Genomic DNA, 48,519 nt, shown 5'->3' on the forward strand with positions numbered 1-48,519 from the left:
CCGGAAAAACCACGAGGAGAAATACTATCGAGCACACCAGCAAAAATTGAAACATTGCCACCTCAATTATCTCCCTTCCTGTCGGGAGTTGGGAGAGAGATTTTTGACTTGTGTCAAGGGACTTTTTATCACCTACTTAGTAAGTTCAAAAGCACTCTAGCCACTTCTTTATTTCTCACCACAAGCCGCCCTAATGCCTCTTCCACACTTTGAAACACTGACCTGTGCCCATCCCGGAGTAACTCAACGAATGCCATTACCACCTTAATATCCGTCACCCCAAGCTGACCTAGTGCCGTTGCTGCCGCATTTTGCACCGACGGCTCATTATCTTTCAACAACCTCAAAAGTGCCTCTACTTCCTCGACACTGCCCACTCCGAGCTGGCCTAAGGCTAGCGCCGTTTTCCTACGCACTAACCAGGATTTATTGCGGAGAGTATCTATCAGTTTTAAACTGAATTTATTTTTTATTCGCTCACTGGCACTGAAAAAGCTTTGTAACACCACCTCTTTATAAGGGGTTTTTTCCTGTTTTTCTTCCTTTACAAACTCTATCATCCGATCAGCATGGTGATTGATTCGAAGTTCACCAAGCTTCGACCCGGCATATCTCAACCCTCGTGCCCGAACCCGCAGGTTTTTAAAGTCCAACGATTCCGGCAACTGTTCCAGAGCTTCATAAAATGAATCTGGATCGCTGGTCATCCCCAGGGCCATCGGAAAGACTTCCATCTCCGCCAGGGTTGGGTTAAAAAAGGCCCGGCACAACGCTTTTTTATCTCTGGCCAGGGCTTTTGCTCCCAGGTATTCGTGAATCGTCAAGTGGATAAAGGTATATCGCTCCAATCCGACTTCACGCAGCAGCGCCGTGTGGATAACATCTTCAGCCAAACTCATTGAATCAGTGGATTTGACATTCTTCGTCTGACAAAATCGAGCGGCGGTTTCTTTGATTTCATCTTCGGAGAAAACCAGCCAGTCATCTTTGTCCTGCCGGGTCCGGTCCAGGAGTCGTTCGGAAGCCAGAAACGCGAGAAATTCACGTTTGGTATCGTGGTCTTCGCTATCAGGGAATTGAAACCGTTGAATACTTTTTTCTTCGTCCGGCTTTCCAGCAAGCTGTTTGACAAGCTGGTCATAGAGTTTCAACGGTTCACCCGAAGCAATGCCGTGTTCCTGATATAGCCAGGCAATCACACCCAGCAAAAAAGGCACTCGCGCCAGGTCACGTAATTCAGTTTGTTGCTTCAACTCCTTTTCTAGCCCGGTCACGACATTTGGTTTGTCCTGGTAATAGTGTTTCAGGAAATTCGACATTTGCTGGTCTGTAAGCGGGCCGATTTCCATCTGTTCCAACCCGGCAAAGGCTGACGTCAGGGCATAAGGTCGGGTTGAGACAATCAGGCTGAGGTTGCGCGGTAACGAGGCCAGGAAATCCCGGATGGCTTCCTGAAGCAGATTTTTCTGATCCGAAATCTCATCGAGTCCATCGAGCAGAATGGTGACATTTCCTATCCTGAGTTGTTCTGAAAAATATTGCTTAAATCCTTCTGAGGGCTGGGTTTGGAAGCATCGTCCAGTAATGCTTTCAATCAGAATCTCAACGAGTGGTCGTTTGTCAATCAGGGCTCTGGCAACCGTTTTTAATTCAAGGAAGACTGGCAGGTGCTGCCCATGGTTGTGGGTCATCCAGGCCAGCCAGCGCATCAGGGTTGTTTTTCCACAACCGGGCGCACCGACAATCAACGCCCGAGTTCCAGGTTTAATCAACTGGTCTGGCTGGATGATTCGACGGATTTTCTGTGGCTCAAGCTCTGGTTGGTCGTCCTGAGATTTTGGCCTGTGTTTATCTTCATCACGTGGAAAAAGTGTGCGCTTTTTGCGGAGTTCGGCGTCCATTAAACTCCACAAGGCGTCTTTGTCGGTTGGGCGGCGATATTCCTCAAAGATCGTCAATTCGACAAAGATTTTTTCCAGGTCAAATTCCCGGCTGTTGCCAATGAGTTTGACTTTCCCCACTGTTGCCGCCAGCCAGGAACCGTAAACGGCAAGCGCCTGGTTCACCCCTTCTGAATCGCCATTCGAAGGGGTCAGGTAGGGCGGTTGAGGACCTCTTCAACCCCTCTGGCAAGGCGGTCCAACCCGCATCCAGTATATGACTTTGCCCAGTTCATCAGGTTATTGGTTCGTTGACCTTGTGGAGCATTGACTGAAGACATCTCACTCTGAGGAACGCCAATTTTGTGCACAACAGCGTTAAACTGATGCGAGGTCAATTCGTCGGCCAGCAAGGAAAAGAGTTCGCCTGGATCAGTGGAAACTTTTTTGTATGGAACAGGTTGCACCGGAATGGGAGTTGGCGGCTGGTGAGTTGAACCTGGAACTGAAAGAAACCGCTTTGGCAAATCCCATTCAAATTGTCCGACGGCTGGGGTTTCAAACCGGGCATCAGATGTCCATTTTGAAATCGTTGGTTCGTAGCGCCGCAAATACGCCAGTCCTTTTCCAGTATTAAAGTCAAGCCGGACAACATTATAGCCGTTGTACCACTGGCTTCCGCCGTAAGCCGAGCCGGCAGCAATTCCAGAGCACCGTTGTGGACCATTAACCCGCAATTCGAAATCGTGTTCGTGCAGGTGCCCGCTCAAGTGGAAATCGCATCGGCTGTTGATTTGCTGCTTGCACAGGCGTTCATCCCATTCCGGAAACCACGAAAACGGATGATGTGTCAGGGCAAAGATCAGGTCTTGGGCTGGCGTGCCATCTTTTTCGATTGAACCAAGCGCCGCCTGCACCTGTTCGTACCCAAGCAACAACTTCCCTTTGGTCTCACTTGCCCGTGACAGCCAGGCACTGTTCAGACCGACAATCCAGAATCGTTCGAATGGAAAACCGGAAACCGAAAACCCGCGTGTGTACCAGCCGGGCAGGCCATCTGGCGTGCAATACCCATAGCACGTTTTGACGAATTCAACATACGCCTCGTATTTGCCCAAAATAGCGTCACGGTCATGCTCATATTCATCGCTGGTCAGAAACTTGAGAATCTGATCTTCATTGTCTGCGCCAGCCGCATCGGCAACCAGTTCCTCCTGGAATTTCTTCAGAGCTACACTTTTTGGAACAGTCCGGTCAACATCGTGGTTGCCAGGAATCACGAAAATCTGTTCGGGTCGAATACCGGCAGCTCGCTGTAATTCTTCAAGGAAGCTTTTAGCGTCCATATACTCGACGTCCGTGCCGCTCCAGGCAATGTCACCTGTTACAAACACAAAGTCGAAAGCCAGATTTTCTTTCTCACGAAGCGCCTTCACGTCAGTCAGCAACCGGTTGAGCACAGCCCGTTGTTCGTGATGCCGCTTTTCACCAAAATGGATATCTGAAAGGTGTAACCAGGTCAAAACTCCTGATTGGTGTGGAGTAAACAGATTGACCATATATTTTTTCCTTATGCCGGAAGAGTAAAAAGATGATCTGTGGCAGATTACCAAAAAGTGAAATGATTCTTGAAGCGGAAAATGTGGTTATACCAGTCAGTAGTCAGTAGTCAGTAGTCAGTAGTTCACTAAGCTCTGTTGATTGAATTACTTGACTGTTTCCTCATACAAGGGGTCCATTGCACAATAGTATTATCCGAAAGGCTATAGATGCCGATTTTGAACTTACAACCCTGACCAAATTTCTCAAGTTTCTCCGTTGTGATTGGCAAAAGATCCATATTCTGTGCTGATTGAACCATTCGGAGGCTACCGTCCATGAAATCGTCCTGGTCAACTCTATTTCAAGGCTTGATGACACTGACCCTTATTTGTAGTTGTTCCCAACTCTCGTTTGCCTTTTTTCAAATTCCATTTCCAACCCCCAAACGGCCACAATCCTCTCCCAACACTTCAAATACACGACCGGCACCGCCCTCTCAAATGCCCTCGCGACCGGATCGTACAACGACAACTCCAGGTCCTGGAAATTCAATCCCTCCGCAACCCGCTCCAATGGGTCCCACGTTGTTGAAAATGTCACTCGACGTCCGGGCTGACATGATGTCCCGGTACTGGAAATTGCCCAACGAATCGTTTTATTCAAGCTGGGTGCCGCAACTCAAATTCCAGGTGTTGTTTGTTGGTTCGCCCAATCCCCAATACACAGTTGAGTTTACTGGCAAAGACGGAAAGCCCTGGTTTACTGAAGATTGCAAAACCAACCGTTCGGGCCAAACCGTGCTGGATGTGTGGACTCCAGGCGCCAAACAGCCTTCGGATGAGCGTTCAACTATTGATACCGGCAGCTACGGATTTACCATCAAGCACAAGGATTCGGGCGAAACGATCTATCAGGGAAAGTACAAAGTAACCAAATTTCATTACGGTCCAGGCATTCCAATGTATAAAAACCAGCATGCCTACGTGGTTGACAATGACTGGAATTTGCCAATTGGCTATCTCTGGCTGGATGCCACCGGGAATGACCGGTACGCGCCGAAGTTAAAATTTGCCACCTGGTTCCGTGGTGAAGCCCGAGCCGATAATGTCGAAGGCAAGTTGTTTTATAATGGTCAGGAAATTGCCACGACAAAAAACAAAGGCGAATCCCTCTCAAAGGTTGCGCGCTTCAGCACACTCGAAGATAAACCCAATACGCGCTATGAACGGTGGGAATTATGCTGGTATCTGGTGCTTGGATACCAGGATGCCAAAAGTGGATTCAAATATCCGGGTGCTCACATCCTCGATAAGAACCCAGGCAGCTATGAAGTCAAAGTTTTACGGGATGGGGTCATTGTTCGGGAAATGCAGTTCACCGTTGGGGCTGATGGAAAAATCGTTGATACCGGGTTGGCCAAACAAAACAACCTGGGCGATGACCGGATGATTTTCCCGCTCAAAGTTCTGGGAACGCTCGACGGCAACTGGAATCAGGCTTCCTGGCAAGCCGATGCCTTTTATGGCAACCCGGTGGCAGGTCTTTCGAAATAGGGTTTGGGGTTTGGGGCTCGGGCGGGTTGAGAAGGACGAAAAGGATATAAATTCGAAGACCCCGAAGTGCGGAACCCCAAATTTTCGCCACAACAAAAAACGATCAAAATCGAAAGTCCCAAGCCCCAAGCCCCAAGCCCTAAGTACTCTGTCGTAAGTTTCCTGAGATATTGAATTTGGTAAGTGTTTGATTCTTTTCGTGTTTTTCGTGTTTTTCGTGGTTAAAATGTCTTGGAATTTTCGGTAAAGTACTTATAATTTGCCCCAGGCCCCCGACTGGATAAAACTGGCCCAATAAAACGGATGCCGCCGTTTCGGATCCTTGAGCATGCGCAGTTGCACGTGCCGGAGCGCTTCAGACCGGCCTTCTCCGGCTTTGAGTCGAGTGTAAAAATCAATCATCAATTCCCGAGTTGCTTTGTCTGATACCGACCAGAGACTCATCATCTGACTTTCCGAACCAGCCAGGACCAGGGCCCGGCGCAGGCCATACACGCCTTCACCGTTTTTGACATCACCCACGCCAGTATCACAGGCTGAAAGCACAACCAGTTGAGTGCCCCACAAGTCGAGTTGTGACGCTTCAAGCGCGGTCATGATACCGTCGTTATCTTCTTTCCCACCTTGATTGGCACCCGCAAAGAAGAGCCAGGAGCGTAACAACGGATTTTTTTCTTTGATTTTCTCCGCATTGCCAGATTGCGGTTCCTCTTCGCGTTCGAGCCTGCGTGTGGTCTCAGTCAGTTTTGCTTGAGGGTCGTTTTGCAGAAAATAACCGTGGGTTGCAATGTGAAGAATCTGAGGTTTGACCGCAGATTTGAGTACCGCTTCAGTGGCTTCAGTTTCCAGCTTTAACCGGGCTTCGGGAAAGATGGCTTTGAGTTGATTTCCTTCCTGATGCGTTCCTTTCAGACGGGAAAGTGGCTGGAAAGATTGCCCAAACAGATTTGGTCCGGGGCCCTCCATATAATTGGGGTCAGCCAGAACCAGCGGCGGATCCTGACTGGTTATTTTGGCCTGCAATCGGAGCAAATCGCGGCCACTGGTGAGGTAGGTCACCGTGTACTTTTCAACCAGGTAGTGATTGGTTTCATCCATCAGGGCGGAAAATGGAATCAAATTGAGCGCCCCGTCTGGTGAGATGAGCAAATGAGTAGCTTTTCCAATCAGTTCACGAACTGGTTTCATCACCAACTGATCCAGCTTGTGGGCGGTACGTTTCAACGAATTTGACGGAACTCCTTGTGTTCCAGATGACAACTTGAGGGTGCGGGGTGAGACTTCTGGATTTGCCAGCAACTGCCTGAAGTCCTGAACTACGTGCTCAATCCGGTCTGCTTCGCCCAAATCAACCCATTTGATACTGCCGCTCCCGGTCATCAGGTACACAATATAGTGAGGTGCGCCTGAATCCTGTGTTTTCACATTGTACGGGTGGTAAATCGCAAACTCGACCAGTGCCGCATTGGCGGGGATCAGTTTCTGGATGGCTTCGAGGGTAATGGGCTGGGTCTGGACTCGATATTCAACACTCCGGGCACTGATTTTGGCTTCGACGGCGTCTTCCTGAGTTTCCAGCGCTTTGACTCTGGCCTGATACACGTCAAGGGTATCTTTTTCCGGTCCCTTGAGGGTCAGGTTTGACAGTTGTTTTTTTACCAGGGTCAGTTCATTGAGCAATGTTTGATCTTCAGGCGTAGCCCGGCGCCTGAGGCTTTCAATCCCGGACGCCATCGCATCCAGTTCCCGGCCTTTGCGGCGCAAAACCACCGTGAACGCCGTTTGCAGGGCGTCTACATTTTGGGGCGCGCCCTGAGTCTGCAAAGAAATGGTTTGATCGGTGTAGTATCCCGTTTGCTCCAGATACAGCCCTTTTTGGTTTTCAGAACCAGTCACCAGATTGCGACACAGGTCACGTTCGATCACTTCGTTGGTCTGTATCTGATAGCGGATCGCCTGAGGCAGCTCACCTTTGGCCCAGTATAACTTGGCCAGATGGTTTAAGACATTTGCCACATCTGGATGGTCAGGCCCAAGCTTTTTCTCCCGGATGGCCAGTGCTCGCAGGTAGAGCGGCTCGGCTTTGGCATAGTCTCCCTGGAGCTGGTAAATCCGACCCAGGTTGTTGAGCCGGGTGGCCACGGATGGATGGTCAGGACCAACGGTCTTCTCTTTGACGGCCAGCGATTGTTTAAAAAGGGTTTCGGCCCGAGCGTAGTCAGCCCGGTTATAGTAGACCCAGGCGAGATTGTTGATTGTTCGGGCCGTCGTTGGATGTTCAGAGCCAAACGCCTTTTCCTGGATCGCCAGCGCCTTGAGCAACAGCCCTTCAGCCTGAGCCAGGTCGCCTTCGTCCAAATAGATCAGCGCCAGATTGTTCATGGTCGTGGCTGCCGACGGTGCGTTCAGACCAGATGTTTTTTCATCAATGGCCAGAGCCCGCAGGTACAGCGGCGTTGCCTTTGCATAATCGCCCTTGTCATAGTAGAGCAAGGCCAGATCATTCAGGCTTGTGCCAACCAATGGATGGTCAGGCCCCAGTGCTTTTTCTTTGATGGCCAGGGCGCGCAGATAGAGCACCTCTGACTGTGCATAGTCACCTTTGTCACAATACAGCGAGGCCAGTTCACTGAGCGCGGAGCCGACCAATGGATCATCTGGGTCCGTTGTTTTCTCGGCAATGGCCAGTACCCGCTGGAAAAGCGGTTCCGCTTTGTCATGGTTGCCTTGTGCCTGGTAGAGCCTGGCCAGGTTGTTGAGCCGGGTGGCGACTGATGGATGATTGGGCCCCAGTGCTTTTTCTTTGATGGCGAGAGACCGCAGATACAACGCCTCAGCTTTGGCATACTCGCCTGTGTCCTGATACAGCCTGGCCAGGTTGTTGAGCGTGGTGGCTACCGATGGGTGGTCTGGACCAAGCGCTTTTTCCTGAATGGCAATCGCCCGCACAAAGAACGGCTCGGCTTTGGCGTACTCACCCTTTTCCTGAAGGAGCAGGGCCAGGTCGTGGAGTGTATCAGCCAGAACCAGATCCTCTGGACCAAAAATCCGTTCGGCGACCTCCACTGCCTGAAATGCAAGTGGGAGGGCTTCATTCAAGTTTCCTTTGTTTTGCAGGTCCGTAATCTGGGTGGTGAGCCGGTTGAATTCAATTCTTGCCTTGTCCTGGTCAGTCGCTGGCCGGGTTGGCTCCAGCTTCAACTCATATTTTCCCGGCTGACCGGTTGGCTCCAGAGATTGTACTTCGAGGGTGTATTGACCGGTTTGCTCAACGACATAGAGGACCGGTTCTGGCCCCTCAGTCCCATTGGGGCTATCCACTTCCTCGACAACTTTTCCATCGGGCCCTATCAACCGGACAATCACATCAATCCCGTGTTGCTCCACGACCAGATTGAAAAAATCTCTGGCGGTCAGTGTCAGATGGTAGGTATGACGCTCACCTGTGTTTAAGGATTGAGGCGATATCGGCAATGGAGATGGGCTGGCCTGAGCGGTTTGTGATGTGCCTGCTGTCGGCGTGGATTTTGATTCTTGCGCGGTGACGATCTTAATCAAACTATCGGCCAGAACTGAATTTCCGGTCACTGGCGGCAGGTTGAATCTCACTTCGAAGCTGATCGAAAGTGCCATTCCGATTCCAAATAGAACGCCGACCCCGGCTCCAACCAACCGGTTGGAACGCATCAGTGTGCCTGGTTTCATAAAAGTGAGCCTTTAGTGTCGGGATTGAATATTTGAGGGAAAAAGGGGCCATCAGTTTTCCATCATACATGAAGATCAGGTCCGGTTATATAGATTTTCAGAATAAGAAACCACGGAAACCACGGAATACACGGAAAATAAATCCAAATCTTTCAATGATTTCTGAAATTCCATCGAAATATGAACAAAGGAAATATTTATCTGAAAGGCTATAGTCCCTGACGTTCCTTTATCCTTTACCAAAGCCGAACAACGGGATAGGTATCAAAAACAGCGTCAGCACTCACAATGGGGATGCCTTCAGCTATGCTTTGGGCAATGAGTAGCCGGTCAAACGGGTCCTTATGGTGAAATGGCAAGCTCGTTAAAACTGAGGTATGAACGGGAGCAATCGGCAAAATAATCAATCCATTTCCAATAATCGCCCGCTTCATAAAATCAGCATAGGGTTCAGTCAATAAATACTTTCCAATGCTTATTTTAATAGCCAGTTCCCAGTAAGAAGCTGGACTGATTAGCTTTTCGTTTGTGGGATCAGAAATCAGTGCTCTGGCTTTGTCACTCAATTGTAAATCACCAAGGACAAACCATAACCAGGCGTGGGTATCAAGGAGAATTTTCATGGCATATAGTCGTTGAAATCTTCCAGGTGTGAATCGTCCTCGGACACAATGATAAGTTTCCCTTTGCAACTTCCAAAGACTGGTTGTGGCTTCTCTTCGGAAATTAACTGTAAATGAGCAATTGCCCGCTCATTTTGGAGAATGACCAGATCGTCTCCCGGACCTAACTGGGCAATTAACTCTGGTAACCTGGCTTGAGCTTCTTCAATCGTGACAGTTTGAGACATGAGTTGAATCTTCTTTCACTTTTTTAAACCGTCTGGTTATTTTATCACTTTTTCCCGGTATCTCCCTGTCTGCCACGTACCTGCTGGCGGGCTTTGCGGAGGGCTTCGACCATGGCGGTTTTGTCTTTCTGGTCGGTTGGAAGTGATGATGGCCCGGTTGGGTCAGGTTTGGGATCAAATTTTGGAACACTGGTTGATGGTTGCGGTGGTGCCGGTGTCGAAGACGGTGGAACGTGGGCTGGAACAACGCCTGGCTGGCTGATTTGAGTTTTTGGTTTTGGCGTCCGGAGTCGCTCAAATTTCGGCCAGTGGAATTTTCCGATTTTCAGGCTCGCCCATTGGGCGGAAACCAGTCGGGTTCGACGTTCCAACACTTCAATCAGAAGCAACAGAATGGCCGTCATCAAAAGCCATGGCGTCAGATCAATCAGACGTGGGCGCTTCGGAAGGTCCTTCCAGACAGAAGTCAAATCCAGACGCTCGGTGCCGCCCGTGGCTTTGGCGAGTTGTTCGAGGACAGCAATGCCTTCAACTGACGCAATCGGGCGAAATTCAGGTGAATAGGGCAACGCAACTGGTGGCAGCGTCACTTTGCCAAGCCCGGCAATATCCACCGTTGACAGTGTTGTTTCCGTGCCCTGGAGCGGAACTTCAAGGGCCAGGGTATCGGCATCAATCCACTGAAGCGGTGCTTTTTCAACTTCGGCTTTTGAGCCCGCTTTCCCACGCAATGTGGTCACGTTTGGCGCATCACGAAAGCCTTCGGATTCCCGTTCCGGATCCAGGTGAAGCTGGATCGTTCCAACTCCATTTTTGATTTCCTGGGTAACCAGCATATTGTTGGCCAGTTGATCGGTCGAACCGGCTGCCCAGCGTGCGAGACTCGAAAACATATCGCCCACGTTTGGCCAGCCCGCCATCGCGCCGGTAAATTTGCCGTCGGCTTCACCGGTATAGGCAACCACCCGGCCAATTCCAGCCTGCCACGTGGCCACAATCGGGGCCTGGTATTGATCAACCGTGATGCTTCCCAGCGTGGCACCTGGTCGAAGATAACACAGGTTATAACCGCCGAGCTGTGCTCCGGGAAACTGCTTTCCAGTTACCGAGACCATCCCGCCCGTAAATTTGACGGTGGTTGGGTCTTCCAGAAAGGTGCTGCGGGCGACAACAAACGTGTCCTGGGCAAAGAGCCGGGGCAGGTCATCAGCATTTTCCGTGAAGTAAATCCGTCCGTTGCCGCGTTTGGCGATGTCTTCGAGCAATTTGGCATCCACATCCGACGGCTTTCCAAGACCAATCACACTGACCGTGATGTTGGCTTGTTGACATTGTTCGAGGAGTTCTTTGTATTTGCCGGGTTCTTCGGAATCAGCCGCATCGGCAAACAAAATGATGTGGCGGGTGCCGGCTTTGGCTTTGAGCAGCATATTGGCGGAGGCTGAAAGCGCCTCGTAGATAAAAATTCCGCCGCCTTGTGAGTCTACGCGCAGGATGTCATTCCTGACCCGCGATGTTTTATCCACCGGACCCAGTTCCGCAATGGTATGCGGCGAACTATCAACCGCAATCACACCAAATTCGTCAAATGGCGACAGCAGGTCATACACCTGAACCGCGCCTAAGTTTGCCAGATCCATTTTGATCCGGCCACCGCCGGCTGGTGCCGCCATACTGCCGGAACGATCCATGGTGACCACAATCGCCAGGGTCAGTTTGCGATGTTCGCGCCGCAACTCCATCGAAACCGGCAGAATCGGGTCAATCGGCGACTGGAAATAGCCTCCGGGGCCAAAGGCGTTTTTCCCACCAGTCATCATCAACCCGGCACCCGATTCCTTGACCCAGGCGGCCAGGTTTTCCATTCCATTCAGGCCAATATCTTGAGCTGGAACATTTTCGAGCAACACCGCTGAATATTTGGCGAGTTCTTCCAACTGCCAGGAACATTCCTTTGGTGTCAAAACTTTGATATTGAGCCCGCCGGACTTGAGCAACTGGGCATAGGCGGAGGTGGGATTTTGGGTGACGCACAGCAATGGTTTGGCGCCTTCGACTCCGACCAGAACGCGGGCGGCATTATTTTCCGGGATTGGATCCTGGGTCGCGCCTTGAACCCGAACGGTGTAATTTTGAGTTCCAGGTTCTCGGGCAATGTCACGGAAGGTCAGGCGATTGAGGCCGGAGGAAACGTCGCGTTTGCCCGAGCCGATGACCTGGGAACCATTCATCAATTCAAAGGTTAATTCCTGCTGCGCCGGCGCCTCAACCCACACGGTGAGCATAAAGGCTTCACCCGGAGCGACTTTGGCCGGAGCATCAAGTTGCGTGATAGCGACATCATTGGCTGAAGTTCGCGAGATTGCCCGGTAATCAATCGCGACATTGCGTGAAGCGGCAATACCGGCGGCGTTGGTCGGATTCTTTCCGGTCCATTTTCCATCAGACAAGACCACGATTTTGCCGGGTGAATCGGGCGGGATCAGCGACAATGCCTTCTCAAGACCATCATTGAGATTTGAGGCATCTTTTCCAAGTTCGGTGACAAACCCACCAAATCGTCCACCTTGCGGAAGTTGTTCAACCGCTGATTTCTGGCCAAATGAAACCACCGCGACCTGATCATTGGCCCGTCGCGCCGCCTGAATCAGGTTAATGGCTTCTTTTTGAACGGCTTCACTTTCAATTGGCATTGATAAACTTCGGTCAGCGACAACCACCACCGTTCCGGCCTGACTGGGCAACTTCAAAGCCAGGCCGCACAGGCTGAGGAGAATCAACAGGCTGATGAGCGCCCGCAGCCCCTGGAGCAAGCGGGTCGGAAATTTCCAGTTCCACCAGGCCACCGCCAGCGGAATGAGCAGTATCAGCCAGATCGGATAGAGCAAAATCATGCGCGGCTTCCTTGGGCGTTGCGGGCAATGAGTGCGCTGTGAAGGGTAAGACCTGCCGCGGCGAGCAGCAGAAATATCCAGGCAATCGAGCGGTATTCAGTCAATCCATTTGGGGCATTGAGCCAGTTTCCCCATTGTCCGGTGACACAGTTCATCAAATTTGATTCCGTTTGGGAAAGGGCATTGACGGCAAAATACCAGTTTTGAGGTGAAGCTGAACTGGTTTTTTGTTTGGGATGAATTTCAAACACGCCGACCTGATTGGCGGGAACGGAAACCGTTTTTTCACGAATCACCACGGACTGGGTTTGTTTTTGAGGTGTAACGACATCAAGCGAAACGGTTTCGGGATCAACCGTCATGGCGGCGTCCGTTCCCAGCCGGTACATGGATTGATGGATTCCTGGGGATTGTGACGCCCGCCAGTTCAGCAGGTTAAACACCAAAATTGGCCAGTTTGGCGAGGTCTGCAGCGTGGAAAGATCTGGCCGAAAGTGCATCACAATATCGTGGCGGTTGTTGGAGCGTTCGGTTTCGGTCACCAACGGCACATTTCCGGCGGTAATGACTGGCGTTCCAGCCAGTGGAGTACCCGCCGCTGGTCGCCCAGCCCCCCAGATAACTCCGTTTAATGCAAGACCTTCGGCGAGTGGATGACCTTGATTGACCACAAAGGGGCCTAAAAAACTTTCGGCGGATTGATCAGCCAGAATGCGAAGGGTCCAGAGTCCCGGCCCGGCAAGGGTGTCGGTTGGCTGGTCGGTGATAACCAGTTCTGGTCCGGCAGCGGTCAATTGGACCTGGTCGGTTGCCACCAGGGCGCTTTCAAACAATTGCTTTAAGGTTTCATTGGCAATGCGCAGGTCAGTTCGGATTTTTTTCCGGGGAGGTGGAAAGACAATCACTTCATTATCAATCAAAAGCTGATCGTCGCTGAGTCTGGCTCGAATGGATGGTGGAGGCCGGTTCCCTGTCGTTTCCACCCTCTGATTGACCTTAAAAATCAGCCGCCGAACTTCATTGGCCTCCAAATCAAGGGTTGATTGTGTGGCCTGCGCGGTACCGGTTTCCAGTGTGAGTTCAGTGCGGAGGGATTGGCCAGACAGGTTGGCGATTTCAAGCAGGCACCGTTCGCCGTTCCAGTTGGCATTGACAATGGCGCAGTTGGGACGTGCCGCGCCAAAGGCCATCCATTGCACGGTTCCTGAATTCGGATCAAAGTCATTTTCCGGGGCATGATCAGTTATGACCATCAGTCGCGCGCCCTGTTTGGTTTCAAGCGCGGAAGCCAGGGTGATGGCTTCACGCAAATTGACATTGATCGCTCCACAATTCCATTGCGTCAGCACATCAGCCAGGGCTTCTTTGCGGGTCACTTCGCCAATCAACTGGGGTGACTGGCCAGCCAGAATAAACCGCACTGGACGTCCATCGGATTTGGCGATTTCGCTTTCAATCGCTGAAAGAGCGTTGGTTTTGGGGGAACTCGTATCCCCGGCCAGCATTGAAAACGAATTGTCGAGGATCACAATCAGCGGGCGGGCCTGACTTCCGGTGAGCATTCGCGGCCCGGCAGCCCCCAAAATCAGCAGCAGAATGATGGCCAGTTCAACATAAAACCAGAGCGGGAGAGGCAGTCGCTCAAAGAGTCTTCCGCCTTCGCGGGTCTGGCGTTCCTCCATCCACAACATCAGGCTCGAAACCGTTCGGCGACGGAACCGGTTGCGTAGGAAATAAATTGCCACCAGCACCGGAATGCTCAAAATGCCCCAAAAAGCCAGTGGATGTGAGAAGAGTGGAAGCATGATTAGGGTTCAGGGTTTAGGGTTCGGGGTTTAGGGTTCAGGGTTCAGGGTTGTTGAATCTCATTAAATCGTATACAGGAAAGTCTCATTAAATGTATACACTTTTGGCACCAAACAGTGAGCGGGCCGTATCAGCCTCAAGTTTTCAAGCTGGAGATAGCCCTGTAGCTCACCCGATCAGGAGACACGAGCAAAAATCATGATTTCTCAACTGACTCAAGCGGGGCGGGGGCTGATTTGCTTCTCAGATTCGGTTCCAATTGTGGTTTCCCGTTGGCTTGGGATCAATTGCGCATGATTGTTCTAGTTAATCTTTTATCCGGGTCATTTCCCTGATATCTCACGATGTATACAATTTATGAGATTTTCCTGTATACGATTTAATGATACTCAACAGGGTTCAGGGTTCAGGGTTCAGGGTTCAGGGTTCAGGGTTCAGGGTTCAGGGTTCAGGGTTCAGGGTTCAGGGTTTTCGAAAGGGATGAGAGATGAAGGATGAGGGATGAAAAACTCACCTTGTCACCTTGTCACCTTGTCAGTCGGTCATCTTGTCAGGGTTCAGGGTTCAGGGAAATGCAATTATTTCAATAATTTAAATATCTCATGGTCCGAGGGAATGATTGCAAAAATGGTATTAGTCCCGCAGGGACGTCGTGCAATAGCCGTGGTGCGAAGTCCACGGTTACTTGAGCGGCGCCCACAATCTGGAGCAATCAAAAACGAATCCAGGCAGGACCGGCTCGCCTGAAAGTGTGGGAGGGTCAATCAATTCTTCAACTTCCGCATCTGGACGGTAAACAAACACCTGCTTGAGGCTGGTATCAATCAACCAGCCAAGGCGGGCGCCGTTTTCAATATATTCAACCATTTTACTTTTGAGCGTCGCCAACGAATCAGTTGGCGATTTCAACTCCACAACTAAATCAGGACACAGTGGTAAAAATTTCTCGCATTCTTCATCAGTCAAAGTGTTGAGGCGTCCCTGGAGAACCCAGGACGCATCTGGTGAGCGAACCGCGCCATTTGGCAGCACAAACCCGGTTGAGGAGTCAAATACCTTGCCGGTTCCATCCTGGAAAGCCCAAACGCCCAGCACTGTGATTATAGTGGCGTTGGTATTTCCAGCTCGGCCTCCAGTTGGCGGCATAAATTCAATATCTCCCTGGGCAGTGCGTTCAATTCGCCAATCGGAATTCAACTGACAAAATTCAAAGAAATATTCTTCCGTTTGCAGTAACTTCGGCGCGTGCAAGACGAGTGGCAGCACCAGGGTAACATTTGGTTCGGGAGGTGGAGAAAGGACACCAGTACTCATGGCAAAAGCAGTTCGGGTTCAGGGTTCAGGGTTCAGGGTTCAGGAAATACAATTTTCTCAATGGTTTAGCTTCTCCATAATGCAAGAATCGCATTGCAACCTGAGATTAGACACGTTCCAGAATCGTGGCAATACCCATTCCGCCGCCGACACAGAGCGTAATCAGCGCGGTTTGTTTGTCACGGCGTTCGAGTTCGTCGAGGACGGTACTCACCAGCGCGGCGCCAGTGGCGCCGAGCGGATGCCCCATCGCAATCGCGCCGCCGTTGACGTTGAGTTTGTCGTCAGCCACATCCAGGTCGCGTTGATATTTGAGCACCACGGAGGCAAAGGCTTCGTTGAGTTCGACCAGATCAATGTCATTGAGCGTCATACCGGCAATTTTTAAGGCTTTGCGCGTCGCCGGTTGCGGCCCGGTGAGCATGATTGTGGGTTCAGAACCAGAAACAGCGGCGGCACGAATGCGCGCCCGTGGTTTGAGACCAAGCGTTTCGCCTTTTTCACGACTACCGATGAGGACCACCGCCGCGCCATCCACAATGCCCGACGAATTTCCCGGCGTATGAACGTGTTTGATGCGTTCAACTTCCGGGTAGCGATGGCGAGCCACGGCATCAAACCCGAATTCACCCATCATTTCAAACGATGGGTTGAGTTTGGCCATTGTTTCCAATGAAGCATCGGCCCGAATCAGTTCGTCCTGACCCAAAATCAGCAAGCCATTCTGGTCAGTTACCGGAATCAGCGAGTTTTTAAAATATCCACCGGAGGCCGCCGCTGCGGCACGATGGTGCGAACGAACCGCATAAGTATCAATTTGTTCGCGGGTAAAGCCTTCGATGGTGGCAATCAGGTCGGCGCTGATTCCCTGTGGCACAAAGCTGATGGCATGGCTCACGGCTGGGTCAAGCGCCATCGGTCCGCCGTCGGAAGCCATTGGCACCCGCGACATGGATTCGATCCCGCCGGCCACCACCAGATCTTCCCAACCGGAGCGGACCTTCATCGCCGCCAGGTTGATGGCTTCCAACCCCGAAGCACAAAACCGGTTGAGTTGGAATCCGGCCACGGTCTGTTCCCAACCAGCAAAAAGGGCGGCGGTTTTGGCGATGTTGGCGCCCTGTTCGCCAACCGGGGTGACACATCCGAGCACAACATCGTCCACCTGTGAGGTATCAAGGTCATTGCGGGATTGAAGTGCCTTCAAAAGGCCGGTCACCAGATCAATGGGTTTGACTTCGTACAACGCGCCGTTCTTTTTGCCTCGGCCACGGGGCGTTCGGATTGCATCAAAAATAAAAGCTTCGTGGGTCATTGGTTTGAAATCTGAGTTTTGAAGGAATCAAGGATAGAAGGATGAAGGACCACCCTGTCATCTGTTTCAGAAGGTAGAGTTGGGGCTGATGGAAACACGGTTGATGTCGCCCACTTTACCCGTGCCGTCATCGAATTTCCAGTCTTGCTCACAGACTGAATTTTGATACAGGTCGCCATAAAAAAATCATCGCACTACAAAAAGAGTTAGTACCACCCACTGATGCGGGTGGTACTGACAAGTCCTTTATTTCCAATACCAGCCTGATTCAACACAAAATCCGGTAAAAGCACATATGACGAGGTTCTGGCTCAGGCCCGAAACCAGCCGTTTCCCCGGCGTTGTCGGTTAAACAGGCTCAGCACGACCACAAGCACAATAGAACCAATGATTGACCATAAAATCGGATACGACTGGCCATCGAGGCGAACGGTTAACGGCTCCTGCAGATGGAGTTGCCGGCCAATCCACATTCCCAAAAAAGCACCGATAAACCCGATCACAATTGAAACCACCCATCCACCCCGACTCGACCCGGCAATGACCTGTCCCAGCGACCCGCAGATACCGGCAATGAGCAACAACAACAAAAACGAAATCAACGACATACACCCTCCAGTTTGGAATTAAGTTTCACAATGATTGACGACCGAACCAATCATGAGGGTAGGTGCAACTCTTGTGCCGCAGCGGTTAAGCCAACCGGAATCATCGTTTGGACCGTGCTGGAGCTGGGAATTTCAATATCGGAGCTTGTTTTTTTCAGATTCCAGCGAAAGTTTTTGTATGGATTGAATACACTCCAAACATTGAAGGCATACAGTAGTTTATTCGCTGTGAGATGAGGTGAAAGAGATACAGGTATGTAAAGAGTTGATTACGCTCAAGATATCCTGGAAATCACTCTCTGGCACAAGCATTGCACTTAAAAGGGCACATAGTAAAACCAGGAGACCTCACTTTCGCAAAGACAGGTTCATTTTTTTTCACCGCCAACGGTGTATTGCCAATCAGGTCTACCCAACCACAAGGATTTATCGTTTATGAAAATAATTTCACGTCCCGCAACTTCGATACTTTTAGCCGCCGCGTTGCTTCCCTGCGTCGTCCCAGTGTTTGTACAGGCCGGCGAGAGCGCAACTGTCAGGCTGCGTAAAGTCACCGGGAACGAAACCGAACGCCTTGAAAATGTAGCCACGATTCTTAACGAACTGATGGCAGCCAGAGACAATGCCATTCCCAAGGAACTCATTGATAATGCCGCCGCGCTGATCCTGATTCCCAGCGTCAAGAAAGGGGCCTTTATCTTCGGTGGTGAATTTGGCCGTGGAGTAGTGATCGTCCGACAGAAAAATGGAAGCTGGGGTTCGCCTGGGTTTGTTACCTTGAAAGGTGGCAGTTTCGGGTTCCAGGCTGGCGGCGAAACAACCGACCTGGTTCTGGTGGTCAAAAACCGCTCTGGAATCCAGAAATTGTCCAAAAATCAGTTCAAATTGGGTGTTGATGCCTCTGTGGCTGCCGGCCCGGTTGGCCGTTCCGCCTCAGCCAACACTGATGCCCAAATGAAGGCCAAAATTCTGGCTTATTCCCGCTCACAAGGGTTGTTTGCCGGAATATCGCTTGAAGGCGGAACGATCAAACTCGATGACGATGCCAACATTGCCGTCTATGGACGCAAACTGAACGGCAAAGATGTACTGGAAAGCCGTTTTCAACGGACAGAGGCTTCAAACAACCTGTATGTGGCGCTGGGCAACACCAAAAAGTAAGCCTCTCCACACTGGAAGGTTCAAACTCTGGAACTGACTGACACCGAATACCAGGTTGTAAACTCACTATTAGCACGACCCTAAAAATCCTGAGAGGCGCCGTGGGGCGTCCTCTCTTTTCAAGTCTCCCCGTTGCCGTTTCCCGACAAGAGGTTCAAACGGGTTGATCGAAAGGTAGGAAACTATGTGGAGTAAAGATGAAGTCACCGGAAAAAGAAAACAAATTCAAGGCAGGGTAAAGAAAGCTGTGGGAAGCCTTACCAATGATGTCACGCTTGAAAAAGAAGGCCAGGCCGATCAAGACGAAGGCAAGGTCCAGGAAACCGTGGGCCGGGTCCGGCGTAAGGTCGGAGATGCCGTTACCGACATTAGCAAAGCAATCACCGGTAAATAATAATTCAGGAGTCAGGGATCAGGGGCATAAGCGCCAGGATAAGGATTTCAGGCCCGCAGGGTCGTCGTTTAATAGCCGTGGTGCGAAGCCCACGGTCACGGCCAGGACGCACCCCAGGCCCGACAAGAGCGTCATTCAATACCAACGGAAAGGACACAAGGTTTCTTATCCTGGCGCGTATGGGGGCAGGGGTTATACCATTTTGGAATGATCCTATCGTATTAATAAGAGGTTAAGTTGTTGATAGAATTGTATTTTCCTTAGCCCTTAGCCCGATACCCTCAGCCCTAAATGGTATACCAATCGCCTCACCCTGGCTCAACTCGCCGCAGCCACCTGAAAAATCAAATGATTCAAGGGTGCTGCGTTTTCTTTTTTATACTGACCAGTACTTCGTGGCCGGGTTGCTCTTCGAGTTCCAATGGATCATCCGTCGAGGAAGACGAGAGATTGTATTTTCTGAGCAGGTTATAGAGGCGTGGCCGATAGAGCCCAAGCAGGTTGGCTGCCGCCTGTTTATTTCCTTTGGTTCGCTCCAGGGTGGCAATCACCACGGCACACTCAATCTCTTTGAGGACATCAGGTCGCTCTTCATCAAGAGACTTCGGATCTGGGAGTTTGGCAACCAGGATGCGGCCAAGCTGTTCAATGCTCAGCTCACCCGTTGCGGGGGTGAACAGGGTCACAGATGGCACCGGGCTGACCGTCACATCTTTCTGAAACGGGAGGTCCTGAACGTCAATCGTTTCACCTTTGCACACCAGGACGGCGCGCTCCATTATATTTTGCAATTCACGAACGTTCCCTGACCAGAGGTGGGCAAAGAGTTGGGCATATGCCTGTGGGGAAATCGCTCTCGCCAGGCGATGGTACCGGAGGGCAAAATCAGCCAAAAAGCATTCGGCCAGATGCTGAATATCTTCGGGGCGTTCCCTGAGCGGCGGCACCCGAATTTCTATGGTGTTGATGCGATAGTACAAATCCTTGCGCAGAATCCCACTCTGGATCGCTTCGGCTGGCTCTCGATTGGTGGCGGCAATCAGGCGAAAATTGGCGGCTAAGGGTCTTTCACCGCCCACCTGGGTATAGACTCGCTCCTGGAGCACCCGCATCAATTTGGGTTGCAACTCTAACGGCATTTCGCCGATTTCATCCATGAGCAGACTGCCGCCGTTGGCCTGGCCGATGAGTCCAACTGTTTCCGACATCGCTCCGGTAAAAGCGCCTTTGGTATGGCCAAACAATTCCGATTCCATCAATTCCTTCGGCAGCGCGGCACAATTGACTTTGATAAAGGCTTTATTTGCCCGCAGACTCCGGAAATGAATCGCATTGGCGACCAGTTCTTTCCCGGTGCCTGATTCTCCATGGATCAACACGTTGGCATCTGATTCAGCCACACTTTCGATGATCTCATAGATATGCTGCATGGCTTTGCTGCTGCCGATGATGCTCTGGTACGAGTCTCGGGTGGCGAGCCTTCCACGCAGGTGTTTGATTTCTGACGCCAGCCGGGTGCGTTCCAGGGCTTTGTCAATCAGCAGGAGTAATTCATCAAAATCAACCGGTTTTTCAACAAAGAAAAAGGCGCCGGCTTTGGTGGCTTCGACCGCTTTGAAGACAGAGCCATAACCGGAAATCATTATAATTTCGGTGTCTGGCGAAACAGCTTTGATTTGGGTGACCAACTCAATGCCATCCAGATCGGGCAGGTTTAAATCAGTCAATACCAGATCAAAATGAGAAGCACCCAGGAGACTGAGTCCACCAGTTCCGGTGCTGGCTGTTACTACCTCATACTTTTGCTCGCGCAAATGGTATTGGGCCAAATCAAGCATTGACTGGTCATCATCAATCACCAAAATTTTGGGTTTGGCCGGTAAATAAGCCGGAGTCTTTGAATAGTACCGTGCCATAGTTGCTCATCCTGGAGTCTTTTTAGAAAAATATTTCCTCAATCCATAGCTCGTTGAAATCTCAGAAATCATTGAAGGATTTCGATTTATTTTCCGTGTGTTTCGGTGTATTCCGTGGTTTTTATTCTGAAAGTTTATGGCGAATGAGGTAATTGGGGCAACTTTTTCCCGAGTGTATCACAATTTTCCGGATCGCCCGGTCAGACTTGAAATCACAACCACCAGTTCATCGGCATCCACCGGTTTGGGAATATGCATTTGGAATCCAGCCGCAAGCGCCCGAATCCGATCAACCGACCGACCAAATGCGGTGAGCGCAATTGCCGGAATCTGTCCGCCAGCATTGGCCGACAGATTCCGAATTTTCCGAATCAACGAATACCCGTCCTCATCCGGCATACTGATATCTGAGATAATCAAGTCAAACACCTGATTTGCCAGGATGATTGACATGGCTTCTGCCGCTGAAGCCGCCAGGGTCACCTGGGCCCCAAACTGGCGCAACAAGATGGATAACATTTCGCGGGCATCGAGCTGGTCATCCACCACCAGGAGCCGCAGCCCGTTGAGCGGCAAAGGTTGAACTGCCGGCATCTCTCCAGAAGGTGTTCGATGGACACTGAACGATTCTTTTCCCAGGGCACGGACCGGCAACCGGATACAAAACGTAGCGCCTTTTCCTTCACCGGCACTTTTGGCTGTGACGCCACCACCGTGTAATTCAACCAGATGCCGCACGAGCGAGAGTCCAAGCCCTAACCCGCCATGGCGCCGGGTATTGGACGTGTCGGATTGACGATATCGCTCAAAAATGAACGGCAGAAATTCAGGGTTGATACCTTTTCCGGTATCAGACACTTCAATCTGGACATAGGGGCCATTGCGCTCCAGGGAAACTCGAACCTGCCCATTGGGCGGAGTAAATTTGATGGCGTTTGAGAGTAAATTCCAAATCACCTGCTGCATCCGGTCGGCATCACCCGTGATGAACCCGGCACCTGGTTCCAGGATCAGGTGTAATTCGATGTTTTTGGCTTCTGCCGCGAGTCGCATCACATCGCTGGCAGCCTCAATGATTGGATGGAGATCTATCGGTTGGGCGTCCAGCCGGAGCTTGCCGGAGATGATCCGCGACACATCGAGCAGATCGTCAATCAGTTTTTGTTGCACTCGACCACTGCGCTCAATGGTTTCGAGCGCCTGGGAAATGGTGGATTCATCAGGATTTTTACTGCGCAGGATGCGCGTCCATCCCAGAATGGCATTTAACGGTGACCGAAGTTCATGCGAAATAACCGCCAGAAATTCATCTTTGGCGTGAGTTGCGGCTTCGGCCTCGGCGCGGGCGGTTTGTTCTAAAAGAAGCAACTTTTCCCGTTCCGCTTCAGCTTGTTTTCGGGCATTGACATTGCGGGCGATTCCAATCAGATGCGTCACGTTCCCTTCGGAATCGTGGATGGCCTGTGCCTGAGAGGCAATCCAGTCACTACGGCCATCGGCGAGCAAGGTGCGAAATTCGATGTCATAGGGGGCTTTTTCATTCACGGCTCGCGCTGCGGCCACCTCGACCAGATTGTGATCCTCAGGATGGACAACCTGTAAAAACCCGCTATAGGTTCCATCAAACATGGTGTCAGGGAGCCCAAAAATTGAGGCCAGGTTTTCCGACCAGACCATTTTGTTGTCCTGAATATTCCAGTCCCAGGTCCCCATCGAACCAATATTGAGCGCCAGCCGCAACCGGTCTTCGCTCTGGCGTAATAATTCTTCCGCCCGCTTGCGGTCGGTGACATCAACCCCGGAAGAAATCAACCGGGTCAGATTTCCGTCTTCATCGAAGAGGGGCACCAGCGCAAAATCAATTGTAATGAACCGGTCTTCGCCAAAACGGACTTTGACATCATACCGGCGGGGCGTTTCACCTGCCGCCGCCGATTTGATCGCCGCCCGCAACTCGGCCTGGATATCGGGGGAATAGGACCACCAGTAGGTTTCCTCAAATGGTTTATTCAAGACATCTTCGGCTTGCAGTTGGGCCGCCTTGAGCGCCGCACGGCTGGCTTCAATCAGGGTGCCGTCCGGCTTTAAAACGCCGACAAAAACAACCAGCCGATCAAGAGGGAGACTGCCATCCAAGGATTTTGTAGTCATAGGTTTTTCTTTTCATTAGGGCTGCTCCGGGAGCCAGGGAGGATGAAAGAAAGGAGCTCCAGGCATCAAATATCGAAGCCAATCCGTTGGCGGGACGTTGATAAATTTAAGCACCGGAGAAATGAGCCGTACGGGGTTATTTTCAACATTGGTTCGGAGGTGCGATTGAGTTTTGACCAGAACCGGCAGTGTGACGACAAAGGTGGCACCGCGACCTTCTCCATCGCTGCTGGCGTGTACGGTGCCGCCGTGCAACTCCACCAGGTGCCGTACCAGTGACAGCCCGAGCCCGAGCCCACCGTATTTTCGCGTGGTGGAACAATCCGACTGGCGAAACCGCTTAAACATATGCGGCAGGAATTCGGGCAAAATTCCGATTCCGGTGTCACTGACCGTCAATTCAACCTGGGCCCGAACTTTCTCTAATTGAACCAGGACCTGACCACCCGCCGGTGTAAATTTGACGGCATTGGAGACCAGGTTCCAGGCAATTTGTTGCAGGCGTTCGGCATCGCCAGCCACAAAAATATCAGCCGGGTCAAATGAGCATTCAAGGTGAATCCCCCTGGCTTCGGCCACTGGTGTCAGCGATTTGATGGCCGCCTGGATGACCGGTTTGAGTTCAATCTCGTGAATTCCAGGCTGGTATTTCCCCGTGACAATCCCGGCAATATCGAGCAGGTCCTTGATCAATTGATGCTGTAACCGGGCACTCTTTTCAATGGTTTCCAGAGCACGTGTGGCATCCACGGGAGTGAGTCTTCCTGAGCGTAATGCCGTCAGCCACCCAAGAATTGAATTCAGCGGGGTGAGTAATTCATGCGAGAGGGTCGCCAAAAACTCATCTTTGAACCGATTTAATTCTATTTCCTGGTCATGGGCGGCCTGCTCACGGGTGAGAAGATGGTTGCGTTTCTGATTTTCGTTTTTGGGTTTCTTCCTGTTCATCATTTCCTCACCGGTATTCAGAATCGTTGCCTGATTTCCCGGCTTCCCAGGAACTAAAACCAGAGCTTTAGCAGGGAACCTTGTGCAAAGTTTGTGCCAGAATAACTCAAACCTGGCTCGAATTGAATCCAAAATTTAATCTCAAGTGATTGAGACAGATTCTTATTCATAATCAAAAGAATGATTTACCTGATTCAGAATGCAACCTGATGCAGGTGGTGAATGGCATTTTAGCCTGGATACCATCAGGCAGGCAGGTGCCAGGGGGCGTATCAACTTCGTACATCAAGGCCATTGGATTCATACAGCGTGTTGGGCTACCGCATTAGAACCATACACCCATTTCATTCAAGCAAACCCTATACAAGAGATAGAGTTACCTGACGATCCCCGATGATCTTCCTCTCTGGCACAAGAATTGCCCTTAAAGGGGCAGCACCCCAGACCTTCTTTCTTTGATTGAATCCTCAGAAACGTACAGCTCTCTTTTGTTTGTAGTTTCCTTTGTTTTTTGATCAAACAAAGAAAACTGGGAGCGATCAAGGCTCAAACCTATTTCAATACTCAAAAATTTGATCGGAGCACTCTATGGTGTGGACAATTTTGGTCGTCCTGTTTGTGTTATGGCTGCTTGGTTTTTCAATCGGACATTTTGGCGGGTTGATTCACCTGCTGTTGGTGGCATTTTTAATTGTTGTGATCTTTCAGTTCCTGACTGGCCGGCGTAACCTGTAAATAAAAGTATATAAGACGTTTACCAAACTCAATATTTTAAAAGATTATTGATACGGATAACTGACGACAAACGAAAAGGAACCGGCCCGTTCACGGCTGATAAATAACACTGGTTGTTGATTCAGCGCCTGGAATTCGGGCCAGGAGAAAGAAGATGGAAGATAATAAAGTGGCAGTTGATGAAAACCGCCGTGTCGGGCAGCTTGCCTCGGTCAAGTCACAGGTCGAAGGTGATGTCCACGCCGAAATTGCCGCCCAGGCTGAAGTTGCCACTCCGGCGGAAGATAAGCGAATTCAACAGGTTGCCGAACAGTTTCGCGGCAAGGCGATTGACGAGGTGGTCGGCACCGAGCGCGAAGTCACCGTCGGACGTAGCATGGCCCGGATTTCGCAGGTGTTTGACTATGTTTTTTGCATTATCTATGGGTTGCTGGTTATCCGGCTGATGCTGGCGCTGATGGCCGCCCGGTCAAGTGCCGGGTTTGTACAATTTATCTACGCCATTACTGATCCGCTCTACGCCCCGTTTCGGGGAATCGTCGGCAGCCCATCGGTCAACGGATATACCCTCGCCTTACCAATTATCATCGCGCTGGTCGTGTATTTGTTGCTCCACGCCGGAATCAACGGATTTCTGCGGGTCATCGCACAACGGAAAACCGAAATATAGACGACGGCTGACACTTTCCCGTCCGCACCGCCAGACGATAAATCACATTTTGGGTTCAGGATCTCGGACCTGGGTTTCTTTGAGAAAGAGCTATTTTTCAAGAAGTTCCCCTTTTTCCAATCCGAGGGACTGCCCTTCAAATGGTATGACCCCTTTCCCTTCACCTCTTCATCAACGACCGGCTCCGGACCGTTTATCAGGGTGAATGCCAGATGACACATGAGGTCCAAACATGAATTTAGTTGTAAACACCAATCCATTTCTCTGTGCGATGCGCAGATCCTTTTCAATTCTCATTCTCTGTTTTCTGATCCTGTTGATGGCTGGCGCGCCGCTCTCGTGCCAGGCGGCCAGCGGGCAAGACATTCGATCAAGTATTCGATACTCAGGACCTGACATCCGTTCCGGCACGGTGTTGAAACTCCGAATGGACAATACCCTCAGTTCAGCCACGGCTCAGACCGGCGAGACCTTTACCATGACGGTTATGGAACCCGTGATCGTGAATGGCCAGACCGCCATTGCGCAAGGCACCAGAACCCAGGGCCATGTCACCAATGTGGAACCCGCCCGGCGCAACGAAACGGGCACAATCTCGGTTGAGTTTGATCGGCTGGTGTTTGCCAATGGCCAGTCGCTTCCCATTGATGGGCTGCTGACAAGTACGGATCCGGATGTAAAAAATCAAATTGACGAAGAAGGCCGCACCACAGGCAGTTCCACCACGAAACGAAATATTATTTTCGTTGGTGGCGGTGCCGGTGTCGGTGCCATCATTGGTGCCCTGGCCGGAGGCGGTAAAGGGGCGGCGATTGGCGCCGGGGTTGGTGCCGGGGCTGGTATCCTGGGCGCCTTGTTCAGCAAAGGCTATGAAGCTCAGGTGAAAGCCGGAGATACCTTTAATTATGAATTAACCCGCAGCCTGCGGATGTCGGATGTTGATTCCGGCTACAATTCAGCCAATACCGGCAACCACAATTCAGGTGGTGGCTATGGACAAACCCAGCAAGAATACACTGATTTAGAATTTATCAAGCTGGCTCAGGTCCAATTGCGGGATCGCAATTATTATGGTTCAGCCATTGATGGACGCTTCACCGCCAGCACTCGCTCGGCGATCAAGAATTTTCAACGTGACAAACGCCTTGAACAAACGTCGCGACTTGATCTGCAAACCGCCCAGGCATTAGGTTTGGTGGACAATAACGGAAATATCACTGGAAATAATACTGGAAATGATAATGACCGAAACAGTCGTCTGGTGCGCGTGGTGGAAGCCAAAGCCTACCGCCAGTCAGACCGCAGTATTCGTGTTGCTATGCTGACCGAGGTCAATTCCGGTGGCTGGAATATCTTTGGGGATTATGAAATCAAAAACGGCCAGATGGAAGTCTGGGCGCGTGGTACACCACCCACTGGCTATGCCTCCCAGGGGAACAGTCGAAAGAACCTGGATGTGATTAGCCGTGAAGATGTATCGCGGATCCGAACGGTTGTGGTCCATAGCGACAATCGCGATTGGACCATCGCCGTCGGTTCTTCCAACCAACCTGGCAACGGGTCGGGAATGAGCCTGGCGTCGTCACTCAAACTGCAGGCTGATCGGATGCTGGCCACCGTCAGATCACAATTTCGAACCAATGGCCGAACCAGCCGGTCATCAATCTGGCAATTGAATGAAAATGAGGCCACTCTGTACTCATCACTGGCCGCCCTGGCTGCATCTACCCAATTCTATGCCGAACTGGTTGACGCCCGAAGTTCTGATGAGGCCCAACGCGGGGCCGCCGAAGTGATCATCCGCAATGCACGTCGCGTCAGCCGGATGATGCAACGTGGCGGACGTTCAACCGATAGGATCCAACGTGACTTTGATGCCTATGACTCTGGCATAAAACAATTGACCGACCAGTACCAGTTCACTACTGAAAATGAAGAAGCCTGGAAATAAGAACAGGTTGGAGTCAATAGCCAGCAGTCAATAATGCCAGTTAAGAGTTAAAAAAATAAGCGGATTTGAACCCGCGAAGCGGGTGGCAGGCTCGTAGCCCAGGGTGCAACCCTGGGCTACGAGCCGGCGCCCTTCGTGGGCTGAGAACCAAAACGGCTTTAACTCTTAACTGGCATCAATAATGCCAGTTAAGAGTTCGTTAAGCTCATTTGATTGAATTACTTGACCCAGAAAAAATGCGAGAAAGCCCCATCCTCAACCGCGAAGTGGTAGGGCGGGGCTTTCTCGCATTTTTTCTGGTAATACCATTTTGGAATGATCCTGTTGTATTAATAATGCCAGTTAAGGGTTGAAAAAATTGTTCGTTGAAAACAAAGGGCTTATCAAAATCTCAGATTTCAGACGTTCAATCTGCTGTCTGTAAGTTGTTGATTTTGAAGTCTCAATTTCAACTCTTAATTCGCATTAATAAGAGGTTAATACTACAGCGAGGTTTTAATAAAAAACCGAGTTTTGAGCCCAGGAACTGGGCGGCAGGCACGCTAGCCCAGGGTGCAACCCTGGGACCAACGGCCCGGCCTCCCTCCCGCCCCACCGGCAACCCAGGGTTTCGAAGACTCCACCCTGGGCTACGAGCCTGCCACCCGCTTCGCAGGTTAAAACCGAAACCTCGCTGTAGTATTAAGTTATTGATAGGATTGTATTTCCCTTAGCCCTTAGCCCGATACCCTCAGCCCTAAATGGTATAAGATCGTTACTTCTACCGTGTGCTCCTTCCGATCATCTATTAAAAGAAGCGCCTGGCCTTCCTGGGCCTGTCCGTCAACGGTCATGCCTGGTTTTTCAAGGGTTGGATCCGAAATTCGCCGGATGGTGATGTGATAAACCGTTTCCCGAAAGCGGTAGTGAATCGTATAGCCGTCCCAATTTGCCGGCAGGCAGGGGGTCAGAGAGAGTGTATCCACTTCCAGATTGAGACCCAAAAGTGATTCTAAAATGAGCCGGTACATCCATCCGGCTGAACCCGTGTACCACGTCCACCCGCCGCGTCCAACGTGTGGCGGACGGGCATACACGTCGGCGGCAATGACATAGGGCTCGACCTTATAAACTGTCATTGCTTCAGGCGACCTGCCGTGGTTGATCGGGTTGATGATGGAGAACAATTCCCAGGCTCGCTCGCCCTCACCCAGCTCAGCAAAGGCCATCGCTGCCCAAATCGCGGCGTGAGTATACTGGCCGCCGTTTTCACGGACGCCGGGAACATAGCCTTTAATATATCCAGGGTTAAGGTCAGATATGTCAAATGGAGGGTCAAGTAATTGAATCAGCCTCTGTTCCCGCCGCACCAGCCGCTGATTCAGTGCCTCCATTCCTTGACGGGAGTGTGCCCTGTCACCGGCGCCCGAGAGCACCGACCAGCTCTGGGCAATGGAATCAATCTGACATTCAGCATTGGTGGCAGAACCCAACGGTGTGCCGTCATCAAAGTAAGCCCGGCGATACCACCCGCCATCCCAGCCGTGCTGTTCCAGGTTTTCGCGTAATCGAGCCGCTGTCTGATCACAGTGACTGGCAAAGGATATGTCCTGATGGCCCCGCGCCACCACCGCAAACCGGACGAGCACCTGATAGAGAAAAAACCCCAGCCAGACACTTTCGCCGGTGCCATGCTCGCCCACGAGGTTCATCCCGTCATTCCAATCGCCGGAACCAATGAACGGCAGGCCATGGTCGCCGAATTTCAGCCCTCGTTCGATGGCAAGCCGGCAATGTTCATACAGCGTGGCAAGGCGTTCCGACTGATTGGGGAGATTGTAATACGACTCTTCTTCCGGATTTAATTCCCGACCTTCGACAAAGGCGACCGGTTCATCCAGAACGCCGGTGTCTCCCGTGCTGGTCACATAGCGATGTGTGGCCAGGGGCAGCCAGAGGTAATCATCCGAACATTTGGTTCGCACACCGCGCCCCATTGGCGGATGCCACCAATGCTGGACGTCGCCTTCCGGAAATTGCCGCGAGGCACAGACCAGCAGGTGGGCTCTGACCGCCTGCGGATCAATATGGATCAGTGCCATGACATCCTGTAACTGGTCGCGGAAGCCAAACGCCCCGCCGGATTGATAATACCCGCTCCGAGCCCACATCCGACAGGCCAGGGTTTGATATAGGAGCCAGCCGTTGGTCAAAACATTGAGTGATTGATCGGGTGTTTCCACATGAACGGCGCCCAGGGTGTGTTTCCAGTAGTCCCAAACTTGTTCCAGCGCGAGGCGGGCCGCTTTCGGTCCCCGGAACTGTCGGGCGAGTTGGGTTGCTTGAGCCGCGTCGGTTCCAACCCCGAGCAGAAACACGATTTCGCGTGTCTCTCCACCCGCCAGATCAAATGCCATCTGCAGCGCGGTACATGGGTCCAGGGCAGCGCCGAGTTTGCCCGACAATCGCGACCGCTTCAGAGCGGCTGGATTCTGGAGTGTCTGATTGCGTCCGATGAACTCAGTCCGGCTCCCGGTAAAGGTCCGGGTCGGGTCATCCACATCAAAAAATGCCACTCGACCTGGAAACTCGGTGTTGTAGGTATTTCGCGCCAGAATGGCACCACTGAGCGGATCCAGTTCAGTGCTCAGATGCATGGCGGTTTTTGGCGGCAGGTCTCCCAGTACCCACTCGACATACCCCGTGACCGAAAGGCGGCGCATCCGGCCAGAATCGTTGCGGAGTTTCAGGACGATGAATTTGACAGGTTCCTTGAGCGCCACATAGGTCCACAGTTCGGAACTGATGCCGTGCTCGGTATGCTCAAAAACACTGTAGCCAAATCCATGACGGCAGGCATAGGGTGTGCCTCCGCGAACAGGTAGCGGCGTCGGCGACCAGTAATAGCCAGTGTCTTCTTCGCGAATGAAGAAGGCTTCGCCGCTGGAGTCGCTCACCGGGTCGTTGTGCCACGGGGTGAGCCGGTACTCGTGGGCGTTTTCGCTCCACGTATAAGCGGCACCGCTTTCAGAAATGACACTGCCGAAACCTGGATTGGCCAGCACATTGACCCACGGCACCGGCGTTGATTGGCCGTGCGCCGTGGTGATGACGTATTCTCGACCGTCGCGGGTAAAGCCACCCAGTCCATTGAAGAAAATCAGATCGTCACGGGGTGACCCTCCAACCGGGATTTCGATTCGGCGGTTTCGAACCGGGATCAGAAGCGGAATCTCAGGTTCAATCGGCCCCCGGAGTTTGAGCTGATCCGCAAGTGTTCCCAGTCGGTCAGATAAAATCACGCGGGCGACCGAATGAACCAGGATTCGGTCTTCGGCTGAAACCTGGTCAATGGGCCGGACAAAGATTCCACCCGGTCGTTCCATTGACCCTGATTCGATGGTGGCCGGGATCAACTGCATAATTTGATCGTGTAACAATTGCTGATAGCCGGTTCGGTCTTCGTTCCAAATCACCAGATCCACCGCCAGCCCCTTGTGCCGCCAGTAGGAATGAGCCTGAATCAACCGCCGAACCAGGTCAATATTGGACGGGTCCCCGATTTTCAACAACACAATCGGCAGGTCGCCGGAAATCGAATATCCCCACAGCCCGGACTGTCCACGTCGGTTCTGGATCAAAAGACTGGCTTCGGCTCGCAACGTGGCATTGGCATAGAGGATTGATCTGGCCAAATCACAGTACAAATGAGCGTCGGCTTCGGTGGCATTCAGGTGGCGCAACGTCACGTGGCTATGGGTCCAGGCCAGGTCAAAAACCCGGCCTGCAATCCGCCAATCCTGATATTTTTCGACCAGTCCCAGGCACAAATCGCGGGTTTCGCCAATCCCCGTCACAATATTGACCGTGGCCGATGTTTCTGGTTCCAGGATGATTTGATACCGGATGGCCACAATCGGGTCGAGGACCGAGCCTTCGCTACCCGAAAGAGGGCCGGTTTCACTCATCGCCAGGGGATTGACCAGTGTATTGCCGCGACCAATAAAGCGCGCCCGGTCCGTTTCATAGGAAACTTTGTTGATTTCAGCATTATGAACGGTCATCAAATGAAACATGCAGACCGTCAATTCGTGCTCGGAACGGGGTCGCCGGGCACAGACAATCGCCTGTCGCTGGGAAAGAATCTCCGTCTGAACAAACAACTTGCTAAACGCAGGATGCAGGGCATCGGCAGCGGACGAGGTCAGCACGACTTCGGCAAAACTGGTAATTTCGAGGACAACCCGTGTCCGTCCGGTATTTGTAATGCGGACGCGCCGTAATTCGATATCGTCTTCAGGTGAAACCGCGACCTCGGTATGGGTGTCAATCCCCGCGTTGCGGTTGCGGAACTCGCCACGGCCTTCTGAAAAAATTGCTTCGTAGTGCTCGGTTTGTTTGAGTGTTGGTTGATAGGAAGTGGACCAGTATTCCCCGCTGGTCACATTGCGCAGGTAACAAAACGTGCCCCAGTTATCGCGGGTCGTGTCCTCTCGCCAGCGGGTAATGGACAGGTCTTTCCATCGGCTGTATCCGCCTCCAGAGTTGGTGAGCATGACGTGATAGCGGCCATTGGAAAGCAACTGGACTTCGGGCACCCTGGAATTTGGGTTTTTGTAAATGCGCAATGGCCGGTCTGAATTCTTCGGACCGGTATGAACCTCGGTGGTTTCTTCGGGCGGTGAATAAAACTCGGTGGTTTTTGGGACCCGTTCCTGCAGCAACAGCATGGTTGCCTTAAACAGCGGCTCGGCCTCAAAGCGTTTTTGCATCGGACGGTTCAGCAGCACATAGGCCATTGACAGAAAACTCATGCCCTGATGATGCGCCATAAATGACCGCACAATGGCAGTGGATTGTCCGGGAGGAACTCGGGTCAAGGTATAATCAACGGCTTCATACAGGCCGTACTCACCTTCGACCCCTTCAGCGGTCAACCGCTGCAGGTTCCGGCAGGCTTCCTGTGGCGCGACCATCAGTGCCAGCGCCGAGGCATACGGAGCAATCACCAGATCCTCAGCCAGACCGCGCTTGAATCCGAGCCCTGGCACGCCAAACGCCCGATACTGGTAATTCAGATGGAGGTCAACGATGTTGTAGCCTGATTCCGAGACGCCCCAGGCGACACCGTTCTTGCGGCCATATTCGATTTGCGTCTTGACCGAGGCCCGGTACGTCTGGTCGAGCAGCGTGTCGTCAAAGGTCGGCATAACCAGCAACGGCATCAGATATTCAAACATTGAGCCGCTCCAGGAAAGCAAGGTCGGCCCACCGTCGGCGGTTGTCAGCAATCGCCCCAGGGCAAACCAGTGTTCCTGTGGCAATCGTCCCTGGGCAATGCCCACAAAACTGCTCAATCGTGCTTCGGAGGCCAGCAAATCATAGTAACTGGAATCCAGTCGCCGTTCGCCGACATTGTAGCCGGTTGCCAGGAGCTTTCGCGTCGGGTCAAACAGAAAGTCATATTCCATTTGAGCCAGGTCCCCACTGCGCCCGGCAAGCTCGTCCAGCTCTTTTAACCGTTCGGCAGCCCGCAAACGCGAGTGGCTGACCAGCCGTCGCAATTCGTTTCCAACAAGCTGGTCTTTTGAGGAAGGAATGGTCAGGGTTGCCAGTTGCCGGAGCGTGAGAATGTCATTCATTCCAACCTGAACAGCATCCGGATGGATGATCCAGGGGGCCAGAAACTGCAATTCATCAAGCGCTTCGCGGCAGTGCTGGGTCAACACACTTGCCCAGTGGACCTTTTCTTTTCCAGAGGAAGGCGTCAGGGTTTGAATCATTTCCTCGCCGACCTTGAGCAGCCCTTCCAGTCCTCGCCGGACTTCCCCAAGCGTGGTGCGTGGTGAGGAGCAAGCCGCCCCAATGCGGGCGTGCAACCTGAGAAGTTGCGTCGAAGTTGAATCATTGAGGGCATCGGTCAGAATCTCAAGTGTGTCACTGATGCCTTCAAACAACCGGGGTCCGACAATCGGGCGATCAGGCAAATCCAAAAGAGCCGTTCGCAAAATCAACAAATGTCCGGCCAGGTTGCCGCTGTCAACCGATGAGACATAGAGCGGCGGGAGCGGCACCAACGTTTGGGTGTCATACCAGTTATAGAAATGCCCCCGGTGACGTTCCAGCCGATCCATCGTGTTCAACGTGTTCGTCGTTCGGTTTATCAGTTGGGTGGTGGTGATGTATCCGAAATCGTGAGCGGTGACATTGGCCAGCAAGGCCAGACCGATATTGGTCGGCGACGTCCGGTGGGCAATGACTGGATTTGGATGTTCCTGAAAATTGTCGGGTGGCAGCCAGTGGTCATCCTGGCCGACAAACTGCTCAAAGAACCCCCAGGTTTTGCGGGCCAGCTTGCGCAAGAACACCGATTGCTCGACGGTTAATGTGGCTTCGTGCCGGGCGATGGGCTGGCTGATCCACCAGGCAAGCGCCGGTGCCACAAGCCACAGGACGAGCAGCGGTGCCGCCACAATCAGTGCCTCCGGTCTGAAAAAGGCCAGCCACACAGCCGCCATCAGGGCAATAGCAGGGGCGCTCCACATCAGGCGGTATAACCCGATGAGGTCGGTTGGGGCCTGACGCTCGGCGTCAATTGACGGATTCCATTCCAACAGGTGTTTGTGCGAAATCAGCACCCGCCAGAGGGTCCGAACAACGGCATCAAGGCTGAAGACAGCCTCAAACGGAAGCATCGCCAACCCAAATACAGCTTGCGAAAGATTGCGAACGGTTGTGTGCATCACCAGGGACAGGTGCGGCCTGAGCCTCCGATCCGCCGGTTTTTGAAACAGGTCCGGAAGTGCAACCAGGACTGGCGGAATCAACAGGATTCCGACAACGGCACAGGTCCAAACCCACACGGGTGATAAAAACGCCCAAACAAACAACAACAGCATCATCAACGTGGCGGGGGTCAGGCTTCGCCGCAGGTTATCAAAAATCTTCCAGCGAGACAGCAATGACAGCGGATTCCAGGCCCGGCCTCCGCCAGAAATCGAAACCCGTGGCAGCAACCATTCGGCAATCTGCCAGTCGCCCCGGATCCAGCGATGGCGGCGGCTGACATCGGCACTGTAAGAAGCCGGGAATTCTTCGTGCAACTCGACTTCACTGAGTAACCCTGAGCGGGCATAACACCCTTCCAAAAGGTCGTGGCTGAGAATGCGGTTTTCGGGGAAGCGATCTTTGAGTGCGGTTTCAAATGCCGCGACGTCATAAATTCCTTTTCCAATGAACGAACCTTCGCCAAACACATCCTGATAGACGTCAGATACCGTGTGGGTGTACGGGTCAATGCCGGTTTCCCCGCCAAAAAGTTTGGCGTACCGGGACCGGTTCAGGCCCGACATGCTCACTGTGACATGGGGCTGCAAAATGCCATATCCAAGGTTGACACAGTTGGTTTTGGCCTGATGTCTGGCCTGGTTGAGCGGGTGCGCCATTGCCCCGACAAACTGCCTGGCCGAATTTCGTGGCAGGTGGGTATCTGTGTCGAGCGTGATCACATATTGAATGCCTGATAACCTCGTGCGGTCGCCAACGACAACCGCAAAGCGGTCTTCTGAGCCATCCAGAAGCAGCGCATTGAGCTCCGCCAGTTTGCCTCGCTTGCGTTCATATCCCATCCACGTTCCCTGAGGAAGGTTCCATCGGCGTGGGCGGTGAAAGAGAAAAAACGGGCCGCTGCGATCTTCATCATTGTCACAATATTGTTTGTTTAAGGCTTCGATTCCCTGCTGGGCCTGTGCAATCAGGGCAGCGTCTTGCGAAGGTATTACTTCCTGGGCGGAATCCCGAAAATCTGTCAGCAAGGCAAAGCGGAGATTTGGATCTCGATTGGCCAGAAACCGGACTTCCAGAGCTTCCAGCAACCGCTCAACCCCCTGAACGCTGGTGAGCATCGTCGGAACCACAACCAGCGTCCGGCAGTCGGGCGGAATTCCTTTTGAAAAATCCAGGCGTGGCAGCGAATGGGGTTTGACCGTCAGGGTGGCAAACCAGTTCATCAGCGCCACGGCCAGGTGCAGCGTGCTCACCAGGGCAAATCCCCCAGTCACCGCCAGTTGCCAGCCTGGAATCCCAATGCTCCGGGCAGCCGTGATCCACAGAAAGGTCAATGTAGCCATCAACACCAGAATTGGGCCAAGGTAAAAGGTCAATGGAAACTGACACCCTGCCCGTTGGAGAACCTCAGCCACTGGAAGTCGCCGTTTCAGGCGTTGCTCAAGTTTCTGCAACCCGGGGCCAACCAGAAAGAACCCGATATGGGCAGCGCGGTCGGTATCTCCGTGTTGACTGGCGCTGGCTTGTGAGAGTTGAACCACCTGCCGGGCTGTCTCGGTTTCGGTATGTGGGCTGTGCTTCGCAATTTGCTCAACCACGTGGCGATAGGCATCGCGGGTTGAAAAATCCATCCGGGAATAGACTTCAGCCGGATCAGTCCGCAAAATTTGTTCGACAATACTCATCGCCTCGACAAATTCGCGCCAATCCATGCCTCCTAAAAACCGAAGACTGCCAATGCTGTTGCCAATCGAAACCTGATCTGCCGCCTGTTGCTGGTTTTCAGATTGCACCAGATGTTCAATCGTCTGACCAGTTTCGGCCAGACGCTGTTCGATCCAGGTGATCGGTAACTTTAAAGTTGGGCTTCGACCCTGTACCCGCCGCACAAATTCAGCCACAAACGAACTGACCAGGAGCGGATTTGACCGTGCCATGTCTGCCACCACCAAAATGAGACCTTTCGGGTCTTTTTCGGCGGTTTCCATCATCAAATCGGCCCACCGGGCGGCCCGGTTTCGAGTGCTCCAATCAGAGGTAATGCGGGATCCAACTCGACGGAGATTTTCGATCAATGCCAGTCGGAGCATAATTGGGATGGCCCATAACTCCCCCAATGTCAGCGGGGTGATAGCCTGATAGGCCGTGACAAAGTGTCTCAGGCTTTCCGGATCAACCCGGCCATCGCCATGAGCAATGGCCTCAAGCACGACGTCATACACACGCGGCAATCCAGCGGAAGGGCCGGTGAGCAGGCGCGGCAATTCCCGGCTATATCCTTTGGGGAGATGCCGTTTGGCGGTGCGGATTTGTTCTTCAATCAGGTAAAAGTTATCGAAGATCCATTCCCCGGCAGGTGGAATGCGACGTTTGGCTTGAACGGCTTCCATCAAACGGGCGTGAACATCCATCAGGATGTCTTCATTTTCGGCCAGCCGGTTCAGCAACCGATCTGGGCCCGGAGCTGGATTGATGCGGTGCGATTTCGCCAAATGGTTGGCGTGCAGCTCCATCTGTTCCCGGCTGAACAATTCCGCACGCACCGGCACCTCAGAGCGCTCGGCTTTGGTCTCCACTTCAGTTCGGTAAACATACCTGGTCAAACGGAGCCGAAGTCGGTCAAATGCCGTTGGGCGTACCTTCACAAAAACTCTCCTTTGGTCAATCAGGTCCGGGTCCTGGTTCCCAAACGGCCTGATCCACCCAAACCATCTGGTGACGAGGCTTCAACGCTGGTCATGACATATTTCATCCACACGAGTTCAATCGTGTTCTGTCCCAGACCTGAAACGGATTTCATCTATATTGAGCAATCGTCGTGCCGTACCTGGAAGGAAGGAGAATCTGGAGTGTATGTAATACCAGTCAGTAGTCAGTAGTCAGTAGTCAGTAGTTCACTAAGTTTATTTGATTGAATTACTTGGCTGTTCTCTCATACGATCATTCCATTGCAAAATGGTATAATCGAATCTCAATGAGGAATCTGGCAATAGTCAATCCTGTAAAATAAACTGGAACTCAGGCGTGTGTGCAACTCATACAGCGGGAGGAGGTCAACCAGCCCGAGTGTACTGTTTCGGTACACTGTGGACACCACAAGGCGAGAGCTTTTCAGAACAAGGTTCAGCGGATCGTCTTGAAACGAAAAGTGAATACTCGTATCCGAGTCACATTTTTTACTGCCTTCGGCCCATTTATTTGAGCTTCAACCGTCAAACAGAGAATAGCTGTCCCTCAAACAGTCATTCTCTGTTTGGAAATGAAGATAGACCACAAACTCTGGAACCGGAATCCCCACGCTTCATCAGCGAACCTTTTGTGCCCGAACAATAAATCTGGTGGGGGCAGGCCCAATATAGTTAAAGGGATAACACGTCACCAGCGTCAAAACATCGCTGCCATCATTATTGAGCACTTCAATGGCATCTGGGGTGACCACTTTGGTGGAGTTCACCTTATACGAATAAGTCCCCGTCAGGGTCGTCAGTTGGATTTCATCATCCAACCGAATATGGCGCAGGCTGCTGAAAAATGTGTTGCGGTGGCCGGCAAGCGCGATGTTGCCGGGCTGACCCGGCAAGGGCGTCTTTGGAAAGTGCCCAACCGCTCTTTGGAGGGTACGTTCGGTAATCCCTTCCAAAATCATAACTTTCAAACCAATCCGGGTGACTTCCATTCGACCAATGACCGAACCTTCCGCAACGCGTGTGACGGGTATTTTCGGAACGGTCGGTGTCACAGAAGGCACCTTCGCTGGTGGCATCGCTGGCGGCGAAACCGGCGGTAAACCCACTGGCAGTACCGGCGGGGCAACCGTGGCTGGAGATTCTTTCCGGCGACTGAGTGCTTCGTCAAACCGCTGGGATTCTTCAGTTTGATAGATCCAGGCTGAGAACATCACCAGGCTGACATAACTGAGTATCAGTGTCCCCATCACCAGGCAGATATTCCGGCCCCATTTCAGAATCCATCCCAGTCGTGGCAGATGGATCATCATCCATTGAATTCCAAACATCGTCGTGGGTGCTCCGGGTGGAAAAAGGTTATGGTTTTAAAGGGGCTGAGTATCCGGCCCGCGTTCGGACCGAGAGATGTTCGTTTCCAGGTACATTGACCTTCACCTGAATGGCCCGGTACGTCCCGTCATACTTCAAATTGGTCGGGGCATAGGTCAGGCTGTACTGGTTGCGAATATCACGGGCGATGCGTTCACAAATCGGGAGGGCCTCTTTGACTGATTTGGCCAGAAATGCCTCGCCGCCTGTGGCTCTGGCAAGTTCTTTCAGCACCTTCGCGTTTCGATCTTTGTCGCTTTCGTCATAGATGCTAATGGTGTAAATGATCACTTCGGACTTTCCAGCCAGCGCCAGGATGTGAGCCAGGGTATGGGTGCTGGCATTGTCACCGCCATCGCTGATGGCAATCAGGACTTGTTTCTCCCGATTTCCTTTCTTCAAATGTTCAAACGCAACCGCCAGCCCGTCATAGAGTGCCGTCATGCCGTTGGTTACATTTTTGGAAAGGGCCGTTTCTAACTTGACCACGTTGTCTGTGAACGGAGTGTCCGGCGGAAGCCCAAATGAAACCCGCTCGTTAAAGTTGACCACAAAAATCTGATCACGGGGGTTGCTAGAGCGGGCAAACGCCAGGCCGGCGGCGATGACTTCGGTTCGCCGGGTGCGCATACTGCCACTATTGTCAACCACCAGCCCGACGGTCACCGAAACATCTTCATGGTGAAATGTATCAATTTGTTGCAGGATTCCGTCCTCAAATACCTGAAAATTTTCTTTTTCAAGCCCCGAAATAAACGCCTTTTTGTCATTTTGCACGCTCGCATGCACAACGACCAGATCAGTATTGATCTCGATGGCGTCCGGATCCTCCTGCGGTGCTTTCACCAGTTTGGATGGTGTGGGTGGCACCGGTTTATCGGGCTTTGGTTTGGCAAAGCTTGGGATAAACATCACGAAAAAAAGCACGATCAGACACTGGTTCAAGGTTTCCAATTTGATTAGTTTCATACGCTGATACCGAAAAAACACGGCTCACCATTGAGTCTACCAGTCTGCAGTCAGTCATCCGCCGTCAGTCGTTCACTCAGTTTATTTGATTGAACTATTTGACTATTTTCTGCTTCACTGCTTCCCCCTGGGATTGCCTGGTCCCAAACAACAGCAAAAAAACACCACTCACCAGCACCAGTCCTCCGAGTATGGGTGAAAGCGCCACCCGTTTCTGGGTTTCCCGAGTGGCATGAATTGGTCCAACATCCAGTATTTTTTCTTGACGGGTATAGCTAAACCCTTGAAAGACAAGGAACAGAACACCCGCCAGCACCAGTACCATTCCGAGTACAGCCGTTGATTTCATAATTTTCCTCTGTCTCAGAGAAACTCTGGTGATTCAACCAAATCGGATGAATTCCCAGAGTTTCCTCATCATAAGGTGAGCAAGTTAACGTCAGACGCCAAAGCGTTTGGCCGCCAGGAGCAATCCAAAGCCGGCACCGAGTGACAGGAAGCCAATCAGGGCAAAGAGTGGCAACTGACTGGCGGTTTGAGGTAAGCGATTGGTTGATTCGCCAGTGTCAATAGTTGAAGCGACCTGGGTATCGCGTTTTTCGACCACATACTCAGTTTCTTCACCGGTCGGCTGGACTGATTTGAGCGGCGCCGTTCGCAGGGCGACGATGGGTTCGTCAGTTTCAGATTTGGCGTCGGCCTTGATAACAGGCTCCAGTTCGACGGGCATCGCCAGCACTGGCTGACGGGTTACCCTGGCTAACTCATACGCCCTGGTCTTGGGATACACAAACTCTTCACCCCAATTGGCGCCGGGGTAAAACCAGGCGCGGATGGCTTCGGGTGCGCCAGCCGCTCGTTCCCCAAAGGTGATGACCGTTTTATCGGTTGACTCTAACCGGTAATTGGGGATGGCCAGAATCGTTGCAAAGAGATGGTTCTGATCTTCATTGAAAATCTGAACGATGTGACGGTCAGATTGTGAGTCCATCAGCAAAAAAACATAGGTGCCGGCAGGCAGGATAATGCCGCCCGGAACCTCGATTGGCTGACTGAAGGTCAATACAGTTTTCTTATTCCACGTATCAGCCTGGGCGCTGGATGAAAACATCAGTGCTGCAAGGCCGAAACAAAGAATAATCAGGGTAATTGTAAAACGTTTCATAGGTTCCTCAGTTTTTGTTGTATTTGCCGCTACGATGGAACTTCCACAGTAATGCGTATTTACGGAAATGAAGTTTCTGGTACTGTGCGGTCCAATAGTGGAGAGCGACTGTACTTTGCCCAGTCAGGGCAATTGTAATACCATTGTGAAATAAATTTACTGTACCAAAATATTGGGGGATGAACTGTTCTTTGTCACCTGGTCATCCGATAAGACCGTGGGCTGCGCACCACGGCTATTACACGACGACCCTCCGGGCCTGAAATCCGTGGGCTGCGCACCACGGCTATTACACGACGACCCTCCGGGCCTGAAATCCTTATCCTTTCCCCTTGTCCCCTTGTCCCCTTGTCCCCTTGTCACTGTGTCTTTCCTGTTGTCAGGCGAGTGATTCCAGATAGGAGGTGAGTTTATCTTCCTTGATAACAAGAAAATGGTCGGCGTTGAGTTCGATCAGGCCCATATTTTTAAATCGCTGCATAAAAACACTGACCCTGGGTCGAGTTGTCCCAACCATTTCCGACAACTCTTCGTGCGAAATTTTAAGTTCAATCCGGATGCTGCGCGGGTCTTTTTTTCCAAGTGTACGAGCCAGTTGGAGGAGGGTCTTTCCTAATCGTTGTTCGCTGTCCACGGTGACCAGATTGGCGATCATCTGCTGCTGGTCGGCAATCCGGGCTGCCAGGTAGCGGATAAAACCCTCGCCGAGTGAATCCCGGCCTAAGCGGGCCAGAAACTGCGTGCTTGGAATTTGTTTAAGGATGGTTATCCCCATGGCGGTTGCCGTTTCCAACCGGTGACCGACCCCAGAAAGGCTCAACTCCCCGAAAATATCTCCGGTGGTATGGATCGCCAGAAGGCATTCTTTTCCTTCCGGTGAAACCATCAACAACTTGACCTGTCCACTGACGATAAAATACACCATTTCGTCATTGTCGCCGCAGGTGTAAATATGACTATTTTTTTTCACTTTGATTGAGCGGGTGTGAAGGGTTTCATCCTGGAGCGATTCCTGCATTTGTTGCTTGAACCGGATGGTATAAGGATTTTCTTGAATCATACGTGTGCCCTCTTTAGAGGTAAACTGAGCGAGAGACAGCAACTGAATCCCTCAGGAAAATAACGACCGGACAAATGTTTGACTACCAATATACAAAGGTCAAAGGAAATTTCAATACATCTGAAATGTCTCTGAAGCTGGCATCCGTGGTTTTGGAAACGGATGCCCGCCATCTGAACGTCGAGGTTTATCGGTGGACGAGGTCGCTTCCTGCCGCCACCAGCTCGCGCTCGATCAATTCTTTATCGGCAGCGGAGTGCGGCATCACACTCATTAAGATACCACCTGGATTGGCATTCTGGTTATTGGTATTGACCAGGTCTCGTGGAATTCGGGCCCCGACGGCCAATCCAATCAAGCCTCCGATCAAACCACCCGCCCCAGCCCCAGCAAAGGCCGCCACGACAGGTCCGGCGATAATGACGCCGGTGCCGGGGAGCATCACCATCGTGCCAACCGTTAAAATCGCGGCCACGATGGCCCCAGTGGCGCCGCCGATTGCCCCGCCCAGGCCAGCCCCTTCCAACGCTTTATTGCCCAACGTGTAACGGCTGGAATTGGCCAGGGTATTGGTCTTGCTCAGATTGCTTACTCCATGCGTCGTCATGATGTTGATATCTTTGGCGGTGTAATCAAGCCGGGCCAGGATGTCCATGGCGTGCCGGGCGTGATCGTGATCCCGGAAAAATCCGGTAACCATTGAAGTTCCATTAGTGGTTGTGATGGGTGCGGTGTATGCCATTGGGTTCTCCTCTTTATTTGAAATGATGATGATACAACTGTATCCAAAGCGGTGAAGCCGGGTTGGATTGGTTTATATTTTCTTTGTTACGAGCCGGTTTTGAACGCTTTTCACGCCTTCTACCGTTCTTGAAAACGCTTCGGCCTTTGCCTTCTCACTGGTATTGGGGATCTCTCCCGTGAGAATGACATTGCCGGCGACCACCTGTACTTCGATTCCGACCCCGCCGGCGACCACCAGGTGCGCCTTAATTTTATTCGAGATCGTCTGGTCATTGGTTGAATCAACGGGTTGAACCAGTTCCGATGTTGTATCGGCAATGTGTTCAATCGCATTCCCAAGTTTTTCATCGGCATTGGTGGCACCGATTGACTCGGAATCAATGGTAATACTGTTGATCACCCGTTTCACATGATCGGTTTTTGAAGCCACTTCTTCAGCTCTGGTTTTTTCCGTTAAGGTCGGAACCGTTCCGCTCAGAGTGACCACGCCATTGGTGGTTTGCACTCCAATTTTTAACGCACTGGTATCGGCATTGACCAGTAACTTGCTTTTGACGGTGGTGGTTAAAGTCGAATCATCAATTTCCTGACTGGTACACCCAAAAAGGGTTAAGCTTGAGGCCAGGATAAATGTCGGCAGCAATTTGGATTTCATGTCACTGTTTCCCTTCGTGAGGTCAATGTGTGGTTTATGCCGTGGATGACAAAAAAGTAATACCAGTTTGTAATCAGTAGCCAGCAGTCAGTAGCTTGCTAAGTTTATTTAAATGAATAACTTGACTGTTTTTCTAATCCGATTGCTTCATTCCAATATTCTTCGTTTTGCTCAGCGGGTCTTCAATAGTAAAACGCCTCGGGGGGTTCCCATTTGATTGTCTGAGATAACTTATCTTAGGGCAATCCACGTGCCAGCAAATGACAGTCCTCGGAATAAACTATTATTCCTCAGGTGAATCCAATTTAAATACAATAATTTTAATGATTTACAGCGAGTAGACGTCAGACTGAAGCGGGGAAAAAAGGAGAGATTCTCTGGATACTGGGAAGGTGGTTTTGTATGCAAATCATACACTTTACCTGAGGAGGCTGACTGAATTGCTGACACCGATGAAGTTTTTGAAAGGTTATTTTTGAGAGCGATGTGCACCGGAATCGGCTGATTGGCGATATCTGGTCTCCAGTTTTTCTTTGGTTGACAGCAGATTCTGCCTGACACCGGTCAGCATTTTCCCTTCCACAATTGATCGCCGCAGGCCGCTAAACAGGCCCCGGAGCTGGTTGGTTCGCGAGCGGTTGAGATAAATCAGGTAGGACAAGGGTTGATTCCCTCCGCCCAGTTCCTCGACAAATACGGTCAAGGCAAGCGACGAGTCAAAATAGTGGCTGGCATAGAGTTGCTTGGAACTGATGATCACGTGCGTGGCGCCCTGGCGTTTGACGGTCAAGATGGTCATATGCGTGAGGCTGATCACGGGTTTGAGCCCAAATGATTCCTTGGACCAGTAAATAAGATTTTCCACATTCTCAAGCTGGCCGGCTGGGTACTTTTCAAGGTATGTCTGGAACTCCGGCGCATATTCGGCAAGATAGGGTGAGGCAGCGATGAGCGAGTGAAACTCTTCGGCCAGGCTCAGGGCATGCTTTTGGTCGTGATACTCAGCCAGTGCCTGATAGCCGCCGGAAAGGTACGCGGTGACGTACTTTAGCAGAATTTCGCGAGTGAGTTTCGTTACCTGGTTTCCAACATCTCGCCGAGACCAGTCAATTTCTCGCTGGAACCGTTCGATTTCCGCAGCCGGAAATCTGAGGTCACAATCGCCAACCCGGCATTTTTTCAGGTCCGCAATGTCACTGGCGTCAACGGTCAACCCGGCGAGGTCGTCAAGACGTGGCGGGTCAGAGAATTTCCCGATTTGAAGAATACTTTCATTCTTTTTGTACTCGACAATGTCGCGCACTTTTTTCACAAAATAATCTTTTGGAACATCAAGTCGAACAACGCCAAACACGGCCAGCTCACGCTTATTGGTCGGAGCCACCAGCTTGGAAACGACTTCTCCACGTTTCATTTTGGCCAGTTCGGCTTTTGAAAGATGGATGTACTTTTCCAGAAATGTTTCGGGTTCGCGGACAGATGTTTGTGCCCCAGTCGTCGCGACGACCAATAAAATGAAAGAGAGGGCTGTGCAGAAGGCACAGACTTGAATCGGAACGTGTCTGGTCATCATTGCTTCCTCCAGTGCCTGCTGGGTCAGTGACGGTGGACTTGCGTGCGCGTGGGCGGCATCGTATTGCCGGATGCTGATTTGAGCCTGACTGGCGAGTCTTTACCACTGTGTTACACAGTGAATTTCTTCTGTTTTTCTCAGCCTAAAATCACGAGGTGGTTTTTTCACCTTTGTATATAGTCCATCCTTGGGAACGATACAAGTACAGCCTACAAGGTTGAGGAAAAGCTGCCACGTCAGGTCCGGCAAGGCGGGTGAAAAGGGTTCGCTATTGTACAGAATCGTACCCTGGAAAGGTTTAGGGTTGGAGCCATGAACATTCACAGCACTTCTCGGGTTGAGTGTAATGACCGATTAGCCTGGGGAGTTTCCCGTGGCCTTGACGCGAAGTTCATGGTCACGGGACACATTAAAGTACTCAGTTCGTACAGATTGGAAAGACAGCCCGGGATTTGCTGAAAAATAGTTGGCTGATCATTGCAAATGGTTCAGCCAGGCAAGGCAGACACCCTATGAACTTTATTACATTGATTTTATCTGGTTTGATTATCGGAGTACTTGCCAAGCTCCTGATGCCGGGTCGGGATCCAGGTGGATTCATTATGACGATCCTGCTGGGAATTGCGGGCATGTTTATGGGCAGTTTCATTGGACGGATGATTGGATTCTACAAACCTGGAGAAGCTGCCGGATGGATTGTGTCAATCCTGGGAGCACTGGTGCTTCTGGTGATCTATCACGTATTTTTTTCCCCAAGCCGTAGGAATTATTCCTGAGCAGATGGACCAGGTTAGTTGTAATTCCGTTGTGGAAAGGTCGGGTTTTGCCTATCCGGGTGGGAACTGTCAACCCCAGGCGACCTTTCCGCAACGGAGTTTTTCAAGCCTTCAGTTACATTCCTGACGACGCCTTTCCCGCTACAGAGAACCTTCCGTCAATTTCCGAAAATGATAGCCCATTGCCGCCAGCCGCATCGCCTGGGGCAGTTTTTCGCGATGCTCGGTAAAGACGTGATAAAAGTACTGCCAGAATGCCCAGCGCTCGTTTTCACGGACCCCAAGCTTGAAGACGACTCTGGTAAATGCGGCAAAATCCTTGAAAAAATCAGTCTGGAGTCTGGGTTCGTTGAGTGGTACACGTTTGAGACAATCCAGAGCGCGGCTGTAGTATTCGCCCGGCTGGTAAATGGTGGCCATAATGGACTTGTATCCTTCAATCAGTCGAGTCGGGTCCATCTTCGGCATAAAGTTGAGCGCATAGCTCGTATTATCGCCGGTGCTTTCCATCAACAACCGACCTTCCTGTTTGAGCCGTCGCCAGAGTTGCGTTTCCGGCAGGGCATTGAGCAACCCAACCATTGCCAGCGGGATGGCACTTTCACGGATAAACTGAATTTGGCGCTCAAAAATATCCACTGGATCATTGTCAAACCCGACGATAAACCCGGCCATGACTTCCATCCCATAACTCTGGATTTTGTTGACCGAGTCAAGCAGGCTCCGGCGGAGGTTCTGGCCTTTGTGGGCTTCTTTCAGGCTGGCTTCCACTGGCGTTTCAATCCCCAGGAAGACCCGGCGGAACCCCGCCCGGCGCATTCCATCCAGCAAGTCATCATCTTCGGCCAGATTGACGCTTGCCTCGGTAATGAGTTCAAACGGATAGTTGTGGCGAGCTTGCCACTCCGCGAGTGCCGGGACGAGTTTCTTGACGTTGCGTTTGTTGCCAATAAAGTTGTCATCCACGACAAAGACGGTTCCGGTCCAGCCGACATCTCTGAGCGCATCAAATTCAGCCAGAATCTGGTCGTTGCTTTTGGTTCGCGGAATGCGGCCATAAATCTCAATGATGTCGCAAAACTCGCATTGAAACGGGCAGCCACGCGAATACTGAACCGACATGGCGCTATAGCGGTTGAGGTTGGCCAATCCGAAATCAGGAATGGGCGCCGTCGAAAGTGCCGGGCGTTCCGTTGCCTGATAGAGTCGCCGGGCGTCTCCGCGCTCAAGGTCACGCACCAGTTCCGGCATAATGGATTCGGCTTCACCCAGAACCAGGTGGTCCGCCTGGGGCAGGTCCTCGGTGCTGGTGGTAATGTACGGCCCTCCGACCACAACCCGCTTGCCCAATGCCTTGCACTGGCCAACCACGCGCCGCAACGCATCTTTTTGCACCAGCATGGCACTGGCCAGAACGACATCGGCCCATTTCAGGTCGGCAACCTTTAATGATTGGACATTTAAATCAACCAGCCGGCGTTCCCAGGATGGAGGCAACATTGATGAAATGGTCAACAAGCCAAGCGGTGGAAAGGCAGCTCGTTTTCTTTCAAAGGGGAGTGCATGGCGAAAACTCCAGTACGTGTCAGGGAATTCGGGATAGATCAACAGCGCTTTCATAGCAGATGTATCGGCGGGAAACCTCTTGCCTCACGCCGCTCCTTTCTTATGTAATACCATTTTGGAATGAAGTCCTCTTATTCCAGCGAGGCTAAACTATTGAAAAAATTGTATTTCCCTTAGCCCTTAGCCCGATACCCTCAGCCCAAAATGGTATAAATTGGTGCCGGGGCAGGTTGCCTTCAACGGCTTCCATAAACCGAACATACAATTTTCTCCAACTGACTGAGACTTCGTCGGAGCTTGATATTGTTGTGATGAATAAAAGCCGGAGGCTCATTGGCCTGGATTTCTTCCAGGAGTGGCAGGCAGATTTCAATCTGGTCAATGAGTGTATGCAGGCTGGAAACTTCTTTTTGGAGGATGAACAGGTGTGGTTCCAATCCCTCTGAAATTTCATCGGGATCAAGTCGTTCGATTTCCCGCAACAGGTCAATTTCGAGGAACACCAGGTTTTTCCTCAGAATTTCCAGGTCCTGATGAAGTCGGCGGCACATGGGATTTGCCCAGTTTTGACGAACCACGGCAAAGGTGGTCACGGTTTGCCGGCCATTGGTTGAGTTCCTGACCGGCCACGTCGCAATCAACGTGGGAAGTCGGTCTAAATACTCTTCGAGTCGCAGGGTATCAAAGTACACGGATTGCAAGTTTTGCAGCAGGCTCATATCATCCCCCTTTGTCACCCTGAGATTTCCGCTCCAGGAAGCTTTAACCTACAGTGAATCGCCACACCCAACGGGTGGTATGCAAAATGATCTTTGGCCTTATTGGATTTAAAAATTTTTTTGATTCTGGGAAGGTCGAAATTACAGAAATTATTCAAGAATAAAGGTTTTATTTCCAATGTGTTCCGTGCATCCGGTTGTAACTTCTTCTAAAAATGTGTGACTCTCACCCCCTGGTAAGAGTTAGCGGACAATCAGACACGTTCAATCAGTTGACACACCTCTACCTGTTTTGTGCCGGGATAGTGCATCCGTATGATAGAAAAGGCTGTTCAATTTTGAACAATGTGTCAAAAACATCCCCGCCAAATTCCAGATTTTGAAATCTGGCGGCGGTGGATAAAAGGCTAGAGCTGGCCTCCTACTCAACGACTGGCTCCATCCCGTTTCGTTCCAGGAGATAGCGTAAACTTCGTGCCACCAGATGATAACTCTGTTTGGTGTAGCCGCCGCTCAATGTCATTACAAAGGGTAAATTCGCAGCCATCAACGTGTTAAACACGAACCCAGTTCCTTGAGCACTCGCGGCAGATACTCCATCACAATTCCGGTATAGACCCCATCAGCCGTATTGGTTTGGATCGGAAAATGAAAATTGATTCGCTTTTTGGCTTCGATATCGCCAGGGTAGATGTCTTCATTGTAGACATCAAAAATGAACACATTCTGAAACGCCAGTTGTCTGCAAATGCGTTCAATCCCATTTCCCTGATGGGCATCCAGGTCAAGAATCAGGATTTTGTCTTCCGGGCTCAACTGTTTAGTGCGGTGCAGCTCCGCAATCGCAATCGGAATGTCGGCATAAATGCAAAAACCCTCTCCCCTCCCGCGACTCGCATGGTGATAGCCACCCGCCAGATTGACGCCAATTCCGTGCGCCAGGGCTTCCTGAGTAGCCAGCATCGTGCCTCGAACCGCATACCGCATGGATTTGAGAATTTTCGAATCCAAAACCATCGCCGGAATGGCCGACACAAACGGCAATTCCAGCGCCCGGGCAATGTAGATTGAGCTTTCCA

At 51.7% G+C, this 48,519-nt stretch carries 33 protein-coding genes; 7 read left to right on the forward strand and 26 right to left on the reverse strand.

Going from position 1 to position 48,519, the window contains the following annotated elements; translation table 11 throughout:
- Nucleotides 1-128: 128 nt before the first annotated feature.
- Nucleotides 129-2,066, reverse strand: coding sequence for an NACHT domain-containing protein (locus HY774_20185; GenBank protein ID MBI4750803.1), 1,938 nt, complete (start codon nucleotides 2,064-2,066; stop codon nucleotides 129-131).
- A 26-nt stretch (nucleotides 2,067-2,092) separates the two neighbouring features.
- Entirely contained in the window at nucleotides 2,093-3,439 is a 1,347-nt protein-coding gene (locus tag HY774_20190; protein MBI4750804.1) for a metallophosphoesterase, read from the reverse strand.
- 318 nt (nucleotides 3,440-3,757) lie between these two features.
- On the opposite strand from HY774_20190, the gene HY774_20195 reads away from it, so the two are divergent.
- The gene (locus HY774_20195; protein ID MBI4750805.1) at nucleotides 3,758-4,975 is read left to right on the forward strand and encodes a hypothetical protein; all 1,218 of its coding nucleotides are present in this window, start codon (nucleotides 3,758-3,760) and stop codon (nucleotides 4,973-4,975) included.
- A 252-nt stretch (nucleotides 4,976-5,227) separates the two neighbouring features.
- On the opposite strand, the gene HY774_20200 is transcribed toward HY774_20195, so the two are convergent.
- The 8 genes from HY774_20200 to HY774_20235 all read right to left on the reverse strand — a co-directional run bounded on the left by HY774_20200 (nucleotide 5,228) and on the right by HY774_20235 (nucleotide 17,467).
- Nucleotides 5,228-8,680, reverse strand: a complete 3,453-nt coding sequence (locus tag HY774_20200) for a CHAT domain-containing protein (protein MBI4750806.1) — start codon at nucleotides 8,678-8,680, stop codon at nucleotides 5,228-5,230.
- 236 nt (nucleotides 8,681-8,916) lie between these two features.
- A complete protein-coding gene (locus tag HY774_20205; protein ID MBI4750807.1) occupies nucleotides 8,917-9,303 on the reverse strand; it encodes a type II toxin-antitoxin system VapC family toxin in 387 nt (128 codons plus the stop codon).
- The gene (locus HY774_20210) at nucleotides 9,300-9,530 is read right to left on the reverse strand and encodes a hypothetical protein (GenBank protein ID MBI4750808.1); all 231 of its coding nucleotides are present in this window, start codon (nucleotides 9,528-9,530) and stop codon (nucleotides 9,300-9,302) included. The genes HY774_20205 and HY774_20210 overlap by 4 nt, the downstream gene beginning before the upstream one ends.
- Before the next feature lie 44 nt (nucleotides 9,531-9,574).
- Complete coding sequence (locus HY774_20215; protein MBI4750809.1) at nucleotides 9,575-12,424, reverse strand: VWA domain-containing protein; 2,850 nt, start codon at nucleotides 12,422-12,424, stop codon at nucleotides 9,575-9,577.
- Nucleotides 12,421-14,229 carry a BatA domain-containing protein gene (locus HY774_20220; protein MBI4750810.1) on the reverse strand — a complete coding sequence of 603 codons (1,809 nt, stop codon included), beginning with the start codon at nucleotides 14,227-14,229 and terminating at the stop codon, nucleotides 12,421-12,423. Before HY774_20220 ends, HY774_20215 begins: the two co-directional genes overlap by 4 nt.
- 682 nt (nucleotides 14,230-14,911) lie before the next feature.
- Nucleotides 14,912-15,544 (reverse strand): Uma2 family endonuclease, encoded by a 633-nt coding sequence (locus HY774_20225; GenBank protein MBI4750811.1) that lies wholly within the window; start codon nucleotides 15,542-15,544, stop codon nucleotides 14,912-14,914.
- Nucleotides 15,545-15,650: 106 nt separating this feature from the next.
- Nucleotides 15,651-16,859: an acetyl-CoA C-acetyltransferase gene (locus HY774_20230; protein MBI4750812.1), complete on the reverse strand. Its 1,209-nt coding sequence runs from the start codon at nucleotides 16,857-16,859 to the stop codon at nucleotides 15,651-15,653.
- Between the two features lie 311 nt (nucleotides 16,860-17,170).
- On the reverse strand, nucleotides 17,171-17,467 hold the full coding sequence (locus HY774_20235) for a GlsB/YeaQ/YmgE family stress response membrane protein (GenBank protein MBI4750813.1): 297 nt from the start codon (nucleotides 17,465-17,467) through the stop codon (nucleotides 17,171-17,173).
- A 435-nt stretch (nucleotides 17,468-17,902) separates the two neighbouring features.
- Between HY774_20235 and HY774_20240 the strand changes: the two genes are divergently transcribed.
- Both HY774_20240 and HY774_20245 read left to right on the forward strand, forming a co-directional pair.
- Complete coding sequence (locus HY774_20240) at nucleotides 17,903-18,628, forward strand: lipid-binding SYLF domain-containing protein (GenBank protein ID MBI4750814.1); 726 nt, start codon at nucleotides 17,903-17,905, stop codon at nucleotides 18,626-18,628.
- A gap of 184 nt (nucleotides 18,629-18,812) precedes the next feature.
- The gene (locus HY774_20245) at nucleotides 18,813-19,022 is read left to right on the forward strand and encodes a CsbD family protein (protein MBI4750815.1); all 210 of its coding nucleotides are present in this window, start codon (nucleotides 18,813-18,815) and stop codon (nucleotides 19,020-19,022) included.
- Between the two features lie 353 nt (nucleotides 19,023-19,375).
- Here the strand turns inward: HY774_20245 and HY774_20250 are convergent, their stop codons facing one another.
- The 3 genes from HY774_20250 to HY774_20260 all read right to left on the reverse strand — a co-directional run bounded on the left by HY774_20250 (nucleotide 19,376) and on the right by HY774_20260 (nucleotide 24,040).
- A complete protein-coding gene (locus HY774_20250) occupies nucleotides 19,376-20,938 on the reverse strand; it encodes a sigma-54-dependent Fis family transcriptional regulator (protein ID MBI4750816.1) in 1,563 nt (520 codons plus the stop codon).
- A gap of 177 nt (nucleotides 20,939-21,115) precedes the next feature.
- Nucleotides 21,116-23,089 carry a response regulator gene (locus tag HY774_20255; protein ID MBI4750817.1) on the reverse strand — a complete coding sequence of 658 codons (1,974 nt, stop codon included), beginning with the start codon at nucleotides 23,087-23,089 and terminating at the stop codon, nucleotides 21,116-21,118.
- Nucleotides 23,090-23,104: 15 nt separating this feature from the next.
- Nucleotides 23,105-24,040: a HAMP domain-containing histidine kinase gene (locus HY774_20260; protein MBI4750818.1), complete on the reverse strand. Its 936-nt coding sequence runs from the start codon at nucleotides 24,038-24,040 to the stop codon at nucleotides 23,105-23,107.
- 585 nt (nucleotides 24,041-24,625) lie between these two features.
- Here HY774_20260 and HY774_20265 point away from each other — a divergent pair.
- From HY774_20265 to HY774_20275, 3 genes are all read left to right on the forward strand, one after another.
- Nucleotides 24,626-24,772 (forward strand): lmo0937 family membrane protein, encoded by a 147-nt coding sequence (locus HY774_20265; protein ID MBI4750819.1) that lies wholly within the window; start codon nucleotides 24,626-24,628, stop codon nucleotides 24,770-24,772.
- A 154-nt stretch (nucleotides 24,773-24,926) separates the two neighbouring features.
- Entirely contained in the window at nucleotides 24,927-25,442 is a 516-nt protein-coding gene (locus HY774_20270; protein MBI4750820.1) for a YggT family protein, read from the forward strand.
- A 232-nt stretch (nucleotides 25,443-25,674) separates the two neighbouring features.
- Nucleotides 25,675-27,393, forward strand: coding sequence for a peptidoglycan-binding protein (locus tag HY774_20275; protein ID MBI4750821.1), 1,719 nt, complete (start codon nucleotides 25,675-25,677; stop codon nucleotides 27,391-27,393).
- Between the two features lie 716 nt (nucleotides 27,394-28,109).
- On the opposite strand, the gene HY774_20280 is transcribed toward HY774_20275, so the two are convergent.
- The 9 genes from HY774_20280 to HY774_20320 form a co-directional block, all read right to left on the reverse strand.
- Entirely contained in the window at nucleotides 28,110-36,671 is an 8,562-nt protein-coding gene (locus HY774_20280) for a cyclic beta 1-2 glucan synthetase (protein ID MBI4750822.1), read from the reverse strand.
- 791 nt (nucleotides 36,672-37,462) lie between these two features.
- Entirely contained in the window at nucleotides 37,463-38,173 is a 711-nt protein-coding gene (locus HY774_20285; protein ID MBI4750823.1) for a class D sortase, read from the reverse strand.
- 28 nt (nucleotides 38,174-38,201) lie between these two features.
- Nucleotides 38,202-39,182, reverse strand: coding sequence for a VWA domain-containing protein (locus HY774_20290; protein ID MBI4750824.1), 981 nt, complete (start codon nucleotides 39,180-39,182; stop codon nucleotides 38,202-38,204).
- Between the two features lie 94 nt (nucleotides 39,183-39,276).
- Nucleotides 39,277-39,531: a DUF3185 domain-containing protein gene (locus tag HY774_20295; protein MBI4750825.1), complete on the reverse strand. Its 255-nt coding sequence runs from the start codon at nucleotides 39,529-39,531 to the stop codon at nucleotides 39,277-39,279.
- A 90-nt stretch (nucleotides 39,532-39,621) separates the two neighbouring features.
- On the reverse strand, nucleotides 39,622-40,347 hold the full coding sequence (locus HY774_20300) for an LPXTG cell wall anchor domain-containing protein (protein ID MBI4750826.1): 726 nt from the start codon (nucleotides 40,345-40,347) through the stop codon (nucleotides 39,622-39,624).
- Between the two features lie 379 nt (nucleotides 40,348-40,726).
- Nucleotides 40,727-41,407, reverse strand: coding sequence for a Crp/Fnr family transcriptional regulator (locus tag HY774_20305; GenBank protein MBI4750827.1), 681 nt, complete (start codon nucleotides 41,405-41,407; stop codon nucleotides 40,727-40,729).
- Nucleotides 41,408-41,594: 187 nt separating this feature from the next.
- Nucleotides 41,595-42,149, reverse strand: coding sequence for a hypothetical protein (locus HY774_20310; protein MBI4750828.1), 555 nt, complete (start codon nucleotides 42,147-42,149; stop codon nucleotides 41,595-41,597).
- A gap of 72 nt (nucleotides 42,150-42,221) precedes the next feature.
- Nucleotides 42,222-42,806 (reverse strand): BON domain-containing protein, encoded by a 585-nt coding sequence (locus tag HY774_20315; GenBank protein ID MBI4750829.1) that lies wholly within the window; start codon nucleotides 42,804-42,806, stop codon nucleotides 42,222-42,224.
- A gap of 469 nt (nucleotides 42,807-43,275) precedes the next feature.
- On the reverse strand, nucleotides 43,276-44,379 hold the full coding sequence (locus tag HY774_20320; GenBank protein MBI4750830.1) for a hypothetical protein: 1,104 nt from the start codon (nucleotides 44,377-44,379) through the stop codon (nucleotides 43,276-43,278).
- A gap of 512 nt (nucleotides 44,380-44,891) precedes the next feature.
- Between HY774_20320 and HY774_20325 the strand changes: the two genes are divergently transcribed.
- Nucleotides 44,892-45,155 (forward strand): GlsB/YeaQ/YmgE family stress response membrane protein, encoded by a 264-nt coding sequence (locus HY774_20325; protein ID MBI4750831.1) that lies wholly within the window; start codon nucleotides 44,892-44,894, stop codon nucleotides 45,153-45,155.
- 141 nt (nucleotides 45,156-45,296) lie between these two features.
- On the opposite strand, the gene HY774_20330 is transcribed toward HY774_20325, so the two are convergent.
- From HY774_20330 to HY774_20345, 4 genes are all read right to left on the reverse strand, one after another.
- Nucleotides 45,297-46,775, reverse strand: coding sequence for a B12-binding domain-containing radical SAM protein (locus HY774_20330; GenBank protein ID MBI4750832.1), 1,479 nt, complete (start codon nucleotides 46,773-46,775; stop codon nucleotides 45,297-45,299).
- A 182-nt stretch (nucleotides 46,776-46,957) separates the two neighbouring features.
- A complete protein-coding gene (locus HY774_20335) occupies nucleotides 46,958-47,440 on the reverse strand; it encodes a hypothetical protein (GenBank protein ID MBI4750833.1) in 483 nt (160 codons plus the stop codon).
- Nucleotides 47,441-47,861: 421 nt separating this feature from the next.
- Nucleotides 47,862-48,002, reverse strand: coding sequence for a hypothetical protein (locus HY774_20340; protein ID MBI4750834.1), 141 nt, complete (start codon nucleotides 48,000-48,002; stop codon nucleotides 47,862-47,864).
- Nucleotides 47,987-48,519: histone deacetylase (locus HY774_20345; protein MBI4750835.1), on the reverse strand; the 533-nt coding region annotated here is incomplete at its 5' end. The genes HY774_20345 and HY774_20340, both read right to left, overlap by 16 nt.

It is taken from the genome of Acidobacteriota bacterium (assembly GCA_016208495.1).
Classification (GTDB): domain Bacteria; phylum Acidobacteriota; class Blastocatellia; order Chloracidobacteriales; family Chloracidobacteriaceae; genus JACQXX01.

Coding starts and splice junctions, on each gene's coding strand:
- HY774_20230 (MBI4750812.1), bottom strand. CDS start 16,859: ATGACCCACGAAGCTTTTATTTTTGATGCAATCCGAACGCCCCGTGGC.
- HY774_20225 (MBI4750811.1), bottom strand. CDS start 15,544: ATGAGTACTGGTGTCCTTTCTCCACCTCCCGAACCAAATGTTACCCTG.
- HY774_20325 (MBI4750831.1), top strand. CDS start 44,892: ATGAACTTTATTACATTGATTTTATCTGGTTTGATTATCGGAGTACTT.
- HY774_20310 (MBI4750828.1), bottom strand. CDS start 42,149: ATGGCATACACCGCACCCATCACAACCACTAATGGAACTTCAATGGTT.
- HY774_20285 (MBI4750823.1), bottom strand. CDS start 38,173: ATGTTTGGAATTCAATGGATGATGATCCATCTGCCACGACTGGGATGG.
- HY774_20205 (MBI4750807.1), bottom strand. CDS start 9,303: ATGAAAATTCTCCTTGATACCCACGCCTGGTTATGGTTTGTCCTTGGT.
- HY774_20190 (MBI4750804.1), bottom strand. CDS start 3,439: ATGGTCAATCTGTTTACTCCACACCAATCAGGAGTTTTGACCTGGTTA.
- HY774_20195 (MBI4750805.1), top strand. CDS start 3,758: ATGAAATCGTCCTGGTCAACTCTATTTCAAGGCTTGATGACACTGACC.
- HY774_20210 (MBI4750808.1), bottom strand. CDS start 9,530: ATGTCTCAAACTGTCACGATTGAAGAAGCTCAAGCCAGGTTACCAGAG.
- HY774_20300 (MBI4750826.1), bottom strand. CDS start 40,347: ATGAAACGTTTTACAATTACCCTGATTATTCTTTGTTTCGGCCTTGCA.
- HY774_20290 (MBI4750824.1), bottom strand. CDS start 39,182: ATGAAACTAATCAAATTGGAAACCTTGAACCAGTGTCTGATCGTGCTT.
- HY774_20330 (MBI4750832.1), bottom strand. CDS start 46,775: ATGAAAGCGCTGTTGATCTATCCCGAATTCCCTGACACGTACTGGAGT.
- HY774_20245 (MBI4750815.1), top strand. CDS start 18,813: ATGTGGAGTAAAGATGAAGTCACCGGAAAAAGAAAACAAATTCAAGGC.
- HY774_20235 (MBI4750813.1), bottom strand. CDS start 17,467: ATGTCGTTGATTTCGTTTTTGTTGTTGTTGCTCATTGCCGGTATCTGC.
- HY774_20305 (MBI4750827.1), bottom strand. CDS start 41,407: ATGATTCAAGAAAATCCTTATACCATCCGGTTCAAGCAACAAATGCAG.
- HY774_20200 (MBI4750806.1), bottom strand. CDS start 8,680: ATGAAACCAGGCACACTGATGCGTTCCAACCGGTTGGTTGGAGCCGGG.
- HY774_20275 (MBI4750821.1), top strand. CDS start 25,675: ATGAATTTAGTTGTAAACACCAATCCATTTCTCTGTGCGATGCGCAGA.
- HY774_20260 (MBI4750818.1), bottom strand. CDS start 24,040: ATGATGAACAGGAAGAAACCCAAAAACGAAAATCAGAAACGCAACCAT.
- HY774_20335 (MBI4750833.1), bottom strand. CDS start 47,440: ATGAGCCTGCTGCAAAACTTGCAATCCGTGTACTTTGATACCCTGCGA.
- HY774_20270 (MBI4750820.1), top strand. CDS start 24,927: ATGGAAGATAATAAAGTGGCAGTTGATGAAAACCGCCGTGTCGGGCAG.
- HY774_20280 (MBI4750822.1), bottom strand. CDS start 36,671: ATGGAGCTGCACGCCAACCATTTGGCGAAATCGCACCGCATCAATCCA.
- HY774_20265 (MBI4750819.1), top strand. CDS start 24,626: ATGGTGTGGACAATTTTGGTCGTCCTGTTTGTGTTATGGCTGCTTGGT.
- HY774_20215 (MBI4750809.1), bottom strand. CDS start 12,424: ATGATTTTGCTCTATCCGATCTGGCTGATACTGCTCATTCCGCTGGCG.
- HY774_20255 (MBI4750817.1), bottom strand. CDS start 23,089: ATGACTACAAAATCCTTGGATGGCAGTCTCCCTCTTGATCGGCTGGTT.
- HY774_20220 (MBI4750810.1), bottom strand. CDS start 14,229: ATGCTTCCACTCTTCTCACATCCACTGGCTTTTTGGGGCATTTTGAGC.
- HY774_20240 (MBI4750814.1), top strand. CDS start 17,903: ATGAAAATAATTTCACGTCCCGCAACTTCGATACTTTTAGCCGCCGCG.
- HY774_20315 (MBI4750829.1), bottom strand. CDS start 42,806: ATGAAATCCAAATTGCTGCCGACATTTATCCTGGCCTCAAGCTTAACC.
- HY774_20320 (MBI4750830.1), bottom strand. CDS start 44,379: ATGATGACCAGACACGTTCCGATTCAAGTCTGTGCCTTCTGCACAGCC.
- HY774_20250 (MBI4750816.1), bottom strand. CDS start 20,938: ATGGCACGGTACTATTCAAAGACTCCGGCTTATTTACCGGCCAAACCC.
- HY774_20295 (MBI4750825.1), bottom strand. CDS start 39,531: ATGAAATCAACGGCTGTACTCGGAATGGTACTGGTGCTGGCGGGTGTT.